General features: G+C 44.8%; 51 protein-coding genes (1 of these 51 cut by a window edge). 24 read left to right on the top strand and 27 right to left on the bottom strand.

Going from position 1 to position 57,671, the window contains the following annotated elements:
* Positions 1 to 384 precede the first annotated feature (384 nt).
* From fabD to infA, 6 genes are all read left to right on the top strand, one after another.
* Complete coding sequence (gene fabD, locus WH96_RS13630) at positions 385 to 1,326, top strand: ACP S-malonyltransferase (protein WP_047764747.1); 942 nt, start codon at positions 385 to 387, stop codon at positions 1,324 to 1,326.
* Between the two features lie 89 nt (positions 1,327 to 1,415).
* The gene (fabG, locus tag WH96_RS13625) at positions 1,416 to 2,156 is read left to right on the top strand and encodes a 3-oxoacyl-[acyl-carrier-protein] reductase (protein WP_047764746.1); all 741 of its coding nucleotides are present in this window, start codon (positions 1,416 to 1,418) and stop codon (positions 2,154 to 2,156) included.
* Between the two features lie 186 nt (positions 2,157 to 2,342).
* Positions 2,343 to 2,579, top strand: coding sequence for an acyl carrier protein (locus WH96_RS13620; protein WP_046507651.1), 237 nt, complete (start codon positions 2,343 to 2,345; stop codon positions 2,577 to 2,579).
* Positions 2,580 to 2,656: 77 nt separating this feature from the next.
* Positions 2,657 to 3,919, top strand: a complete 1,263-nt coding sequence (gene fabF, locus WH96_RS13615; RefSeq protein ID WP_047764745.1) for a beta-ketoacyl-ACP synthase II — start codon at positions 2,657 to 2,659, stop codon at positions 3,917 to 3,919.
* 52 nt (positions 3,920 to 3,971) lie between these two features.
* A complete protein-coding gene (gene mltG / locus WH96_RS13610; RefSeq protein ID WP_245629492.1) occupies positions 3,972 to 4,934 on the top strand; it encodes an endolytic transglycosylase MltG in 963 nt (320 codons plus the stop codon).
* A 223-nt stretch (positions 4,935 to 5,157) separates the two neighbouring features.
* A complete protein-coding gene (infA, locus tag WH96_RS13605) occupies positions 5,158 to 5,376 on the top strand; it encodes a translation initiation factor IF-1 (protein ID WP_047764743.1) in 219 nt (72 codons plus the stop codon).
* Between the two features lie 77 nt (positions 5,377 to 5,453).
* Here the strand turns inward: infA and WH96_RS13600 are convergent, their stop codons facing one another.
* The gene (locus tag WH96_RS13600; protein WP_047764742.1) at positions 5,454 to 6,218 is read right to left on the bottom strand and encodes an SDR family NAD(P)-dependent oxidoreductase; all 765 of its coding nucleotides are present in this window, start codon (positions 6,216 to 6,218) and stop codon (positions 5,454 to 5,456) included.
* A gap of 120 nt (positions 6,219 to 6,338) precedes the next feature.
* Here WH96_RS13600 and WH96_RS13595 point away from each other — a divergent pair, with 120 nt between their 5' ends.
* Both WH96_RS13595 and gmk read left to right on the top strand, forming a co-directional pair.
* Positions 6,339 to 7,232 carry a YicC/YloC family endoribonuclease gene (locus tag WH96_RS13595; RefSeq protein WP_082130489.1) on the top strand — a complete coding sequence of 298 codons (894 nt, stop codon included), beginning with the start codon at positions 6,339 to 6,341 and terminating at the stop codon, positions 7,230 to 7,232.
* A gap of 19 nt (positions 7,233 to 7,251) precedes the next feature.
* Positions 7,252 to 7,896, top strand: a complete 645-nt coding sequence (gene gmk, locus WH96_RS13590) for a guanylate kinase (protein ID WP_047764741.1) — start codon at positions 7,252 to 7,254, stop codon at positions 7,894 to 7,896.
* A 22-nt stretch (positions 7,897 to 7,918) separates the two neighbouring features.
* Here the strand turns inward: gmk and rsmA are convergent, their stop codons facing one another.
* The 6 genes from rsmA to WH96_RS13560 are packed head-to-tail and all read right to left on the bottom strand — an operon-like array spanning position 7,919 to position 15,539.
* On the bottom strand, positions 7,919 to 8,773 hold the full coding sequence (gene rsmA / locus WH96_RS13585; protein WP_047764740.1) for a 16S rRNA (adenine(1518)-N(6)/adenine(1519)-N(6))-dimethyltransferase RsmA: 855 nt from the start codon (positions 8,771 to 8,773) through the stop codon (positions 7,919 to 7,921).
* A 2-nt stretch (positions 8,774 to 8,775) separates the two neighbouring features.
* Positions 8,776 to 9,789: a 4-hydroxythreonine-4-phosphate dehydrogenase PdxA gene (pdxA, locus tag WH96_RS13580; protein WP_281175856.1), complete on the bottom strand. Its 1,014-nt coding sequence runs from the start codon at positions 9,787 to 9,789 to the stop codon at positions 8,776 to 8,778.
* A complete protein-coding gene (locus WH96_RS13575) occupies positions 9,786 to 11,033 on the bottom strand; it encodes a peptidylprolyl isomerase (RefSeq protein ID WP_047764738.1) in 1,248 nt (415 codons plus the stop codon). The genes pdxA and WH96_RS13575 overlap by 4 nt, the downstream gene beginning before the upstream one ends.
* A 37-nt stretch (positions 11,034 to 11,070) precedes the next feature.
* A complete protein-coding gene (locus WH96_RS13570) occupies positions 11,071 to 13,263 on the bottom strand; it encodes an LPS-assembly protein LptD (RefSeq protein ID WP_047764737.1) in 2,193 nt (730 codons plus the stop codon).
* A 3-nt stretch (positions 13,264 to 13,266) separates the two neighbouring features.
* Positions 13,267 to 14,391 (bottom strand): LPS export ABC transporter permease LptG, encoded by a 1,125-nt coding sequence (gene lptG, locus WH96_RS13565; protein WP_047764736.1) that lies wholly within the window; start codon positions 14,389 to 14,391, stop codon positions 13,267 to 13,269.
* A gap of 2 nt (positions 14,392 to 14,393) precedes the next feature.
* Complete coding sequence (locus WH96_RS13560; protein ID WP_053005912.1) at positions 14,394 to 15,539, bottom strand: LptF/LptG family permease; 1,146 nt, start codon at positions 15,537 to 15,539, stop codon at positions 14,394 to 14,396.
* Positions 15,540 to 15,746: 207 nt separating this feature from the next.
* Between WH96_RS13560 and WH96_RS13555 the strand changes: the two genes are divergently transcribed.
* Together WH96_RS13555 and WH96_RS13550 are read left to right on the top strand one after the other, a co-directional pair.
* Positions 15,747 to 17,246 carry a leucyl aminopeptidase gene (locus tag WH96_RS13555; protein ID WP_047764735.1) on the top strand — a complete coding sequence of 500 codons (1,500 nt, stop codon included), beginning with the start codon at positions 15,747 to 15,749 and terminating at the stop codon, positions 17,244 to 17,246.
* A gap of 52 nt (positions 17,247 to 17,298) precedes the next feature.
* The gene (locus WH96_RS13550; RefSeq protein ID WP_047764734.1) at positions 17,299 to 17,754 is read left to right on the top strand and encodes a DNA polymerase III subunit chi; all 456 of its coding nucleotides are present in this window, start codon (positions 17,299 to 17,301) and stop codon (positions 17,752 to 17,754) included.
* Positions 17,755 to 17,789: 35 nt separating this feature from the next.
* Here the strand turns inward: WH96_RS13550 and WH96_RS13545 are convergent, their stop codons facing one another.
* The gene (locus WH96_RS13545) at positions 17,790 to 18,614 is read right to left on the bottom strand and encodes a universal stress protein (protein WP_047764733.1); all 825 of its coding nucleotides are present in this window, start codon (positions 18,612 to 18,614) and stop codon (positions 17,790 to 17,792) included.
* Between the two features lie 113 nt (positions 18,615 to 18,727).
* Complete coding sequence (locus WH96_RS21415; RefSeq protein WP_053005911.1) at positions 18,728 to 19,669, bottom strand: AraC family transcriptional regulator; 942 nt, start codon at positions 19,667 to 19,669, stop codon at positions 18,728 to 18,730.
* Positions 19,670 to 19,833: 164 nt separating this feature from the next.
* Between WH96_RS21415 and WH96_RS13535 the strand changes: the two genes are divergently transcribed.
* Both WH96_RS13535 and WH96_RS13530 read left to right on the top strand, forming a co-directional pair.
* Complete coding sequence (locus tag WH96_RS13535; protein ID WP_047764732.1) at positions 19,834 to 20,670, top strand: cysteine hydrolase; 837 nt, start codon at positions 19,834 to 19,836, stop codon at positions 20,668 to 20,670.
* 227 nt (positions 20,671 to 20,897) lie between these two features.
* The gene (locus WH96_RS13530; RefSeq protein ID WP_162200156.1) at positions 20,898 to 21,752 is read left to right on the top strand and encodes a substrate-binding periplasmic protein; all 855 of its coding nucleotides are present in this window, start codon (positions 20,898 to 20,900) and stop codon (positions 21,750 to 21,752) included.
* A 19-nt stretch (positions 21,753 to 21,771) separates the two neighbouring features.
* Here the strand turns inward: WH96_RS13530 and WH96_RS13525 are convergent, their stop codons facing one another.
* Entirely contained in the window at positions 21,772 to 23,679 is a 1,908-nt protein-coding gene (locus WH96_RS13525) for an ABC-F family ATP-binding cassette domain-containing protein (protein ID WP_047764730.1), read from the bottom strand.
* 254 nt (positions 23,680 to 23,933) lie between these two features.
* Between WH96_RS13525 and ndk the strand changes: the two genes are divergently transcribed.
* Both ndk and WH96_RS13515 read left to right on the top strand, forming a co-directional pair.
* Positions 23,934 to 24,356: a nucleoside-diphosphate kinase gene (gene ndk / locus WH96_RS13520; RefSeq protein ID WP_047764729.1), complete on the top strand. Its 423-nt coding sequence runs from the start codon at positions 23,934 to 23,936 to the stop codon at positions 24,354 to 24,356.
* Between the two features lie 253 nt (positions 24,357 to 24,609).
* On the top strand, positions 24,610 to 25,737 hold the full coding sequence (locus WH96_RS13515; RefSeq protein WP_047764728.1) for an aminotransferase class V-fold PLP-dependent enzyme: 1,128 nt from the start codon (positions 24,610 to 24,612) through the stop codon (positions 25,735 to 25,737).
* 57 nt (positions 25,738 to 25,794) lie between these two features.
* Here WH96_RS13515 and WH96_RS13510 read toward each other — a convergent pair whose 3' ends face one another.
* Positions 25,795 to 26,085, bottom strand: a complete 291-nt coding sequence (locus WH96_RS13510) for a hypothetical protein (RefSeq protein ID WP_047764727.1) — start codon at positions 26,083 to 26,085, stop codon at positions 25,795 to 25,797.
* Between the two features lie 71 nt (positions 26,086 to 26,156).
* Here WH96_RS13510 and WH96_RS13505 point away from each other — a divergent pair, with 71 nt between their 5' ends.
* Entirely contained in the window at positions 26,157 to 27,200 is a 1,044-nt protein-coding gene (locus WH96_RS13505) for a zinc-dependent alcohol dehydrogenase family protein (RefSeq protein WP_047764726.1), read from the top strand.
* A 113-nt stretch (positions 27,201 to 27,313) separates the two neighbouring features.
* Here WH96_RS13505 and purN read toward each other — a convergent pair whose 3' ends face one another.
* Entirely contained in the window at positions 27,314 to 27,961 is a 648-nt protein-coding gene (purN, locus tag WH96_RS13500) for a phosphoribosylglycinamide formyltransferase (protein WP_047764725.1), read from the bottom strand.
* Positions 27,949 to 29,019 (bottom strand): phosphoribosylformylglycinamidine cyclo-ligase, encoded by a 1,071-nt coding sequence (gene purM / locus WH96_RS13495; protein WP_156176806.1) that lies wholly within the window; start codon positions 29,017 to 29,019, stop codon positions 27,949 to 27,951. Before purM ends, purN begins: the two co-directional genes overlap by 13 nt.
* A gap of 262 nt (positions 29,020 to 29,281) precedes the next feature.
* Here purM and WH96_RS13490 point away from each other — a divergent pair, with 262 nt between their 5' ends.
* The 3 genes from WH96_RS13490 to WH96_RS13480 are packed head-to-tail and all read left to right on the top strand — an operon-like array spanning position 29,282 to position 32,374.
* Positions 29,282 to 30,517: a DUF2066 domain-containing protein gene (locus WH96_RS13490; RefSeq protein WP_047764723.1), complete on the top strand. Its 1,236-nt coding sequence runs from the start codon at positions 29,282 to 29,284 to the stop codon at positions 30,515 to 30,517.
* A 44-nt stretch (positions 30,518 to 30,561) separates the two neighbouring features.
* Complete coding sequence (locus WH96_RS13485) at positions 30,562 to 31,668, top strand: AI-2E family transporter (protein ID WP_047764722.1); 1,107 nt, start codon at positions 30,562 to 30,564, stop codon at positions 31,666 to 31,668.
* Positions 31,669 to 31,696: 28 nt separating this feature from the next.
* Positions 31,697 to 32,374 carry an HdaA/DnaA family protein gene (locus WH96_RS13480; RefSeq protein ID WP_047764721.1) on the top strand — a complete coding sequence of 226 codons (678 nt, stop codon included), beginning with the start codon at positions 31,697 to 31,699 and terminating at the stop codon, positions 32,372 to 32,374.
* Positions 32,375 to 32,419: 45 nt separating this feature from the next.
* On the opposite strand, the gene WH96_RS13475 is transcribed toward WH96_RS13480, so the two are convergent.
* Positions 32,420 to 33,148 carry a hypothetical protein gene (locus WH96_RS13475; RefSeq protein ID WP_204248199.1) on the bottom strand — a complete coding sequence of 243 codons (729 nt, stop codon included), beginning with the start codon at positions 33,146 to 33,148 and terminating at the stop codon, positions 32,420 to 32,422.
* Between the two features lie 8 nt (positions 33,149 to 33,156).
* On the bottom strand, positions 33,157 to 33,663 hold the full coding sequence (locus tag WH96_RS13470; protein ID WP_047764719.1) for a SixA phosphatase family protein: 507 nt from the start codon (positions 33,661 to 33,663) through the stop codon (positions 33,157 to 33,159).
* Between the two features lie 153 nt (positions 33,664 to 33,816).
* Between WH96_RS13470 and WH96_RS13465 the strand changes: the two genes are divergently transcribed.
* Positions 33,817 to 35,994, top strand: a complete 2,178-nt coding sequence (locus tag WH96_RS13465; protein ID WP_047764718.1) for an RNA degradosome polyphosphate kinase — start codon at positions 33,817 to 33,819, stop codon at positions 35,992 to 35,994.
* A 65-nt stretch (positions 35,995 to 36,059) separates the two neighbouring features.
* On the opposite strand, the gene WH96_RS13460 is transcribed toward WH96_RS13465, so the two are convergent.
* Together WH96_RS13460 and rnd are read right to left on the bottom strand one after the other, a co-directional pair.
* Positions 36,060 to 37,202 carry a M23 family metallopeptidase gene (locus WH96_RS13460; RefSeq protein ID WP_162200155.1) on the bottom strand — a complete coding sequence of 381 codons (1,143 nt, stop codon included), beginning with the start codon at positions 37,200 to 37,202 and terminating at the stop codon, positions 36,060 to 36,062.
* A complete protein-coding gene (gene rnd / locus WH96_RS13455; RefSeq protein ID WP_047764717.1) occupies positions 37,180 to 38,331 on the bottom strand; it encodes a ribonuclease D in 1,152 nt (383 codons plus the stop codon). Before rnd ends, WH96_RS13460 begins: the two co-directional genes overlap by 23 nt.
* A 306-nt stretch (positions 38,332 to 38,637) precedes the next feature.
* Here rnd and aspS point away from each other — a divergent pair, with 306 nt between their 5' ends.
* On the top strand, positions 38,638 to 40,431 hold the full coding sequence (gene aspS / locus WH96_RS13450; RefSeq protein ID WP_047764716.1) for an aspartate--tRNA ligase: 1,794 nt from the start codon (positions 38,638 to 38,640) through the stop codon (positions 40,429 to 40,431).
* Positions 40,432 to 40,616: 185 nt separating this feature from the next.
* A complete protein-coding gene (locus WH96_RS13440; protein WP_047764714.1) occupies positions 40,617 to 41,165 on the top strand; it encodes a hypothetical protein in 549 nt (182 codons plus the stop codon).
* Between the two features lie 106 nt (positions 41,166 to 41,271).
* On the opposite strand, the gene WH96_RS13435 is transcribed toward WH96_RS13440, so the two are convergent.
* Positions 41,272 to 42,030: a GGDEF domain-containing protein gene (locus tag WH96_RS13435; protein WP_162200154.1), complete on the bottom strand. Its 759-nt coding sequence runs from the start codon at positions 42,028 to 42,030 to the stop codon at positions 41,272 to 41,274.
* Positions 42,031 to 42,327: 297 nt separating this feature from the next.
* On the opposite strand from WH96_RS13435, the gene WH96_RS13430 reads away from it, so the two are divergent.
* Positions 42,328 to 43,149: an EipB family protein gene (locus WH96_RS13430; RefSeq protein ID WP_047764713.1), complete on the top strand. Its 822-nt coding sequence runs from the start codon at positions 42,328 to 42,330 to the stop codon at positions 43,147 to 43,149.
* 29 nt (positions 43,150 to 43,178) lie between these two features.
* Here WH96_RS13430 and WH96_RS13425 read toward each other — a convergent pair whose 3' ends face one another.
* Entirely contained in the window at positions 43,179 to 44,483 is a 1,305-nt protein-coding gene (locus tag WH96_RS13425) for a DNA polymerase IV (protein WP_047764712.1), read from the bottom strand.
* 347 nt (positions 44,484 to 44,830) lie between these two features.
* Between WH96_RS13425 and WH96_RS13420 the strand changes: the two genes are divergently transcribed.
* Together WH96_RS13420 and WH96_RS13415 are read left to right on the top strand one after the other, a co-directional pair.
* Positions 44,831 to 45,208 (top strand): response regulator, encoded by a 378-nt coding sequence (locus tag WH96_RS13420; protein WP_047764711.1) that lies wholly within the window; start codon positions 44,831 to 44,833, stop codon positions 45,206 to 45,208.
* 51 nt (positions 45,209 to 45,259) lie between these two features.
* Positions 45,260 to 46,669: a PleD family two-component system response regulator gene (locus tag WH96_RS13415; RefSeq protein WP_047764710.1), complete on the top strand. Its 1,410-nt coding sequence runs from the start codon at positions 45,260 to 45,262 to the stop codon at positions 46,667 to 46,669.
* A 124-nt stretch (positions 46,670 to 46,793) separates the two neighbouring features.
* On the opposite strand, the gene rpmG is transcribed toward WH96_RS13415, so the two are convergent.
* The 8 genes from rpmG to WH96_RS13375 form a co-directional block, all read right to left on the bottom strand.
* Positions 46,794 to 46,961 (bottom strand): 50S ribosomal protein L33, encoded by a 168-nt coding sequence (rpmG, locus tag WH96_RS13410; protein ID WP_026261645.1) that lies wholly within the window; start codon positions 46,959 to 46,961, stop codon positions 46,794 to 46,796.
* A gap of 145 nt (positions 46,962 to 47,106) precedes the next feature.
* On the bottom strand, positions 47,107 to 48,699 hold the full coding sequence (locus WH96_RS13405; protein WP_053005908.1) for a S41 family peptidase: 1,593 nt from the start codon (positions 48,697 to 48,699) through the stop codon (positions 47,107 to 47,109).
* Positions 48,700 to 48,852: 153 nt separating this feature from the next.
* Positions 48,853 to 51,123: a ribonuclease R gene (gene rnr / locus WH96_RS13400; RefSeq protein ID WP_047764709.1), complete on the bottom strand. Its 2,271-nt coding sequence runs from the start codon at positions 51,121 to 51,123 to the stop codon at positions 48,853 to 48,855.
* 16 nt (positions 51,124 to 51,139) lie between these two features.
* Positions 51,140 to 53,827, bottom strand: coding sequence for a type I DNA topoisomerase (gene topA, locus WH96_RS13395; protein ID WP_047764708.1), 2,688 nt, complete (start codon positions 53,825 to 53,827; stop codon positions 51,140 to 51,142).
* A gap of 168 nt (positions 53,828 to 53,995) precedes the next feature.
* The gene (gene dprA, locus WH96_RS13390; RefSeq protein WP_047764707.1) at positions 53,996 to 55,153 is read right to left on the bottom strand and encodes a DNA-processing protein DprA; all 1,158 of its coding nucleotides are present in this window, start codon (positions 55,151 to 55,153) and stop codon (positions 53,996 to 53,998) included.
* Positions 55,154 to 55,242: 89 nt separating this feature from the next.
* Positions 55,243 to 55,860 carry a glycerol-3-phosphate 1-O-acyltransferase PlsY gene (gene plsY / locus WH96_RS13385; RefSeq protein ID WP_047764706.1) on the bottom strand — a complete coding sequence of 206 codons (618 nt, stop codon included), beginning with the start codon at positions 55,858 to 55,860 and terminating at the stop codon, positions 55,243 to 55,245.
* Positions 55,861 to 55,943: 83 nt separating this feature from the next.
* On the bottom strand, positions 55,944 to 57,245 hold the full coding sequence (pyrC, locus tag WH96_RS13380) for a dihydroorotase (RefSeq protein ID WP_047764705.1): 1,302 nt from the start codon (positions 57,243 to 57,245) through the stop codon (positions 55,944 to 55,946).
* A protein-coding gene (locus WH96_RS13375; RefSeq protein WP_047764704.1) for an aspartate carbamoyltransferase catalytic subunit crosses the window boundary here: on the bottom strand, positions 57,242 to 57,671 show its 3' portion. It continues 545 nt past the right edge of the window; the window shows 430 of its 975 coding nt (coding positions 546-975); its start codon lies beyond the right edge, outside the window — the gene reads right to left on this strand; its stop codon occupies positions 57,242 to 57,244. Before WH96_RS13375 ends, pyrC begins: the two co-directional genes overlap by 4 nt.

The following is a 57,671-nucleotide window of genomic DNA, read 5'->3' as shown; positions in this document are numbered from 1 at the left end:
AAAACCTTTACCCGGAGCTGGTGTCCTTGTTTCCGCTAGAGGTCACCAGCAAGGAGTTGATTTAGTGCGGATTAACGTGCGGAATATAGCGATCTTGTTGCGGGGGTCAAGCTCTATAGTGCGCGGTATGCATAACCTGTTGAAATTAAAAGGTTGTGCCTGTGGTGTAGTGCTGTGTTTTTAACTCGGTGAATAATTAGATATGCCGAGCGTTGCATAATCATCTCTGGAAGGCTATTTCTGGGGCAACACAATACTCTGAATGTTGTTTGCTCATTAATGGACTAAAACCTAAGTCACTTGGTAGAGCAAAAAAGTGTGTAACGAAAATTGTAATACTACGCGTTACGCCACAACATCAGCGCGTTTAATAAGGAGTTTATAATGAAGCGTGCATTTGTTTTTCCCGGTCAGGGATCGCAGGCCGTTGGTATGGGGAAAGAACTCGCAGAAGCTTTTTCAGTAGCTCGCGAAGTTTTTGAAGAAGTTGATGAGGCTCTTGGGCAAAAGTTATCAATGCTGATGTTTGAAGGGCCGATTGACGAACTCACGCTTACTGAAAATGCCCAGCCTGCTTTGATGGCTGTAAGTACTGCTGTTACTCGCGTATTGCAGAACGAAGGCAATTTATCCCTGAGTGATCACGCCTCTTTTGTCGCGGGACATTCTCTAGGTGAGTATTCAGCTTTAACAGCGGTTGGCACTGTGGAACTGGCTGATGCAGCGCGCTTGCTGAAACTACGCGGCCAGTCTATGCAGCAAGCCGTTCCTGTAGGGGAAGGTGCAATGGCAGCACTTCTCGGACTTGATTTTGAAGACGCGCAAGCTGTTGCAGAAGAAGCTGCACAGGGTGAAATTTGCTCTGCTGCGAATGATAATGCCCCGGGACAGGTTGTTGTTAGTGGTCACAAAGCTGCGGTTGAACGTTCTTTGGATATTGCGAAAGCCAAAGGCGCGAAACGTGCTGTACTCCTTCCTGTATCTGCGCCTTTCCATTGCTCGCTAATGGCGCCCGCTGCGGATGCTATGGCCGAAGCTTTGGCCGCTGTCACATTTAAATCTCCATCTGTGCCGGTTGTTTGTAATGTTTCTGCCGATATGGTTACGGGTCCTGAAGCGATTCGTGAATACTTGGTTCAACAGGTAACGGGTGTTGTTCGCTGGCGTGAGTCCGTGCTTTATATGCGCGCAAATGAAGTCGAGCAATTGATCGAACTTGGTGCTGGGAAAGTATTGAGTGGTCTCAATCGTCGTATTGACAGGGATCTAACTTCTGCAAACGCGGGAACCCCTGAAGAAATAGAAAATCTGTTAAAGAGCCTTTAAAAATATAAAAAGTCGAAGATCTGGTACTTGGTCTCATGCCTGAAATTGAGTACCCTTCTGCGCACAAATATTGATCTTAGGAGTATAGGATGTTTGATCTTTCCGGTAAGACAGCACTTGTTACAGGTGCTTCTGGCGGTATTGGTAGTGCAATTGCCAAGGCGTTGCATGATCAGGGGGCTGTTGTTGGCCTTTCTGGTACCAGAGTAGAAGCGCTGGAAAAGGTAGCTGCTGAACTTGGCGGTGATCGGGTTCACGTTTTACCCGCGAATCTTTCTGATGCTGATGCGCCAGCTGATTTGGTGAAACGCGCTGATGAAGCGATGGGGCAACTTGATATCCTGGTAAACAATGCAGGGTTGACCCGTGATAATCTTGCGATGCGACTGAAAGACGAAGACTGGGATACTGTTCTTGCTGTTAACCTTACAGCTAGCTTCCGTTTATCCAAAGCCTGCCTTCGCGGAATGATGAAGCGCCGTTGGGGCCGTATTATCGGGATTACCTCTGTGGTTGGAACAACGGGTAATGCGGGGCAAACTAATTACGCGGCGTCGAAAGCAGGCTTGATCGGGATGAGCAAATCTCTTGCTCAGGAAGTTGCCTCACGTGGAATTACGGTTAATTGTGTAGCGCCAGGGTTCATTGCAACGGCAATGACGGATGTTCTGAGTGATGACATCAAAGAAAACCTTCTGAGTAGTATTCCTTGCGCAAAGTTAGGCTCTCCCGAAGATATTGCGGCTTCGGTTGCCTACCTATCAAGTAATGAAGCTGCTTATGTGACAGGCCAGACCTTGCATGTTAATGGCGGAATGGCCATGATATAATCAGCATTTGACCCTCTGGCGTTGAATCTTTATGAAAGATAAACGATTAAGAGCGTTGGCAAGCCGCCTTAAAGTATGTTAAGAGGCGGCGCTTCTCTGTATTTAGCAGGGTATTAATAGAAATTCAGGCCTTAGGGTCGTTAGTAAAACCGCCGAAAGGCGATAAATAGTTAAGGGCTAAAGTTTATGAGCAACGATGTCGCTGATCGCGTAAAGAAAATTGTAGTTGAACACCTCGGTGTTGAAGAAGCCAAAGTTGTGGAAAGTGCAAGCTTCATCGACGATCTTGGTGCTGACAGCCTGGATACTGTCGAGCTCGTTATGGCATTCGAAGAAGAGTTCGGTTGTGAAATTCCAGACGATGCTGCTGAGAAAATCGTAACAGTTCAGAACGCTGTCGATTTTATTTCAGAAAACGTTTAATCGTTTTTAGAAGTATATAACGCCGGGGAACTCCCCCGGCGTTTTCGTCTTTAATAGCGTAGAGACTTTTTAGAATCATGCGTCGTGTCGTTATAACCGGTCTTGGTATGGTATCCCCGCTTGGATGTGGTGTTGATCATATATGGTCACGCATCATCAACGGTGAATCAGGCCTAGGTAAAATTACTCAATTTGAGGCGTCTGATTTGGCGTGTCAGATTGCAGGAGAAATTCCTGTTGGCGAAACTGCTGACGGTTACTTTAATGCGGATGATCATGTCGCAGCAAAGGATCGCCGTAAGCTTGATCCTTTCATTGTGTACGGTATTACCGCTGCTCAACAAGCTATTGAAGATGCAAGCTGGAAGCCTGAAGATGAAGAGAGCTTGTTTCGCACAGGTGTGATGATTGGCTCTGGTATCGGTGGCCTTCAAACCATTGCAAATGGCGCGGTAATGATTGAAGAAAAGGGACCGCGCAAGCTTTCACCTTTCTTCATTCCTTCCTCCTTGATTAATTTGATTTCCGGTCATGTTTCTATCCGTTACGGATACAAAGGACCGAACCATTCCGTTGTGACGGCCTGTTCAACAGGTGCACACGCTATTGGTGATGCTGCACGTTTGATCCAGATGGATGATGCTGATGTGATGGTTGCTGGTGGTGCTGAAGCTGCTGTGTGCAGACTTGGAATTGCTGGTTTCTGTGCATCCCGTGCATTGTCTACTGGCTACAATGAAACACCTGAAAAAGGATCACGCCCTTGGGATAAAGGACGTGATGGTTTTGTTATGGGCGAGGGTGCTGGTGTGGTTGTGCTTGAAGAGCTTGAGCATGCAAAAGCACGTGGAGCAACAATCTACGGTGAAGTCGTTGGTTATGGTTTGTCCGGTGATGCACATCACATTACAGCACCACCACCCGATGGGAATGGTGGGTTCCGTGCAATGTCCGCAGCATTAAAGCGTGCGGGTATTAACGCTGGCGATGTGAATTACATCAACGCTCATGGTACTTCTACGCCTTTGGGGGATGAGATCGAATTTGGGGCAGTTAAACGCCTGTTCGGTAATAACGAAGACGTTTGCATGTCATCAACCAAATCAGCGATTGGCCACCTGCTGGGTGCTGCTGGTGCTGTTGAGGCGATTTTCTCTGTGAAGGCAATCAAAGAAGGTGTGGTCCCTCCAACACTTAACTTGGAAGACCCATCTGACGAGTGTCAGGGAATTGACTTGGTACCTCTCGAGGCGCAGGAACGAAAAATTGATGTTGCGCTATCCAATTCTTTTGGATTTGGCGGAACCAATGCAAGCCTAGTGCTTAAAGCATTCAGATAAATTCACCTAAGCTGTGAGTGAAGAACGAAAAGTATCTACGAGGCCCTCTTTCTTGAAGTGGGCCTCGCTTGTTTTGGCCCTGGGAATTATGGGGCTGTCCATTGTATTATATATGGGGCAACAGGAGTTTCTGGCGCCAGGGCCTCTCAAAAAAGATCTGACGATTGTGATCCCAAAAGGATCTGGGCTAGAGAGAATCTCTAATATACTGAAAGATGAAGGCGTTATTCGCGAGCCACTTATCTTTCAATTGGGTGCACGCTATACGAAAAAAGCAAGGAACTTAAAAGCCGGTGAATTTTTGGTGCCGGCTGCTGCCTCAATGCTGGATATAATAGAAATACTGGAAAATGGGAAAGCTGTTAGTTATTCGGTTACGATCCCAGAGGGAAAGACATCCTTTGAGATTGTCGAAATACTACGAAGTAATCCTGATTTAGTTGGCGAAATTACTGATGTTCCAGAAGAAGGTAGCCTTTTACCTGAAACATATCTTTTTGTTCGTGGGGATAGCCGTCAATCGATTCTGGATCGAATGAAACGGGCGCTGGAGCGTAATCTTGATAAGTTGTGGGACAACAGGCAGGAAGGTTTACCGCTCAAGACCAAGGAAGAGGCTTTGGTTTTGGCATCCATTGTCGAGAAGGAAACAGGAATTGCGTCGGAAAGACCGCTTGTTGCGGGAGTTTTTATCAATCGCTTGAATTTTAAAATGCGATTACAGTCTGATCCGACAGTAACCTATGGTATCACCCTTGGCACGAAACCCTTAGGGCGTGGTCTTACCCGTAAAGATCTGAAGACACCAACCGAGTACAATACCTATACGATTGACCGTCTTCCGCCTAAGCCAATTGCAAACGTCGGATTATCTGCGCTAGAAGCTGTTACACAGCCCGCAAAAACAAAATATTTGTATTTTGTTGCCGACGGTACAGGGGGACATGCATTTGCGCGTAACCTCAAAGAGCATAACAAAAATGTTCGCCATTGGCGTTCTGTGAAAAAGAAATAGACATAGGTCATTCTTTCTTTGCATAGAGTTATGTGGGGGGCTATTCCAAGTGAAAACCTATGATTTTGAGTGAATCATGTTGGTTATCTAAATTTACGTTAAAATGTGATATCATTAATTTTTAACGATAGTTATGCAAAAACACGATGATTACTTGACCTTTTGTAAATGTTGAGTAGTTTTGCGACACGCACAAATGCGGTATAAAAAAGGCAAAGGTTGAATGGCTAAAGAAGAACTCCTTGAGTTTAGTGGTACTGTTGTAGAAAAGCTCCCGAATGCAATGTTCCGGGTTGAGCTTGAAAATGGACACGAAATTATTGCCCACACTGGTGGTAAAATGCGTAAGTTCCGCATTCGTACCATGGTTGGTGATAAAGTTGACGTTGAAATGACCCCTTATGATTTGACTAAGGGCCGGATCACTTTCCGTCACAAATAAGAACTCTCTACTCTTTGTAGCTGACAGATAAAGTTGCGCGTTCGGCTTTCGGGTTTAACGCGCTTCTTGTGCTGATGTCATGTATTTTTGTTTGGCAATCTGTCTGATATGAATTCAGACAAGTACAAAGGAAGTGCTGCAAAAAACAAAACTGTCAAATACATGGGTTTTGGAAACGAAATTCGGGCTTTGTTTCTTTCTAGACCTTTGCCGATAATAGCTGCTGCCTTGGTGCTTTCCATTATAAATGGCATCGGAAACTTGTTAACCGCGGTAATACCGCTTTTTACAAAGCCGGGCGTTATTACCGAGACCTTGATGTTGCTTTTCTTTAACGTCCCTCGCAGGCTTTCCCCCCAGGTGCGAACAGCAGCTTTACTGGCACAGTAAGCCGGAGCACTGGGAAGGCCTTTAAATGAAGCAAGAGAGGACATAATTGCTATTTGTCCCTGTCCATTTGATTTCATGATCTCAATTGACGGAAGGACCGTGTTCAGGACACCGTTCAGGTTTATATCAATTATTTCTCGCGTTTGGTTATCGGATTCATCCTGTTCACCTGTGCCACCGGATATACCGGCATTGGCAATCACAAGATCAAGTTTTGACAACTGGTTTGCTTTGACTATTTCCTGATTACAGGCGGTTTGATCAGTTACGTCCAGCTGTAATTGATGAACATCCGCGCCACGTTGTATGCATTGATCTGATATGGTCTGTAATCGCGCGCTATTTCTACCTGCGAGGAATAGGACATTTCCAGGATTTGCATAGTATTTTGCAAGGGCGGCACCAATGCCACTGGAAGCACCGGTAATAAATATCGTCTTTGGAATTGTCATTCTTGCGGTAACTCATATGCTTTGGGTATAAGGCTTATGAAAATAAAGCTGCTTGTGATGAATGTAAAACAATCGATCATGTGGTTTAGTATGATGCTTCAATAACCCCGAGGAACCATTATGGGAAAAGCAATTGCCAGCATGACAGGATTTGCCCGTGCTGAAGGTGAGTACGCAGGGACAACCTGGTCTTGGGAACTTAAAAGCGTCAATGGTAAGAATCTCGACGCCAGATGCCGGTTTCCAAACGGATTCGAAGCTTTAGATGCAAAAGTCAGGTCAGCGTTGGCAAAAAACTTTAAGCGCGGCAATTTTCATATCAATCTTGTGATTGATAACAAACATAAGTCAGTGCAGTTGCAAGTAAACGAAGATATTTTGCAACAGGTTATTCCACTGGCCACGAGGATTGGTAATGATCTGGATGCTGTTGCGCCGTCCATTGATGGCATTTTGAATTTACGTGGGGTGCTGGAACTGGTTGAGGTAGAAGAATCCCAAGACGAGGCTGATACGCGGTTGGGATTGATTGAAGCAAGTTTGAAAGGCGCGATCGAAGCAATGCAAAGCATGCGTCGTGACGAGGGAACAAGACTTGCTGCAATTGCAAAAGATCAGCTGGATGATATTGATAACCTTCAAAAAGAAGCTGCAAAAATAGCCGCGACACAGCCTGCTGCAATAAAAGAACGGTTTCATAAACAGCTAGCGGAATTATTATCGGATACGAATACTGTATCTGAAGAGCGCTTGGCACAGGAAATTGCTGTTCTGGTAACCAAAGCTGATATTCGTGAAGAACTTGATCGTTTGGCGGCACATGTTGCTGCTGCGCGCGAGCTCTTGGAAAGTGGTGGGCCTTGTGGGCGTCGATTGGATTTCCTTTGTCAGGAGTTTAATCGCGAAGCCAACACGCTTTGCTCTAAATCGTCAGATGTTGCTTTAACGAAGATAGGTATTGAGCTGAAGGCAACAATCGAACAGCTTCGCGAACAAATTCAAAACGTCGAATAAAGTTAAGGTCTTAGATATAATGAATGCTGTTGTTGCCCCCACACTTAAACGTCGTGGACTTATGCTGGTCCTTTCTTCGCCTTCTGGAGCCGGCAAAACAACAATTTCCAGAATTCTACTGGAAAGAGAAGAAGAACTCACACTGTCGATATCAGCGACCACCCGTCAAATGCGTCCGGGCGAAATTCACGGCAAAGATTATTTCTTTGTGAGTGCGGAAGAGTTTGACGCTATGGTCGAGAATAATGAGATGCTGGAACACGCGACCGTATTTGATAATAAATATGGTACCCCCAGCGAACCCGTAGAGCAGGGATTATCATCAGGAAAAGATGTTCTGTTTGATATTGATTGGCAGGGAACACAGCAGGTTGCAGCAAAAGCACCTAATGATATTGTTCGGGTTTTTATTCTTCCACCTTCGTTACAAGAGTTGGAAAGACGTCTCTATGCCCGGGCACAGGATAGTGAAGAGGTTGTCAAAGGGCGGATGGCCAAAGCAGCTGATGAAATGAGCCATTGGGCGGAGTACGACTATATTATTGTTAACACAGATATCGAAAAATCTGTTGCTGATGTTCAAGCTATATTGAGATCAGAGCGACTAAAGAGAGACCGTAGGCCTGACCTTGATGCGTTCGTACGTGGACTACGCCAAGCCTAATTGAGAGAGTAAGTTGCCTTCTCTAGCTTGCTAGCTCGTCGTAAGCTCGGGCAATTGAGCAGAACTCTTCAATTGAAAGCTCTTCTGCCCGTGCGGTCTCTTTAATACCGGCGATGGATATAAGTTCGGGTGTATTTGTTCCCAAGCTTTTTAAGCTTTGCCGCAACATTTTTCGTCTTTGTCCAAAGGCTGCTTCTGTAATTTTTTCCATCGTAAAGACATTAGCTTCTGCCAATGGCTTTTGCCGAGGTTCTAGCCTTGCCACCGTGGATGTTATCTTTGGTGGTGGGATAAAGGCTCTGGGTGGAATATCAAAAAGTGCGGATGTTTCGCAGAGCCACTGTGTCATAACAGTTAATCGTCCGTAACTTTTGGTTCTTGGTTCGGCAATCAAGCGATCTACGACTTCTTTTTGGAACATGAGAGTAAGACTTGCAAAGATTGTTGGATCTTGAGCAATTTGTTTTAACCATCGAAGGAGAAGGACGGTTGAAATATTATAAGGAAGATTGGCGACAATACGACGTGGAGAAGTTCCAAGCTCTGTTAAATCGACTTTTAGCGCGTCACTTTCAATGACCTTTAGCTTGTTATCATACACTGCCGATACTTCCTTCAAAGCTTCTAGACAACGCTGATCTTTTTCTATTGCAATAACCTGCTGGGCACCTTCCATAAGTAACCCACGGGTTAAACCACCTGGCCCGGGGCCAATTTCAAATACTGTTCCCTGATCAAGTGGTCCGCCACCTCTTGCTATTCTGGAGGTAAGATTCAAATCCAGTAAGAAATTTTGCCCGAGCGATTTTTTTGCTGCGAGATCAAAGCGCGCAATGACGTCTCTCAAGGGAGGGAGGTTGTCTGGTGATTTATTCATTTCTAATGAGTTTCGTTTTTTGCTTTTGCCATTGTCACGGCCATTTCAATAGCCGCAATAAAGCTACTGGGGTTTGCTATTCCTTTGCCTGCGATATTATAGGCTGTTCCATGATCCGGCGAGGTGCGAATAAAAGGAAGGCCAAGTGTAATATTGACACCGTTGTCAAAGTCCAGAGTTTTAATGGGAATTAGAGCCTGGTCATGATACATGCAAACGGCGACATCATATTCTTCACGAGCGTTGGCATGAAACATTGTGTCGGCGGGTAAGGGGCCTTTGATGTTGATACCTTCATTACGAAGTGATTCAAGGGTTGGGATGATTAAATCAATTTCTTCAGTCCCCATCGATCCGTTCTCTCCGGCATGCGGGTTTAACCCAGAGACAGCAACACGTGGCGCACCAATACCAAAATCTTGTATTAGTGCCTCATGCGCCGTTCTGATGGTATGGGCTATTAGGCTGCTATCCAGCTTTTTAATTGCCTGTTCTAACGAGAGATGGATCGTAACGGGAATAACACGTAGCTGTTTTGAAGCGAGCATCATGATAGATGTTGTTTTACTATTCGCTACGTCTGCCAAATATTCCGTGTGTCCGGGGTGATCGAAACCAGATTGATAAAGAACGGCTTTGTTAATGGGGTTGGTTACTACAGCAGAGGCTTCGTTGTTCAGTACAAAATGTACCGATCTTTTAATTGAATTGATAACCGCAGCGCCATTGCCTGGATCACCAATGCCAGCAATAACTGGTTCTGGTAATTCTTCAGGAATGACAGGTAATGCCTGACCAAAGCAATCAAGTGCATCGGCGGGTGATAAGATCTCTTTAATTGGGATCTTAAGTGATAGGTCTGTTGCTAGTTTTTTTAAGCGGTTCGGGCAGTCTATTACAAAGAAGGGAGCTCTTTTTGTATGTAATTTCTGCCACGCTTTAAGTGTTAACTCGCCACCAATACCAGCGGGATCTCCCATTGTTATCGCTAATGGTAAAGTTACTGATTGGCTCACAGACGGATATCCACGTTTGAACTTCTACGAAGATCAAGAAGATATCTTCTGGCTAAAGTATCCAGTCTGTCGTTTCGTAATTTCTCTTGGATCGCTAATCGATCAACACCACCACTTTCCTGGCGGTCACATACGGCTATAACAGCTATACCGCCAGAAACTTGTATTATTGATGTTGTTTCTCCTGTAGCGGTATTGCTGACAGCCTCTTTCGTTGTGGCTGGGAGGTCTTTTGTGTTCAATGTTCCCATATCACCAGACCCTTCGTCACCAAGTTCTTCGGCGAGTAGATCCATTCCCCGACAGCCTTCAAATTTACGTTTTGCGTCGGCTGCTTTAGATTGAACTAGTTGAGATTGTTCAAAACTTGGATTGGCTGGAAGTGCAAAGAAAAATTGTTTCAAGTGAACTTTTTGCTCACTTCTGGCTGACCGTTGATCTTGAACCAAAATAACGTAGTAACCTCTTTTGGTTCTTATTGGTCCGACTAATGAGCCTATTGATGCTGAATCAACTGCGGGCTGAAGCTCTGGGGATAGCTGAGCGGTTTGAAGCCAACCTAGATCTCCGCCAAGCCCCGCGCTGTTAGATTGAGATACTTGTCTCGCCAAGGCAGAAAAACGACCGCCATTTTTGATTGTGTTTATAATTTCATCAGCTTGTTTTTTTATATTAGCTTCATCCGAAACAGTATCGACGCCAAGGAAAATTTCAAAAATTCTTTTCTCTGTTGTCGAGCCTTTTGATTGGAGCTTTGCAACGACTTCCTCAACTTCAGCATCTGAAATATTAACCGAAGAACGAAGACGTGTACTTACAACGGCCCTCCAAGCTAGATCTGCTCTGAACTGATCAAATAACGTAATAGGTAAGACACCTTGTTTCCGTAAGCCAGTTGTCAATTGTTGAGGGGTCATATTGTTTTGCTTGGCGACGCTGGAAAGTGCGTTTTGAATTTGAGCATCTGAAATCGTGATATTCAGTCTCTCTGCTTCTTGCAGCTTTAATCTCTCATCGACTAAAATACCAATAACTTGACGTAACATACGTTGGCGTATTTGTGGGGTGTTTTTACGCTGTGAAGATACGATGACAAGTTGAGTCCGTTGAGCGACATCCAACAATGAAATAATGTCATCATTAACAACGGCTGCTGGACGTAAAACATCTTGGGCAAAGGACGTCGTTGCTGTTGTAATAATGAGTGCGATGCTCAATAAATTAGCAACAATAAAACGTTTCATTTGATTTCTATACCTTTTGACTTAGTTCGCTATTCACTTATAGCGGTTGAATTGTACCCAAGTGTTTAAACGTTAGCTCTAGTGTGAACCTGTTATCTGGCTCTAGCTCTCTGTCTTGGAACCATGTGCGTGTATATTGGCTATCAATGATAATACATTCGTCCTGGTAAATGAGACCAAGGCCTGCTTCTCGTGATTCACCTGCATCAATATCACGTGTATAGCTGGAATTCAGGCTCCAGTATTCTGTCAATTCGCTATTGATACCAATTGCAACTTCTTCTCTATCAGAAGATATTCCATCGATATTATCATCTTTAAGAAAAACGTAGTCCAAATCTAAGTTAAACGCAGCAGGGCCAATGTTAAGTTCCACTTCATTTCGATTTGAGCCGAGATCATCAGGATCAAACCTGAACCGATAAAGAGCATCAAAGTGATCAATTGTGTATATACCGATATGCCCAACAATATCAGACGCAGCATCTTTTAAACCAGAATTTTCTTCGTGTAGGTTACTGTTTCCGGTAAAGCGATAGCTTTGACCGATTAGGAAATCTGCTTGGTTTCCTGAAACAGTAGAGGCGGTCCACTTAAGGCCGTAACTAACTCTGCTTCCTGAATCTACGCGGTCTGTGCCGGCAAAGCGATTCAAGGAAAACAGTGAAGTATCGTCAAATTCAAAATCGCGGCTATCATCGTTCGGAATTTCATTTGGGTTAGAGCCATTCGGTGCCAGTATTCCCTGAACAATAGGTTCAATAGTTTGGCTGAAATCGCCTCTATGACTGGCGAAGGGGAAGCGCCATTCTAAGGCCATTTGGGGGAAAACACGGCCAGTGAAACCAGTAAAAGTATCCCCACTTTTTCTGATGTCATCGTTATTTTTGTTAACACCATTAACCCAATATCCATCAGTTTGAAGTTGGGTTGTTAATTTATACTGGTCTCCCCAGGATCCTGTATAGGGAAGGTCCCAGCCACCGATAAGAGACACGCGTCTGCTGTCTCGACCTTCGCTACGACCAAGGGCTTGGGCATTGGCATCCAGACGATAAGTTGCTCCCGTTACGCCCGGCTGACTTTGAAAATTATATTGCCCTCGGGGGAAAACAAAAGGGTTTTCTGAGTCGTCAACACCATTACGGGTACTCTGAAATTTGTAACTGTCTAGTCTTGCAAAGTTACGACCTCTAAAACCTTCGATAAAGGCGCTTGTCTCTAGTTCTGAATCGTTGTTGAAGCCATATACCCGACCATAGGTGTCGTCTGATGCATGTTCAGCGTTAAAACCCCATCGCCACGTTTTGTCGAGATCAAAACGGCCCTCGCTTATTATCTGTCCTCTGAATTTATCGTCTTCATCGTCTCTGTCTGCGATGGTCGCGCTTGCTTCAATTGACAGATCACCTTTATTGAATTTTTTCTCATATTCACCGGCTAGAACAACACCTTGTTTTGTTGTCGCAATAGGCGCGAATAAAAGTTCGGATGAATCATCAATTGCCCAGTAATAAGGTATTTGAAGGGTTATTCCCAGCTGAGTTGATGTTCCATAACTCGGTAATAAGAAGCCGCTGCGCCTTTTTACGGTAGGGTCTGGATGAGCAAGATAGGGTGTGTAAATAACTGGAACACCAAATATTTCCATCCAGGCGTGGTCATACTTGATGGTTTGTGATGTTTTGTTATGGACAATTTTCTTGGCTTTTAACTGCCAGATTGGCGCTCTGCTTGGATCATCTTTACAAAGTTCACAAGGACTGAAAACACCATTGGAAAAAACCGTGATATTTCCACTTGTTAATTGACCTGTTGAAGCGGCTAATCGGCTGCGATCTGACAGAAGTATACGAATATCACGTATAAAACCTTCTTTAAGGTTGTCGGTTAATTCAACATGCTCTGCAAAAACAATATCGCCACTCGGTTCCAGCAAACTGATATTACCTGTGGCGCTTACAACATTTGTATTCATGTTGTAAGAGACACTATTGGCGAGAACTGTGCGATCTCCCTGAGATATCTCTACATTACCTGATGCCGTGACAATCCCAAGGTTCTCATCATAAGTTACCTCATCTGCACTGATGAGTGCTGGAATTTCTTCGTTAATCCCATCTACCGACTGCGCATTAATTTCACTAGAGATGGATATACCTATAGCGAATGTTATTGCTGCTATAGATACAGAATTTTTCAGTAGTGTTTTTACCCCCCTAAAAGACATGGCTTACCCGTCTTCCAGATGTAAAAGCATAGTGACACCTAACAATAGTGATACCCCCGCTGGTGACCAAGCTGCTAAAGCAACAGGCACTTTGGTTGACTGTCCCAAAGCAAAAACAAAATTTGATAAGAAATAAAGCAGAAATCCGGTAAGAACACCAGAAAGTATCATCAGGCCAACTTTACCTCGTCGATGCTGTTGCATAGAAAATGTTGCTGCAAGAAGCACCATAGCCAAAAAGAGAAAAGGTTTGGAAAGTAAACGATGAAACTGGAGCTTAAGCTTAACTGCTGAGAAACCAGCTTTTTCAAGGAGATTAATGAAATAAGGTAATTCCCAAAAAGAAATAGATTTTGCGCTGGCAAAACTGTCCTGGACTTTTTCCATGGTTAATTCTGTGGGAATTAACACCTCTTCAAAATAATCAGGTTTTTTGCCTGGAAATGAATGCCATGTTTGCAGCAAAGCCCAATTGCCATTTTCCAAACGTGCTTTGGTTGCATCATACCGCGAAATAAATTCACCACCTTCTGTTAGATTGAAAATAATGACCTGATTTAACGATAGGTCTTTGTTAACAGACCCGGCATGAATAACAGATAGTCCATTATTATCTGGCTGGCGTAGCCATAATCCAGTTTCTGAAACTTTAAAAATGGCTTGATCTTTTTTCTTGTAAAGCCTTGAAAGTTCTTTGTTTTTTGCAAATAAAGCTGAGGAAATTGGATTAATTACTGAAAAAGCTAAAACACCAATCATTAAAGAGCAAAAGGCAAAAGGAAAAATTATGCCCCAGATGGAGACGCCGGCAGAACGAATAATGACAAGTTCGTTTGCCCGGGTCAGTTTCCAGAAAGTTGCCATTGCTGCGAATAAAATCATGAAGGGCATGATTTCTTCACTCAGTTGAGGCATTTTGTACAGAACGATTTTTACTATCTGTATAAAAGGAACTGCGCTTCCTTCTAAATCATCTGAAACCTCAATAAGTGATATGAGGAAAACGACGCCCATTAAAACAAAAAAGAAGCTAAAAAAACTTAACAAGTAGTTCTTGGATGCGTAAGTGAATAACGTCCAAGAAATATTTGCTGATTTGACAGCTTTTTTATTAACAATCGTTGTCATTTTTAAGCTGCAGCCTCTTCCTTGGGAGAACCGTCAGGATGATCGGATGTTTTCGGAGGTAGTTTTTTGGGCTTTCTATTTATAAAATACAGAGACACCATAACAACTAAAATTGGCCACGCATACAATAGAGGGATCAAATTTTTATTCTTTTCTGCAACGTCTTTAAAAAGGAACATGGTAAGCATCATGATACCCATAAGACTAATAGCAAACATGATGCGTCCTAAATAGCCTCTACGACTGAACTCACCTGACAATAAACAGGCGAGGGCTATGAATGCCATGGCAAGCGTGAAAAGCGGACTTGCAATTCTGTAATGACCGGCTGCGACGAGTTTGTCGTAGTTGTCAACATCTCTTGGATTGGTTAAATCGGGAAAGATTAATTGATGGAGAAAGCGTTCTCTCGGTTTAAGCCAACGTTCTCTTTCTTCTTGTTCTAGATCCCCAAACTTGAGAACATACTTGTCTGAATAGGCAATGGACAGTTGGCCTGTTACAGGGTCTACCTCTTGCCTACTTGCATTCCATAGAACTGCTCTGAAATCATTTTCTTCTTTTAAAAGGGCGCCAGTATCAGCCAGATATGTTATTTGTTGTCCTGGAAGACTGCTATCGTGCACAATGAGCCCTTTGAGTTCACCTGCAGGAGTTTTTTCTTTAAAGTAAATTGTGTACTCAGTGTTGATCGTATTGAATTTACCTGCTTTTAGAAGTACTGGCGATAAATTGTCTCTGAAATAGTGCTGTAGTTCTCTGAATTCGCGGTAGGAGACTGGTAAGAAATAAAGATTAATTGCGACCACTGATATCATGGATACAGCACCCAGCATAATTCCTGGGCGGGCAAGCTGTAACTGAGAGAATCCTGCTGCCTTTAAGACGACAAGTTCACTATCTGTGTTCAGTTTGTTATATATAAAGAGGACAGAGCAGAATGTTGCGACCGGTATGACGATCACGAGAAAATAGGGCATCAACAAAATAACAAAGTAAAAGAACGTAGACGCAGGAAGACCGTCGTTAACAATCATGTCAACGAATCGCAGTGATTGAGCTAGCCATACAGCAATAGCAAGAGATACTGCGACTGAAACAGCAAATAAAACCAGCTGCACAAGCATATAGCGTGAAATGATCTGCATAGAGTCCGTAAAATAACCTATAAAAATATATACTGAAGAAATAGCCAGAACACCCTTGCCACGTCCAGTTAATTCGTGGATTTTCTAAAGAAGAATAATGAAATTTGAGTCATAGAATGCAAAGTTCTATGATTGGCGCTGCATTTTACATCGTGATACTTGTTCTATAGCAGCAAATTAATAAATCGTTTTACCTAAGAGGGCGACATGAAGTTTTCTTTTGTCTCTGACAAAGTTCCAAACACTGGTGCGATCGTTACGACAGTAACTGACGGTGGACAACTCTCCACAACGGCACAGCAATTTGATGACAAAACAGGCGGTGCATTAAGCCGTGCGATCAGTAATAGCTCTTTCAAGGGTAAAAAAGGTGAGTTGCTCGAAATTCTGGCTCCTGGCGGTGTGGAAAATAGCCGTATTCTTTTAGTCGGCTTAGGGAACTCAAAAGAACTCAAGGCAACAGATTTTGAAAACCTTGGGGGCCAGCTTTATAAAGATCTCTCCTCTAAAGGAGAGAAGGCTGTTTGTGTCTGCACCGATGCTGCCAGTGTTAAGGGGGCAACAGAAGACAAAGCTGGCGCTTTGATCGCTTATGGTGCTTTCCTTAGAAGTTATCGTTTTGATACCTACAAAACGACAGGGAAGAATGATGGTAAAAACTCTCTTGAAGAGTTCACTGTTTTTTCAGCAGATTCTACAGGTACAGAAAATGCTTATGAGGAACTATCCAAAGTTGCTGAAGGCGTACTTTTCACCAGACAGTTGGTGTCTGAACCTCCTAATGAGTTGTACCCTGCGACATTTGCCGCACAGGCCAAAGAACTTGAGTCTCTCGGGGTTAAAGTAACTGTCCTGGATGAGGGTGATATTACCAAGCTGGGTATGAATGCTTTATATGCTGTTGGTATGGGATCTGAGCGTGAATCAAAAGTCGTTATCATGGAATGGAATGGCGCTTCAGAGAAATCTACTGAAAAGCCATTGGCCTTTGTTGGTAAAGGGGTGACATTCGACACTGGTGGTATTTCTTTGAAGCCTGCTGCCGGTATGGAAGACATGAAGTTTGACATGGGTGGCGCTGGGACAGTATTTGGTCTGATGAAAGCACTTGCTGGACGTAAGGCAAAGGTGAATGTTGTTGGTGCCTGTGGTCTAGTCGAAAATATGCCATCTGCAAACGCACAACGTCCAGGCGATATTGTGAAATCTTATTCAGGAAAGACCATTGAGGTTCTGAATACGGATGCTGAAGGTCGTTTGGTTTTGGCGGATGTTCTTTCCTACACACAGGAAAAATATAACCCACGTCTCGTCATTGATCTTGCTACGTTGACAGGCGCCATGATTATTGCACTCGGCAATGATATCGCGGGTATTTTCTCGAACAATGATACCTTGTGTGAGCAACTTTCGAGCGCGGGGCTGAGTGTTGATGAACGCGTTTGGCGTCTGCCTTTGGCAGATTGCTATGATAAATTGTTAGACTGTGACGCTGCTGATATGAAAAATATTGGCGGGCGGGCTGCAGGGTCAATTACAGCCGCGCAATTCCTTCAGCGTTTTATCGATAAAGATCGTCCTTGGGTTCATATCGATATCGCGGGTGTTGCCTGGGCAACAAAAGAAAAAGCAATTGCAGCGAAAGGGGCCACTGGTTTTGGCGTTCGCTTGCTTGATCGTTTTGTTGCCGATAACTACGAAGATTAGAGATTGAAGAGCAGGGTACAATGTGCCCTGCTTTTTTTTGTGGAAGACTTTGATGACCGATATACGCTTTTATCATTTGACCAAAACAGCACTGGAAAATGCCCTTCCTCAAATGCTTGAGAAAGTACTAGAGCGCGGTCAACAAGCTGTTATTTTGTCATCCGATGAGCGCGCATTGGGTGAATTGGACCAAAATCTTTGGAATTATCGCCCTGATTCATTCCTTCCACACGGGACAAAAAGAGACGGTGCAATTGATGAACATCCGGTTTGGTTAACCACTGAACAGGGTGATGTCGCCAAACGGGATGTTGCTTTTATCGTACATGGTGCGCATCCAGGAACTCTCGAAAATGATAAAACGTCTTTATGCGCAATCCTATTTCATGGAAACAACTCTACAGTGGTTCAAGATTCTCGCGTTCTTTGGAAAGAATTGAAAGCTGCTGATCATGAACTGACGTACTGGCAACAGACAGATCGGGGATCCTGGGAGAAGAAGGCCTGATTAGCTTTTCTTCTCCCAGGATTTATGTGCCGTTATTAATGAGATAAAAGGACAGGGAATTCCTGGTTGGAAAACAGTGATTTGGTGACACCGCCAAATATCATTTCTCTAATTCGACTATGCCCCCAAGCGCCAGCGACAATTAAACCTATATCTTCTTCTTTGGCTGTTTTGAGGATAATATCCTCAGGAAAAGCACTTTCTACGACTCTGGCCTCCAGCTCGACACCATGACGCCTTAAGTGCATAGAGATATCATCTTGAGAGATGTTGCCTTCTTCAGGCAAGCCAACAGAAAGTAGGATTACTTTATCAGCTGCTTCTAAAAGAGGTAAGGCGCCCCTTACCGCACGAGAGGCCTCTGCGGATCCATCCCAGGCGATGAGAATATTTTTCGTAATATCTTTAGGTAGCTTTCTGTTTGGAACAGCAAGGATCGGGAGACTGCTTTCCATTAATAGTGAACCTGAAAATTCCAATTCGTCAGCGAATTTCCCTTTTACCTGGCTAATAATTGTCAGATCTGTAAAGCGTGCGTGGAAAGCGATGATATCTACTTCTCGTCCTTCATGTTCACGCCACTCATAGTTTGCACCAGAGGCAAGAGCTTTTTCTTCGAAAGTCTTTTTGAGCGCTGCAGCTTGCTCTTTAATGTTATTACGTTGCTGCTCGATAATTTCTTCGGGGAAATAACCTGTTACACCATGAGGAGCGCCGTGTAAGATTGCTTCTGGTGTCCTTAAAGCATGAACACCTACTAGATGTGCTCCGTCAAATTTTGCTGATAATTGCAGAGCAGCTTCCAATCGGGTTTGCCCAGATTCTGTGTTATCAATCTGAACCTGAATGTCTTTTAACATAAATGCATCTCCATTCATTTAGGAATAGGGAAGGTGCTTGAAGTATATGGCTCAGCATCTCCTTTGATTACAAGATGAATTATTGCATTTCTATGGAGATGAGTGCATTGATCTTAATCAATTTTAGATTGTTTCTTTTTTGTTAAATCAAGGTTCTTTTTTGTTGTTTTTCTATAAGTGTCAGGCGCTTTACCAAATTCAATCTCAAAGGCACGGGTAAAGTAGCTACGGCTTTGATATCCAACTTTTGAAGCAATAACTTTTACTGGGAAATCTGTTGCAGTTAACAGTTCTGCTGCACGTTGTAGGCGTACGGATCTTAGTAATTCAATAGGGCTTGTACCGTAAGTTTTTTTGAATTTCTCGGCAAAGCTGGCACGGCTCATACTAACTTTATCTGCGAGGCTCTCTACTGTGTGATGTGACTGGGGTCTATTTAAAATATACTGTAAGGCATTCCACATCTGTTGATCTTCTGCTCCTCGTAGCCATTCTACTGATTTGTGGCCCTCCAGATGATGGCGCCTTAGTAACATAATTACGCATTGCTCTAATAAAGAACGTGCCAAAGCCTTGGTACCAACTGTTGGGTTGGCAAGTTCTAGCAACATCTCATCCATAGCATTTCTTATGCGGTCACCTGGGGCTAGTTGAGCAATCAAAGGTGTTTGAATTAAATTTAACAATCCGGTTATGCCGCGATAGGAAACATCCACCAAACCACAAACAGCGGTTAATGTTTGTTGCCCTGTTCCTGTCAAAAGATGTTCTAGAGAGGCATCAATAGGACGGCATTGAGGGAGAGGATTGCCGCTTTCTGTAGCACTTATTAGGCTATGATGTTGATGAGCGGGGAGAAGAATAATTGCTCCAGTTGATATGTGCTGACTGGGGCGTTTACCAATAACAATTTTGCCAGCCCCACTTGTAATGTAATGCAGAATAGCTTGAGTTTGTTCTGGTAGCGCAAGTGTCGTGCTCGCCCCGCGAATTTCGCAAAAAGCGAAAGGTTTCAGATTAATGTCAATGGCTTCTAGAATATGGTCGATAGTCATGCATTATAATTTGTACTGTGGTGAGGCAATAGCAAGAATTGAATCTGAAAATCATACGAGCAGCGATGAAACGGACACAATCCAGACGATAGAGAACACTAGGTGGCCTAAATATAAGAGATCAAGGAATTGTCCTTGCACCAGAATTATTAAGGAACCGACCAATGTGTGATTGCAACGATCATAATGATAAAGCTTTCTCTCGCCGTGCAATGTTGGGGGGAGCAGCTGTTAGCTTAGCTGCTGCGGGTATGGCAGCAACATCAATTGGAAATAACGCTGAAGCTGCGGCTTCGAACCCGAATTACGCAGATCCGGAGAAACCAGCATTACCAGCTGTGGATGTTGATGTTAGCTTGGCAGATACTGCGTTGGTTGTTGTCGATCCTCAAGTGGATTTTTTAAGTGAGAAAGGGGTTACTTGGGGTGTTGTTGGCGAAAGTGTGACAGAGCACAATGTTGTAAAAAATATTGGGGATCTTCTTGGGTCCGCAAAAAAAGCTGGAATGACTGTTGCCGTGTCTCCGCATTATTACTATCCGACAGATCATGGGTGGCGGTTTGAAGGGCCTCTTGAAAAGCTTATGCACAAGATTGGCATGTTTAATCGTAAAGGGTCGTTGAATCTTGACGGCTTTGAAAATTCAGGCGCTGATTTTATGCCGGAATACAAAGATCAGATCATGGATGGGAAAACGATTATTGCCAGTCCCCATAAAATTTATGGTCCGCAGAATAATGATTTAGCGCTTCAATTACGGAAAAACGGCGTCAATAAAGTGATTTTGGCAGGAATGTCAGCAAATCTTTGTGTGCAGGCCCATTTGTATGACTTACTCGAGCAAGGTTTTGAGGTTGCTGTGGTTCGTGATGCGACTGCAGCAGCGAAAATTCCTGAAGGTGATGGCTATCATGCTGCATTGATTAATTTCAGATACGTAGCTAATGGCCTGTGGACAACAAAAGAAGCTGTAAAGAAAATTTCAAATGCGGCTGCATAAGAATATATAAGATCTAGTCTTTGAGAGCTAAAAGATAAAACGCCTCTTTTGACTGAGGTTGGTGGGGGCGTTTTACTTTAGTCTTAATCCTCAAAGATACAATTTTTTACTTACTTTGATATTTTTTATTGTCTTTAATAATAGAGAAAGATGTTTTGATCTAAATTGTAGATTGTTGCTAGGGGGAAGTTGATGTTTTTAAGCTAGTGACAGTCTGGGAGCTTGTGTTGGGTAAGGTATCATCTTGGACCAGGTGTGGATGGTCGAGTATAGTCAAAGTTCTATTGGCTCTGTTGGTATGCCTGATTGTTAATGGCTTATCCATATTTTCATCAGAAGCTGATCAGGTGAAGCTCCGTATTGGCTATAACGCAAATTCATCCTATCCACATTTTCTAGGGACAGGATTTAAACCCGCTTCGCCACCTGGTGTTTCGTTGGATATTCTTAACCAAATTGCCAGTGAGCTGAATTTTGAGATTGAGTATATCAGGCGTCCGGGGCGTCGTATATTACACGAACTTAAAGCAAATCAATTGGATGCTGCGTTTATTTTTTCTTACAAAGCAGAACGTGAAGAGTTTGGTGTCTTCCCAATGAAGGGAGACAAGCCTGACGGTGAGAAACGTTTAGCTGTCTTATCTTATGTGCTTTATAAAATGGCGAATTCTAAGCTAGATTGGGACGGTGAGCAGTTTATTAATCTGCGAGGCGTGATTGGTGCTAATTCTGGTTACTCTATTGTAAAGGACCTGAAAGAAAAGGGCGTCAAGATTGAAGAAGCGAGATCAACTAAGAATAATTTTACCAAGTTAAGAAGTGGTCGTATTGAAGGGGTGGCTGACCAAGGTATTGTTGCTGACGCCTATATCCACAAGAATAATTTCTCTGATGTTGTTAAAGTTTCTCAACCCATTGCAACAAAAGATTATTTTTTGATTTTTAGTCACCAATTTTCCGAGAAAAAAACCAATCTTCGTGACAAGATTTGGAATGAAATTGCAGAGCATAGAGACGATTTATCCAACCAATTCATGCCACGCTATCTTGAAGAATATCAATTACAGCCTGGCACGAATTAATCAGATTGCTTAGCAGATCTTACGATACTTCAAGCTTTTCCTGAGCCTCGAGCCATAGAGTTTCTGCTTTCATAAGCTCTTTTTCTACCTTGGCCAGCTCTTTTGTGAGTTCCAATTGTCTGGAATTATCCCCTTCATAGAGTGAAGGATCAGCCATTTCCTTTTCCAGCTTTTCTTTTTTTGCTTGAAATTTTTCCATCTTTTGTTCTGCAAGGCGGACAGCTTTTTTGATATCTCCCCCTGCAGCTCTGGCTTCTGCTGCGGCACGTCGCTTGTCTTTTTTACTCATGCTCTTGGCACGGGGCGTCTCATTCTCCTGATTTGCATCATTGGATTTACGAGAGCTTTGGCGTTCTTTTCGGCGTTGCTCCATCAGAAGGCGTTTATAATCTTCGAGATCACCGTCATATGCTTGTACGTTACCATCGGCGACAAGCCAGAAACGATCAGCGGTAAGTTCGATCAAATGAGGATCGTGCGAAACTAGTACGATGGCGCCTTCAAAAGCATTCATTGCCTGAACAAGGGCTTCCCTGGAATCAACATCCAGGTGGTTGGTTGGCTCATCCATAAGCAAGATGTGCGGGGCGTCTCGGGTTGACAGAGCAAAGAGCAGACGTGCTTTTTCACCACCTGATAGCTTACCAACCTTTGTTAATACGTGATTTACGCCAAAGCCGAAACGACCAAGCTGTGCTCTCACTTTTGATTCAGGCGTTCCCGGTTTCATCAATCGGGACATCAAAATGTAAGGCGTGGCTTCAAGGTCAAGTTCTTCGGCTTGATCCTGTGCGAAGTACCCGACTTTGAGTTTGGATGATTTATACAGTTGCCCTTCTTGAGGTTCCAGACGTCCTGCAAGAAGTTTTACCAAGGTGGATTTACCATTCCCGTTTGCACCAAGGAGTGCAATTCGATCTTCCATATCTAACCGAAGGTCTAAACCTTTCAGGATCGGCTTGCCGGGTTCATATCCGATATCTACACGATCTAGGTTGATGAGTGGTGGTGCCAACTCTTCTGGTGAGGGAAAATCAAAAGCCAAAGTGCTGTCTTCTGCAACAGCGGCAATAGGCTGCATCCGCTCCAGCATTTTGACGCGAGATTGCGCTTGCTTGGCTTTTGACGCTTTAGCTTTAAAGCGATCAATGAAGCTCTGAATGTGTTTGCGTTGTTCTTGTTGTTTTGCGTGTTGTGCGGCTTGGTGTTCAAGACGTTCTCGACGAACTTGTTCGAATTGGTCGTAATTTCCTGTGTAGGAATTTAGTTGAAGGTTTTCGAGATGAATAATCTTATTGGCAACATTGTTCAAAAGAGCACGGTCATGAGAAATGAGTAACAGTGTTCCTGGGTAATTTTTAAGATAGCTTTCCAACCAAATCGTTGCTTCCAGATCCAAGTGGTTGGTTGGTTCATCCAAAAGCAGGAAATCGGGCTCTGCAAAAAGCAGGCTGGCCAAGGCAACACGCATTTGCCACCCGCCGGAAAGAGCAGAACAGGGCTGTTGCTGTGCTTCTTCGTTAAAACCGAGACCTGCAAGTATCCGTGCTGCCCGGCTGGGGGCGGTGTCGGCTTTAATATCCACAAGGCGCTCGTGAACTTCTGCAATACGCATAGGGTCAGTAGCTGTGTCAGCTTCTTTTAGAAGTTCTGTTCGCTCAACATCAGATAAAAGGACAGTATCAATCAGGCTGACATTGCCAGATGGAGCTTCCTGCGCAACTTTCCCCATTTTGGTTTTATTGGGAACGTTGATGTCGCCTGATTCTGAAGGAATTTCCCCAGAGATGATTTTCAGCAGGGTTGTTTTACCCGTGCCGTTACGGCCGACAAAACCAACTTTATCGTTTTTGTGTACGGTGGCAGAGGCATCCTCGAAAATCGGGCGGCCTACGATGCGGTATGTTAGATTATTAATATGTAGCATGTGCGCTTAATATCACCGAAGTGCGGCTGTGGTAAGAGTTTTCTTGAGGAATATTTCTAAAATAATGTTGGTTCGATTTTACGTGCTCACTTTCATGGCGAAAATTTGTTTTCATGATGCTGAATAGGGGGATGTGCCCCTTGCATAACTGCTAACACAGAGATGTCATGTAATTACAGTTGCCCCAAAGCATTTCTGGCTGTATAAGGCCGCCAAACGATTTCCATTCTTTATCTAAAGTAGGAGTGCCTGACATGGCTCTTGAGCGTACTTTCTCTATCATTAAGCCCGATGCCACAAAGCGTAACCTAACTGGCAAAATCATTGCCAAGTTTGAAGACGCTGGTCTTCGCATCGTTGCTTCCAAGCGTATTCACATGAGCCGCGAACAGGCTGAAGGTTTCTATGCTGTTCACAAAGAGCGTCCTTTCTTTGGCGAGCTCGTTGATTTCATGATTTCTGAGCCAGTTGTTGTTCAGGTTCTTGAAGGCGAAAACGGAATTGCTAAAAACCGCGAAGTTATGGGCGCAACTAACCCAGCTGAAGCGGATGCGGGTACAATCCGTAAAGAATTCGCTCTTTCAATTGGCGAAAACTCTGTACACGGTTCTGATGCCCCTGAAACAGCTGCAGAAGAAATCAAATACTTCTTCTCAGACGCTGAGTTGGTTGGCTAATAGTCTTTATGACTATATGAGATTTAAAAGGGAAGCTTCGGCTTCCCTTTTTTTGTGGGCAAAAACCCGTTGCCCGCTCTTTACTTTGTTTGCTTTCAATTTGTCTGCATTCAATTTTTCTCGTAACAAAAATTAAGTGTACTCTTCGCGTTAGTCGGATCATTCTTATCCCGCAATATAACCAACCTGTTGTGATGCGTATCTTGATATATTTTGAGCGACAGAAGTCGATATAGCTCTTTGGTAAGGTCCCATGATTGATAATATGAAATCTCTTTTCGATATTCCTTCAGATATTTGTTACCTGAATTGTGCTGCTCAATCTCCTATGCTGAAATCTGCAAAAGTTGCCGGGGATTCAGGATTGGCAATAAAAGCAAATCCATGGACCCTTGATCCGGGCTTTTGGGATGATCGTTCCAGAGAGTTAAGAGCAATTTTGGCAGGGATGATTTCCGCCCAGGCGAATGATATTGCTCTTATTCCTTCAACGGCCTACGGCGTTGCTACAGCAGCAAAAAACCTACCAATGCATAAAGGGGAAAACATTGTCCTGCTTGAAGGTCAGTTTCCGTCCAATGTTATCGCGTGGGAACAGAAGGCATATGCTTGTGGCGGTGATTTAAATGTTATTGGGCGACCCGCGGATTATGATTGGACACCTCATGTGCTTGAGGCCATATCTAAAAAAACCGCAATTGTTACCTTGCCGCCATGCCATTGGACTGACGGTAGTAAAATAGATCTCGTTGCAGTTGGAGAGCGATGTCGGGATAAAGGCGCGGCGCTGGTTGTCGATGCAACCCAGGCGGTGGGGGCTATGATAATTGATGTTGGTACTATCCAGCCTGACTTTCTAATCTGCTCTTCCTATAAATGGCTTTTAAGTCCCGTTGGTTCTGCCTTTCTCTATGCTGCGCCCAAGTGGCAAGAGGGTCGGGCCATAGAATATAACAAATTCAACTGTGATGATCTTGACCCTTCGACAGGAATGCATCTACCGAAAACGGGTGCCTTGCGTTTTGATATGGGGGGACGGAATAACTTTATCCTGTTGTCCATGGCTTTGGAGTCAGCTAAGCAAGTTAGTAAGTGGGGCGCAGATGAGGTGCAAAAAACACTTCGACCCTTAACAGACCTTGTCGCTGAGATGGCGACGGAGAGGGGTTGGTCAGTGCCCGTTGGCAACAAGAGAGTCGGTCACATCATAGGTATCAGTTTTCCAAATCAAAAGATTGAAAATCTGGCAACAAAACTGGCATCCGAACAAGTTTATGTCAGTGAAAGAGGGGTTGGCATCCGCGTGTCGCCTTATCTCTACAATAACGAAGATGATATCAAGCAACTCTTTGGGGCACTTGATCGATTTGTCGGTGTGTAAAAACAGGCAATAAAAAAGGAGGCCGAAAAGCCTCCTTTTTAGTAAGTTCCAGTGAACTTAAACCAGTGTTGCTGCCATTAGACCGAGTACGATCATAATTGCGATAACAGAATATGTGGAAACCTTTGTAAAGCTTTCCCAACCGCGCTGGCGTTCAACCGTTAGTTCTTCGTTTGTCATTGTCGTGTGATCCTCTGTTCCACAAATATCTCGTATCTGGCCAGAGGCCAAATTCAGGACGACTTTATCAAAGGTTAGCGTATTTTCAAGCTTGAAGTGATTTTGAGTTGGTACGAAGGCGATGTTTTCTTCCTCTTTATTCAGACTTAACAGCCTTTTGATTTTCAAGCCGGATCTTTCGATATATCCTCAAGACAACTTTTTTCGTTCCTACTTTCCCGCCTTTAAGAAGAAAATCCATGCGTGCTGCTTATTATGAAGAATTCAATGGCGATATCAAAGTTGGTACCTTGCCAGATCCAACACCGCCAGTTGGTGGAGTTGTGCTTGAAGTCAAAGCCAATGGGGTTTGCCGGAGTGACTGGCATGGGTGGGTTGGTCATGACGGCGCAATCAAAAATTTTCCCCATGTACCCGGGCATGAATGTGCAGGAACAATTGTTGCGGTTGGTGACTGGGTTACACGGTGGAAGAAAGGGGACGAGGTTATTGTTCCCTTTAGCTGTGGTTGTGGCCGTTGCCCGTCCTGTGCAAAGGGCAATGAGCATATATGCGATGACGACTTTCAGCCCGGATTTACGGGATGGGGTGCTTTTGCACAGTATATGGCCGTTGAATATGCTGACGTTAATCTGGTTACTTTGCCTGATGAGCTTGACCATGTTGTCGCCGCGAGTTTGGGTTGTCGTTTCATGACGGCTTTTCGTGGGGTGGTGAAACGCGGAAAAGTTGGCCCTGAACAATGGGTTGCCGTGCACGGGTGTGGTGGCGTCGGTTTAAGCGCGTTGATGATAGCCCGTGCGTTGGGGGCAAGGGTTATTGCTATTGATGTAAACGATCAAACTTTGGCGCATGCTACGTTATTAGGTGCAGAGCATGTAATCAACGGAACAGAAGTCGATAATGTTGTTGAGGCAATCTTATCAATTACCAGTGGCGGCGCTGAGGTTTCAATTGACGCACTGGGATCGCCAATAACGGCGTATAATTCCATTGCCTGTCTGGCGAAGCGTGGTCGACATGTACAGATTGGTCTGGCGGCTGGTGATCATAAGGATATGAATATCCCAATGAATTTGGTTATTGGTCGAGAGCTTGATTTGCTTGGAAGCCATGGGATGCAGGGCCATCAATATGGGCAGATGTTGAATATGATCATCAAAGGTGATCTAGCACCTGAAAAGATCATTGATTGTACTGTTGACTTGAAAGAAGGGGCCGACGTCTTGATGAAAATGTCGACGGCTTCGCCAAGTGGGGTGGTTGTAATTGATAGGTTCTAAGGTAGAAGCCATTCATCTAAAAAGTATTGTGAAATATAAACCTTGCAACCTTTATAGAAGCCGCAAGGTTTATTATTGAGAACGGGTTTCTGTGTAATCGCTAACTATTTTATTCAAGGATTACAGATCATATCTTCTGTTATCTGAGATGTGTGTCTATGTATGAGTCTGTTGCCCGAAATTGTGATCTTTTGCTCGGCGATGAGCTTCAAACATTCGGGATAGAGTCTGTGTTCTGCACCGAGAACGCGGATGGCGAGGCTGTTTTCCGTGTCATCTGGTAAAACGGGCACCGCGGCTTGACCAACAATAGGGCCACTATCCATTTCATGGCGCACAAAATGAACAGTACAGCCGTGAAGCTTGCAGCCTTCATCCAAAGCACGTTGATGTGTGTCCAAGCCAGGAAACAGAGGGAGTAGAGCAGGGTGAATGTTGATCATTCTGTTGTGCCAATGTGCAACAAATTCTTTTGTAACTAAACGCATAAAACCAGCTAAACAGACAAACTCGACGCCTGAATTTTCAAGGGTTTCCGTGACAGCATGATCAAAGTCAAGGCGATTTTTATATTCGCGATGATTTACGGTCGCTGTTGCAACGCCGGCTTTTTGAGCACGAGCCAGCCCTGTAACGTTTGGAACGTTAGAGACGACCAATACGACTTCTGCAGGGAAAGCTGGATCTGCTGCGGCATCTAAAAGAGCCTGTAGATTACTTCCCCTGCCAGAGATCAGAACGCCAACTTTTAAGCGGGCCACGTTTCTGCGAGCCTTTCGATTTGAACGGCTTTTTCGCCTTCTTTGCGGGTTTCTACTGTGCCAAGAGAGACAACCGTTTCACCTTGAGCCTGAAGAATACCAGTAACATCTTCAACCTTGTCGGCAGCAACCACAACGGCCATGCCAATACCACAGTTGAATGTGCGCATCATTTCGTGTTCATCAATACCGCCGGTTTTGGCCAACCAGCTAAAGACACGTGGTACAGGCCAGGAAATACCGTCGATTGTCACGCCTAAACCTTCTGGTAAAACACGAGGGAGATTTTCGACAAAACCGCCACCTGTTATATGAGCAAAGGCCCTAACGCCTTCCCCATGAGGGCCAAAGGCACGAATAGCTTCAAGGCAGCTTTTTACGTAAATACGTGTTGGTGTCAGTAGCGCTTCGCCGAGACTTACACCATCCTGGAAAGGAGCGGGATCACTGTATTTCACACCGGAAATCTCAACAATTTTACGAATGAGAGAGTAACCATTAGAATGTGGGCCACTTGATGTGAGACCAAGTACAACATCGCCGTCTTTGACCAAATCACCTGTTAAGGCTTGTCCACGCTCGACTGCGCCAACAGAGAAACCGGCAAGATCGTAATCATTGTCACTGTACATACCCGGCATTTCAGCCGTTTCACCACCGATTAATGCGCAGTTCGAAAGCACACAACCTTCGGCAATACCTGCAATGATATCGCGTCCTGCTTCAACACTCAGTTTACCCGTTGCATAGTAGTCGAGGAAAAAGAGAGGTTCTCCGCCCTGAACAACAAGGTCGTTTACGCACATGGCAACCAAGTCGATTCCCACGGTATCATGCTTGTTTGCTTCGATGGCGACTTTTAGTTTTGTGCCAACACCGTCATTACAGGCGATCAGTAGAGGATCAGTAAAACCAGCGGCCTTGGGATCAAAGAAAGCGCCAAAACCACCTAAACCAGCCATAGAACCAGAACGGGTTGTTGATTTTGCAAGGGGTTTGATGGCTTCAACCAGTTCATTTCCTGCGTCGATATCAACTCCGGCATCCTTGTAGCTCAAGGAATTAGGATTATTAGGGATGGTACTTATGGTATCCTCCTGTAACTTCGAGTATTAATGTACTCAAGTGTCTGAACCTGATAATAATCTCGGATCATTTCTAGCCGGTTAATGGCACCGAGCCGTTTTGGCTAACTCTGATAAGGCGACAGCCTCATAGAATAGTCATAGTTCGAGGTTATTATCAGGTCCAGATATTACCTAATACATTCGGTATTAGGCTCTGTAATTTGGGAAGATACTTAATCCGGGATGGTTTGCAATGCGGTTTCGCCGCTTTTTCTATAAGACAGCATTTCTAGTGACATTTTTTGCGCTCTCTACAGGGCTTTGGCATTCGACTGCTTTAGCCGTTAACGAAGTTTATACTGTTCATGGTATCAGCGTTGATGCAACAGCAGATACTGTGATTGAAGCGAAAAAAGCTGCGTTAAGTCAAGGTTATGAAAAGGCTTTCCTAGCTCTGATACGTAAGCTTGTGCCTGAGCATGATCATGCAAAAGTGCCGAAATTGAATTCAAAAGATGCGCTGAATTATGTACTGGATATATCTTTATCCGCAGAAAGGTCATCTTCTGTTCGGTATATCGCAAATATGACTGTACGGTTTAAAGAATCGCAGACTCGGGGACTTCTTCGTAATTCGGGTGCAGCAATTGCTGAAACAGTCAGCAAGCCCGTATTGATTATTCCCATTGAAAAAAGAGCGGATTCTTCTTTGTTATGGGAAGATCGCAATCAATGGCGAACAGCATGGGGTGGTGTCGGGGCCAGTAATGGCCTTGTTCCGTTGACAATGCCGTTAGGTGATCTGGATGATCTAGCTTTGGTGGATGCCAAGGGAGCCTTGGCGGGTAATGAAGGTTTGTGGAAACTGGCAGGGAAGTACGGTAGCAGTGATGTCTTCCTGTCTGTTGCAGAAATTACCAATGACGGAGCCGCTGCGAATCTGTCTGCTGTTCGGGTCGGGCGTTTTGGCGAAGGTCGTCGCTATCAGTTGAATGTGACAAAAGCAGAGGGCGAAACAACGCAAAAAATGTTACGCCGAGCCGCAAGGTCGCTCGATAATTCTCTTCAGCATGATTGGAAACAGGCTAATCTGTTACAGTTTGGTGTCGAGCGCTGGATACAGGTGGAGGTTCCAATATCAGGCTTGCAGGACTGGGTGCTTGTAAATAATCGACTACAAGGTGTTCCCGCGATCAATAAAGTCAAAACGCGATCAATCAATCGCTCACAAGTAAATCTGGATGTTTATTTTGCAGGGGATGAGCGACAGTTGTCATTGGCGTTGGCGCAAAAGGATTTGGCGTTGGTGCTTAATGAGCGCAGCATTTGGGAGCTACAGATTTTAAACAGACCTAAAGTTCAACAGGGATTGAACTTGCCTGGGCAAACTAACAACCAGGTTTTGGCAACGGAAGAAACAGTTGTTGATGAGGTGATTGTTCCCGAGCAGGAAATTGATCTTGGACCTGAGACTGAAGTCGTTCAATAATTGCAGCCGCTTACCAGGGGTAATAAAAGTTCTAGGGGGATAAGATGACAGCCGAACGACAAATTAGATTCTGGCTTATTGGGTTGGTTGTTTTTTTACTATCAGTCTTTGTTCTGCGATCTGTTCTGTTGCCTTTTGTTGCTGGAATGGCAATCGCGTATTTCCTTGATCCTGTATGTGACAAGCTGGAAGAGTGGGGCTTGTCACGCATGTTGGCGACAACAGTGGTCACCATTGCTTTCCTGTTGATTCTGATTTTTGCCCTTGTTTTGCTTGTTCCAGCCTTAATCGGGCAGGTTGTCGATTTAATAGAAAGTTTGCCGAAGCTGGTAGAGGCTGTTCGCGGACAGATGAGTAAGCTTCTTTTGATGATTGAGGATCGTGTTGATCCCGCAAGTGTTGCTAACCTTAAAGAAGCTTTTGGTGATAGCCTGAAGTCGGTGACCAAATGGCTTTCCCGTTTCGCAGGCAGCTTGATTGACGGTGGTGTGGCGTTTGCCAATCTGATTTCTCTGCTGGTGATCACACCTGTTGTAACTTTTTATTTACTTAGAGACTGGGACAAGATTGTCGCGAAAGTGGATAGCTGGTTACCACGACCTCAGCTAAAAACCATCCGCCGATTGGCAAAGGAAGTTGACGAGACGCTTGCCGGGTTCATTCGAGGGCAAGGGACAGTCTGTCTTGTCCTTGGTGGATTTTATGCCGTGGGCCTCAGTCTGTCAGGTCTCAATTTTGGCCTTGTGCTGGGTATGATTGCTGGTTTGCTTTCCTTTATCCCTTTTGTTGGGTCCATCATTGGTTTGATTTTGTCTGTTGGATTGGCTTTTTTCCAGTTTGATAGCTGGGGACCAATTGCTCTTGTTGCCGGGGTCTTTTTTGCAGGCCAGATTCTGGAAGGTAATATTCTTACACCCAAATTAGTGGGTGAAAAAATCGGCCTGCATCCTGTTTGGGTTATCTTTGGTCTCTTGGCTGGTGGCGCATTGTTTGGCTTTGTCGGCATGCTTTTGGCCTTACCTGTCGCAGCAGTTATTGGTGTCGGTGTCCGTTTTGCTTTGAGTGAATATATGGACAGTCGTTATTATTATGGTATCAATCATTCCAAGGATCTTGCCAACAAAGATTCTCAAGAAAATTTACCTGAATAACGAACTAGTTAAACGGCTTACATCATAAATGGATAGTTCACAGCTACCGCTAGATCTTGGACATCGTCCTGCTCTTGGACGCGAAGATTTCCTTATTGCGCCATGCAATGAGCTTGCGGTCGCGTGGGTGGATCAATGGCCTGAATGGCCCGGACATGCCTTGGCTTTTTATGGACCGTCGGGGTGTGGGAAAACACACCTTGCCCATGTTTGGCGAACGGAAAGTGCAGCTGTTTTTGTCTCTGCGGAAGATTTACTGGCGTCAGAACCCACCGAACTTTTGAAAAAACAGGGTGGCTGTATCCTTGATGATATTCAGGATGATTTAACGAGAGATGCCGAGCTTCAGCGCAAGCTTTTTCATCTGTATAACTATGCGCGTGAAGAGGCTGGATATCTCCTTTTTACCGGGCGAGAAGCCCCTGCAAGGTGGGATGTTTCTCTGCCCGATTTAGCATCGCGTTTGTCTGCGATTCCCTCGTTTGAAATGGGGGCACCGGATGAGTTCTTGTTCGAAGCATTGCTGGTAAAGCTTTTCTATGATCGCCAGCTAACAATTTCCAAGGAAGTCTTGAGGTTTTTGGTTCTAAGGCTTGATAGATCGTTTCAGGCTGCGCGTGAAATCGTCTCGGTTCTTGATCAGCAATCTTTGGCATCACAACGCGAGATTACGATACCTTTTATAAAGTCGGTTCTAGGAACCTAAGTCCTGAATTTATAGCAGAAGATTACCAAAGCTTGAGAGTATTGTTTATAAGAGTGCTTCGATCAATTTCAATGTGCTCGTTCCCAAATGTTCAGCGGACAATATGGATCCATGGCATGGTATAATCATATTGGGTGATGCCATTCTAACTTGTTGAGTAAGCCAATCGAAATAAACTTGCCGATCCGCTATCCCATAGCTTGGAAATGTACCAAGTAATTCAGGCTGTTCTGCGTATAGTTTTTTTGTAACTTTCGGACCGCAAAATGCATCTGTTACAATCCAGGAAACTTGATTTTCCTGAAATTTTTTTATCCATACCTCACCTGTTTTCAAGCCGAGGGGCTCAACAAAACATATTGTATCTGGTAAGGATGGTTCCAGTTCTTTTAATGAGCTGAATGACAGAGCGGTTTGCTTTTTAAGCCTTGGATTTGCATTTTGTGTGCAACAAAGTTTTGCTTCAGGGAAAGCTTTGGAATATTCCTCAAGCCCCTTATTGTGATAGTGATTTGGTGCGAGTAGATGAGTAACTTTTCCTAATGATTTAAGGCTTTCTTTGGCAATTGTACTCAGACCTTGTACCGGGCTGTAAAGGCACAAATTTCCCGAAGAGAGTTGAATCGCAATACAACGCAGTGTTCCTTTCTCTGCGGTATAAATTCCCTTAATCTCATCAATTTTATTAAATGCAGATAACTCTTTTCCCATGCTATATTTCTCCAGCAAAAAAATAGAATTCACGTTGAAGTGTAAGTTTTTTGTATCAGCCAACGGATCGTTTATTCCCCGGGGTAATAAATTCTTTCTAATTTTGTGTTCACTTTCGACAACGCAGCCCAATTTTCAATATTACTGTTGAGTAAACCGTAACCGGCAGGGGGTAATCTACCATAAACCCTTTGAAGTGCTGCACGATCAGAAACTGGTCCGCTTATATCGAACAGAAACTGGCTCAACCCGGGGTTATGACCGACAAGTAGAACTGTGTTATGTCGATTATCTATTTTACTTAATTCTCTGTTGATGATCTGGGGAGGCGCAAGATAAAGCTCGGATATGAGTTTCAAATCAATGTCAAAGCCAAGAATTTCTTGAATGATCTCGGACGTTTCTGTCGCCCGTACAGCCGAGGAACTTATAATTATGGATGGTGGAATGCCTTTCATTCTCTGCCCCAGCCAATGAGCTTCTTCCTGCCCTTTTGTTGTGAGGGGACGATCCCGGTCCTGTTGCCCCTGCTTTGCATGACGGGTTGTAGCGTGACGTGCGAGGTAAATTTTTTTCATTATGACAACTCAACTATATTACGAGCTAGTTTTCTATGGACTATTGACTATACTAGATAGATCGCCAGATATACTTTTTACAATTATTTCACTGTATTTACGTAGAATTTTTATTTGCACTGAATTTTGTCAACCACCATTGAGGAGACATTTATGACCGCGAAGGCAGCTCAGGAAAAGAAAAGAGCAGAAGACTCTCAACAAGAGAGTGAAATATTGTCTATTGCGGCTGATTCTCCAAACAGATTTATAAACAGAGAGCTTTCCTGGATTGCGTTTAATGAGCGCGTTCTGGAAGAGGCTGATAACCCATCTCATCCATTGCTTGAACGGTTAAGGTTCCTGTCTATTTCTTCAGGTAACCTTGACGAGTTTTATATGGTACGTGTCGCTGGTCTGATGGGACAGGTCAATGCTGGTGTGACTTCGCGCAGCCAGGACGGTTTAAGTCCGGATCGCCAGTTGAAAGCCATTGACGAGCAAGCTGCAAAGTTGATGCATCGGCAGCAGCTAATTTGGTCGACGATCAGGCAGGAATTACGCCAATCTGATTTCGATCTTTTAAGCGTCGATGAGTTGACTGATGAGGATAAAATTTGGCTGGCAGAGTATTTTCAGGATCAGGTTTTTCCGATCCTGACGCCGATTGCCATTGATCCGGCCCATCCTTTTCCGTTCGTACCAAACCATGGATTTTGTATGGTTCTAGAGCTTGAGGATGTGCAAGAAGATAAATATATCAATGGTTTGATTGCTATGCCTCATCAGCTGAACCGTTTTATTCGCATGCCGGGGGAACATCATCGTTTTATTCGGTTAGAGCAAGTGATCCGCTTGCATCTTTCGCAGCTATTTCCGGGGTTTGATGTTATCAGTGTCGGGCATTTCAGATTACTTCGTGATAGTGATATCGAAATTGAAGAAGAGGCGGAAGATCTTGTCCGTGTCTTTGAAAGTGCACTTAAGCGTCGTCGCAGAGGCAGCTGCATTCGCCTTTCTATCGACGCCAATATGTCGGAAAATCTACGCTCTTTTGTTACGCGAGAGTTGGATGTCGATCCTGATCGAATGTTTGTTCTTGAAGGGCTTCTCGGTCTTGTTGATACCAAGAGACTTATTGTCAAAGATCGCCCTGATTTGGTTTTCCAGCCCTACACACCGCGATTTCCAGAACGTATTCGTGAGTTTGGTGGCGATTGTTTTGCTGCGATCCGGGAAAAAGATCTTCTGGTGCATCACCCCTACGAAAGTTTTGATGTTGTTGTCCAGTTTGTTCGTCAAGCCGCAAACGATCCTGCTGTTGTGTCTATCAAGCAAACGTTGTACCGGACCAGTGAAGATTCGCCCATTGTTAAAGCCCTGATCGAAGCTGCGGAACGCGGGAAAACGGTGACGGCTCTGGTTGAGTTGAAGGCACGGTTTGATGAAGAGCGTAACATCCGTTGGGCCAGAAATATGGAGCGCGCAGGCGTTCAGGTTATTTACGGTTTTATTCAGCTCAAAACCCACGCGAAATTGTCGTTGGTTGTCCGCCGCGAAGGCAAAAAACTAAAATCTTATGTACACTATGGAACAGGCAACTATCATCCTATTACGGCGAAGGTTTACACGGATCTATCGTTTTTTAGTTCTGATCAGGCATTGTGCCGGGATACAGCCAAGCTCTTTAATTACATTACGGGCTATGCCAAGCCGCTTCCCATGGAAAAAATTGACTATGCACCATTAACCTTCAGAGAGAGGTTATTACAGCATATTCAAAGAGAAATCGAATTGGCGAAGGAAGGTAAACCAGCTACAATCTGGGCCAAGATGAATGCTCTTGTGGATCGCCAAGTTATTGATCAACTTTACAAAGCTTCACAGGCCGGTGTGTCTATCGAATTGGTAATCCGTGGTATTTGTTGTTTGCGTCCGGGGGTTCCCGGCTTGTCTGAAAACATCCGCGTGAAGTCCATGGTTGGCCGTTATCTGGAACATGGGCGAATTGTCGTTTTTGGGGATGGTCACACAATTCCATCCGGTAAAAACAAAGTCTTTATTTCTTCGGCGGATTGGATGCCACGAAATCTTGATCGGCGTGTCGAGAGTTTTGTGCCGATTGAAAACCCAACGGTTTATCAGCAAGTACTCGAACAGGTCATGATTGCGACATTGAATGACACGGCCCAGTCCTGGGATTTGCAATCTGATGGTAGTTATATTCGTAAAGAAAGATGCGAGGATAGTTTCTCAGCCCATAACTACTTTATGAACAATCCTTCCCTTTCAGGGCGCGGAACCTCGTTGAAAGATAAAAGGTCAACTCCTCGATTAAAGAGGCTTTTATAAAGCAGTAAGGATTGACTCTACCGCGTGTTCTCTGGGGATGACGTTTGAGCTGTTATAGATGCAAGTTAGTTCGGTGATGTGAATAGTTCTTTTGGTGACTCAATTTCCATTGAACGATCAATATTGATAATCGTTTCCGGACTGTGCTTGTTCTTTAGGCGACGGAGTTTGTAGTTCACTTGATAAGTGCCTGCTGGTAAAGGGAGGCTTCTGCTGTAGAAAAAACCTCTTAGTCCTTGCACGGAACTTTTCTCAATCTCGTCACTTCGTTGATATACATCACCGTCAGGCAACAGAATTTTTAGCTCTTCCATGTCGCCTTGGCGGATACCCCACAAGCTGACCCAGAAATAGAACTCTTTGCTTTCTGCAGGGAAATTATTGATCTCAACTTTCTGTGTATCTAGTTCTTCATAGTCGGGGAAATGATCGGAGAAGCCAGTGCGAAAAACACCGGCATCTTTATACCCAAGTTTGGCATTGGCCTCTGCGGACCATAAGGAACGCCCCGTTGCTGCCAGATCACATCCTTCACTGCCTGTCATTCCGGTAAAGGGGTCTATGTTTTGCCCTCGGTAGGACAGGTGAAAATGTAAGTGGGGAAAACTGGTTGATCCAGAGAGGCCAACCAAACCGAGAAGGGATCCTTGGGCGACGTTCTGACCAGGTTTAACGATGACGCTTCCCTGACGCAAATGCCCGTAATGTGTCCGCCAACCATTGCCATGGTTAATGACAACAGAATTACTGGGCTTTGGCGCAAGACCACGAGAAGATTTTATTTCCTCTTGATTGAGCGCACGATCAGGAATTCCATCTTTTATAATTTCAATTTTACCCTGTGCGGCGGCAAGAACGGGAAAGCCACTTTCTTTCCATTCTGGAGAGCTTACTCTGATATCAATGCCTTTGTGTCCGTTATAGGTGAGAATGCCGCAGGTATGATCAAGGGCTTCGGGACCGGGTGCGTAATCAAAATAATGCTGGATAAAACAATCACTATCGGTGTCGCAAGCGACAGGAAAAGCGAGCAACGGCGCTGGTGGTGTTGATGGGTTGGCGTCAGAATGGGAAGGTGCAAAAAAGGCTATGCTGGCATAAAAAATACCAGCACATACGGCAATGCCATAGAGCATACCGACTGAAACAAAACTATTGCAGAGATGGAAAACAGGTCTCTGCAGTTTAGTCGAGATCCTCCACGACAAGCTTGCCATCCTTGATGCTAAGAGCAATGAGACCTTTTTTGAGCCGAAGCGCTTTGTCGCCGAAGACTTCTCGTCGCCAACCGGATAGTGCGCGGACATTGGCATTATCATCGGCAGCAATCTTTTCAAGATCACTGCTGTTGGCGATGAGCTTTTGGGCGACATCAAATTCATCACAGCATTGCTTGAGAAGAACCCTTAGCAGGTCAATGATAGCTGAAAGGCCATTATTGGGTATATGGCGCTCTTTCGCTTTTGGACAGGCGTCCTTTGGAAGATCCATTGCAACCTTAACTGCCGCGAGGATTTCTTTGCCAAGACGTCCATCTGCCATATCAACTGAAACACCGCGAGTCTTTGAAAGCTCTTTGGCATTAGTTGGGCGGTTGGACGCAATATCATAAAGCTGTTCGTCCTTGACCACTCTGCCGCGTGGGGTATTACGGCGCTGAGCTTCGAGTTCGCGCCATGCACCTAGCTCTTTCAGGATGGCAAGATAACGACGATCATTGGATCTTGTTTTTAACCTGAGCCAAGCCGTATCGGGATCCTGGCGGTATGTTTCAGGATCTTCGAGAATGGCCATTTCTTCGGCTAACCAGTGCTCGCGACCGTTTTTGTCGATTTGTGAACGTAACTTTGCATAGATATCACGCAGATGAGTAACATCTGAAATGGCATAAGATATCTGTTTCGGGGTCAAAGGACGCTTGGACCAATCTGCAAAGCGGGCAGATTTATCAATGTCCACGTTCAGAAGTTTTTTAGCAAGATTGTCATACCCAATCGAATCGCCAAAACCACAGACCATGGCTGCCAACTGGGTATCAAACAGTGGCGCGGGGACTTCGTCCATGAGAAGGCAAAAAATTTCCAAATCTTGCCGGGCGGAATGGAAAACCTTCAGCACTGTTTGATTTTTCATCAAATCAAACAGTGGCGTGAGATCGATATCAGGCGCCAACACATCTATTGCTGCAAAGTTGTTGGCATCTGCGAGTTGAACAAGACAGAGCTTGGGCCAATAGGTCTGGTCCCGAAGAAACTCTGTATCAACGGTTACGACATCAGATTTTGCCAGTTCCTGGCAGAGATCTGATAGTTCTTTACTGGATGTAATCAATGTCATGACGCGACTATACGTGCCTGATCCCTGCTTAGAAAGGTGAATATGGTTAAGACGCAAATTCACTTTCTGAATAGGGGATATCAGCACAATTTGTTGATTGTGAAAAATATTTGCCAACTTTCTTCAAAGTTGAGGTGCAAAACCTTGACAAATTGCCAATCTGATGCCTTTTTCCAACGGAATAATTTATGATTTTGGCAGAGTGCCGAGATTCAATTTTTGCTGAGCCTGAAAGTGCTCTGGTTTTAATTGCTCTGCACACAGATTTGCTAGATCGAGACAGCTATAATACCAAAGGAAATACTTATGCATCCTTATCGTTCCCATAATTGTGCTGAACTGCGCCTTTCTGATAAAGGTCAGCAGGTTCGCCTTTCTGGTTGGGTCCACCGTAAACGTGACCACGGTCAGCTTCTTTTTGTAGATCTACGTGATAGCTTTGGTATTACCCAGTGTGTCGTGGATGTTTCTAGCCCGCTTTTCGAAAAACTGGAAAATACACGCGTCGAATCAGTGATCACGGTTACAGGTGATGTTGTCATCCGTACTGCTGAAACGATCAATGCAGCTTTGCCAACGGGTGAAATTGAAGTTCGTGTTCGCGAACTTGAAATCCAGTCCCGCGCGGAAGTCTTGCCATTACAGGTAAACTCTGATGAAGACGCTGGTGAAGATACAAGGTTGCGTTATCGCTATCTGGATTTGCGTCGCGAAAAGATGGTGAAGAAGCTGAAACTTCGTTCCGGTGTAATTTCTTCCCTGCGCCGCCGGATGATTGAACAGGACTTCATGGAAATTCAGACGCCTATCCTGACGGCTTCAAGCCCGGAAGGCGCACGTGATTTCCTGGTTCCTAGCCGTATTCACCCCGGTAAATTCTACGCCCTGCCGCAAGCACCACAGATGTTTAAGCAGCTATTGATGGTTGGCGGTGTTGATCGTTATTTCCAGGTTGCGCCTTGTTTCCGTGATGAAGATAGTCGTGCAGATCGCTCTCCGGGTGAGTTTTACCAGCTCGATTTTGAAATGAGTTATGTAACTCAGGATGATGTATTTAACGCGATTGAGCCTGTGCTCCATGGTGTATTTGAAGAGTTTGCCGATGGGCGTGAAGTTTCGCCTTATCCGTTTGCTCGTATTCCTTACGCAGAAGCGATGGCCAAATATGGTTCTGATAAACCTGACCTTCGTAACCCAATTATCATTAATGACGTGACGGAAGCATTCCGTGGTTCAAGCTTCGGCATTTTTGCCCGTGCAATCGAAGGTGGCAATGTAGTTCGCGCAATTCCGGCACCGGGTACGGCTGGAAACCCACGTAGCTTCTTTGACAAGTTCAATGACTGGGCGCGTAAAGAAGGTGCCGCAGGTCTTGGCTATATCATTTATGATAAGGAAGGTGTTCCTAAGGGACCGATTGCCAAAAACCTTGATGAAGATCGTTTGGCACAGATCAAAGAAATTGCAGGCCTTGAAAATGGCGATGCTGTGTTCTTTGCTTGTGATAAGGAACTGGCTGCTGCCAAGTTTGCGGGGCATGTCCGTAATAAGCTTGGTACTGACCTTGAGCTTCTGGACAAAGGTGTTTTCAAGTTCTGCTGGATTGTTGACTTCCCAATGTTCGAGCTGGATGAAGACACAGGAAAAATTGATTTCAGTCATAATCCGTTCTCTATGCCTCAGGGAGGGATGGACGCGCTGGAAAATCAGGATCCCTTAACCATTAATGCGTACCAGTACGATATCGTTTGTAATGGTATTGAGCTATCTTCCGGGGCGATACGTAACCACCGTCCTGACATCATGTATAAAGCTTTCGAGGTCGCTGGTTATAGCAATACAGATGTAGAAGAAAGCTTCGGTGGTATGCTATCAGCATTTAAATTTGGTGCGCCGCCACACGGTGGCTCTGCACCGGGTGTTGATCGTATGGTGATGATGTTAGCTGATGAACCAAACATTCGCGAAGTTATTGCTTTCCCAATGAACGGCAAGGCAGAAGATCCGCTCATGCAAGCGCCAGCCGAAGTTGATGAAGATCGTTTGCGCGAACTGCACATCAAACTTGATCTACCGTTGGAAGATACTGAAGAGAACTAAATTTCTGCGAATGCATTCTGATTTAATCTGGATGCATTAGGACAAATATCGAATCGCCCTGCTTGATGAAGCAGGGCGATTTTGACTCGTAGTGGTTGCGAAACAAAGTTGTGGTGCTCACTTTGGAGTCGAAAAATAGATAAAATTTGATATTTATTGATATTCTTCTTGCGCTTGGAATCGAAATGACTCATGATTCTCAAAAGCTTATCGTTATTCCTGGGGGGAATATCATGCGGAAAATTTTTGTCGCTTCAACACTTGCACTCACATTGAGTGGCTGTGCGTTGCCGCCTGCGATTGGCGTTGCGTCATTAGCAGTTGATGTCGCGAGTTACTTTTTTAGCGGAAAAACACTGACGGACCACGGAATCTCTGCGGTTGCACAACAGGATTGTGCTCTGATCCGTTTAATGGAAGGGGATTTGTGTGACGAGTATGTAGGTTTTGAAGTCGCTGATGCAACGCTTGCACCTCTTTCGCCGGTTGATGAAATCGAGATCGCAGCAGTTTCTGATTTGGAAACATCAGTTAGCTACTTCGCAGAGGATGCGCAGTTAGGGGCAACTGATCCAACAGAAATATCTGCGTATTCTGAGAAGATAGCCGTTATTGATGCACAGACAAATCACTTGAAAATAAGCAAAGTTATTATAGACGATCAAGTGGCTGATATCTTGGATAGTGCTGTTTATCTTGCGGATGAGTTAAAGCCTGTCGGTTTTGATGGCTAGGTAATATTCGTTTTTGAAGTGCCAGTGTAAAAGGTCAATATAAAAAATGCCCTGAAAGATTTTCAGGGCATTTTTTATGGGATCGAAGGTAGCAATATATAAAAATCTAGAGCGTTCTTTTTTCCACATACTGACTACCGATATGACAGGCAATACGGTTACCTTTGTTGTGGTACATTGATTTATCAGCGAGATGGAGTAATTGATTGGGATTGGTTCCAGCGGTATAGTTTTCATACCCAACACTGACGGATACAGGGATCTCGTGTTGTCCCCAACGAACGACAAGCATGTTCAAAAGTTTATTGAGTTTGCCAATAATTGCTTCAACTCTGTCTGGGGCAGTGTTGGGCATAAGGATCGCGAATTCATCGCCACTCAAGCGGGCAATGTAATCGCTTTTGCGACAGTGTTTTACCAGTGCTTTGGCAACTTCTTTTAGAACACAGTCACCAGCCATGTGACCATAGCTGTCATTAATTGATTTAAAATGGTTCATGTCACAGATAACCAGGACGCCTTTATCGCCTGTGCGCGATGCCCTGCTCAGAGCACGATCAAGTTCATGCTGAAACCCACGACGATTTAGGAGATCAGTTAATTCGTCTGTAATCGAGAGATTTTCCAGATATCTGATCCGTTCATGTTGCTCAGAGAGAGTCTGCTCTGCAAGGGCAGCAGCTTCCAATAACTCAACTACCTGCCTATCGGATATACGTTTGCTCTTACTGAGATTGGTATAAGCTATCCGCCGCAGTCGAAACATGAGATTATCTCGATCGGCTGAAAGCTTTATATCGTCGCTTTTGTCAAAAGCTGTGGGATATAAAGGGCCAGATCCGTTAAATGCATCCGTATATGTCACGTTCGCCACCATTTCCTATTAAAGATAACGATGCTAACAATGCAAATAATATGCCGGTTGTAGTCTGTGGGATAAGTGTTTGTTTTATGGTGTATATTGTTCTCAGTGATCTACTTATTTTCAGTTGCTGTGCAATTTTTACCAATAAACTTACCAGAATTAATAGGGCTGGGTAAAAAGTGTCTAGTAGGCTTATTGCAAAAGAAAATGCCTCAATCTTGCCTGAAATGATATGTATTTAAAGTGATGCTTATAATCCTTTGGCAGTTTGTTGAATTTTAGGAATGGATTTTCTTTATGTGTAGATGGCAGAAAAAAGTAATTTTTTTATCGGTTTCCGCGGCTGCTTTGTTGTTTGCACAGGTAGGTACAGCGGGACAGAATTCTGTAGATTTACTTTTGCATAAAGCTTCTTATGACCTGCGTTTGAATAGCTCTTATCAAGGGGCGATTAGTAGTATGGGCGGGAAAATTGCGTATGATCTGACGAGTGACTGTCGTGGATGGTTAATGACAAACGAGCTTGAAATGGATGTTGTCTATAGTACAGGGCAAAGCATGCAGATGGACCTTAAGATAAATACTTGGGAAGCTTTGGACGGGCAACATTACCGCTTTACTGTATTACAGGATGGTAATTTGTCCGGTAAAAGTCGCTATATCGGAAAATCTTCTCATGCAAAGGCTTCTCCCGGAAAGTCAGGCGAAAAGGTTCTCGCTGAAATTACAGAACCAGAAAAACAGGATGTTGAATTAAAAGACGTGATTTATCCGACAGCTTTTTTGAAGGATATTATTCTGGCAGCCCAAGATGGTGAAACGGCTTTAAATCGTACTGTGTTTGACGGTACAGCAGAGCTTGATGCCTTTAAGGTGTCTGCCATTATTCTGCCAAATACAGAAGAAGAGAATACGCTTGAATTAAAGGACAAAATGTCGTGGAAAGTTTTTTTGGCATTCTATGATTTGAACTCTAAAAGTACGCTGCCCATTCAGGAACAAACGCTTACCCTTTATGAAAATGGTGTGGTGTCCTCTATAGATCTGGATTTTGGTGACTTCTCTGTCAAAGGAAAAATGACAGGACTTGAGGTTAATAGTTCTCCTCAATGCGGATAGTTTCGGTGTGGCGATATTTTCTATAACTATTATTTGTTGTCTTTGTTATCGGCTTTAGTGACGCCGCGATAAGAGCGGCCTTTTTGGATACTATCTTTGCCTAACTTGCTTCGAACTCGATCGAGAGCAGCTTCAACTTTTTTCCGCTTTTCTTTTTGGGGATCCAGTAAATCCTGGGGGTCTGCAAAATCAGGCGATACAAGGTCGCTGCCGCCAACACCAAGTAAACGGAAGCGTTGACCATTACATTGCTCTTTTAATAAAGGGAGCGTGGTTTGATAAATTTCTTCTGCCAACTGTGTCGGAGAAAATACTTTTCGGCTACGGGATATTTGGCGAAAATCCCCGGTTTTCAGTTTGAGATTAATTGTTTTTGCTGCGAACTTTTTTCTCTTTAAATTACTTGAAACATTTTCACAAAGCCGCCAAAGAACGACTGAAAGTTCTTCGAAGTCACTTATGTCTTCGTTAAATGTTGTTTCGTTAGAAATACTTTTTGTTGGTGATTTGGGATTCACTGTTCGTCCGTCATGTCCTCTGATAAAATGAAACATTCGTTGACCCATTTGACCGTATTTTTTCATCAACTCTTCTTCGCTATAGGGAAGAAGATCTTTGATCTGTCTTAGACCATCCTGATGAAGTTGTCTCTCTAGGCTTTTCCCTACGCCCCAAATGAGTCGAACAGGCTGTTCTTTCAAAAAGTCTTGTGTATTACTATGGCCGAGAACAGAAAATCCACGAGGTTTATCCAGATCGGAAGCGATTTTGGCCATTGATTTATTGTAGCTGAGGCCGACCGAGGCTGTGATGCCAATTTCATCTTCTATCTTTTTGATCAGTTTTGCCAAGGTGATCGCAGGGCAATGACCATGTAATTTTTCCGTTCCGGATAGATCTAAAAAAGCTTCATCGATTGAAAGTGGTTCGACAAGTGGTGTCAAGGATTGCATCATGGCGCGCACTTTCAAACCTTCTTCCTTGTATTTATACATGTTTGGCTTGACGACCACGGCAGTTGGACATGCTTTGAGCGCTTTGAACATTGGCATTGCGGACTTAACGCCATATAGACGTGCGAGATAACAGGCTGTGGAGACAACACCCCGTTTCCCACCGCCAATAATAACGGGCTTGTCCTGGATTTTTGGGTTATCCCTTTTTTCCACGCTGGCATAGAAGGCATCACAGTCTATGTGTGCCATTGTCAGATTCCCAAGTTCGGGGTGGCTGATAATGCGCGGTGAGTGACAGCTTATACAGCGAATTGGCTTTTCGTTAGAAGCTGATGCTTCTTCTCGCCAATGAAAACAATCTCTGCAAAGGTCAGGCATAAGAAATCACGTTTATTTATTGTTCTTATTTTATACTCTTTATGTTCTTTATTTGGCAAGATATTACCAACACTCTATTGAGTTGAATTGTTAACAAATTGAAGCGTGTAAGGTGAGGAGGTTTTACTGGGCCAGAGTTGAAATTTTTGTAATTCTAGTGAGTTAGCAGGTCAAAACCGCTTTTATTGTAAATTTTAACAATATTTCCGTTACCATATGTTAACTAAAGTTGAGTAGTGTGGCATTCAAGGGTATTGTTTCAGTGAATATAGTTAACCACCTGAGACATTTAATGAAGCGCATTGGGCTCTCCATGTGTTTTTAGGAGGCATCGGCAGGAAACATCTATGCAGACTAACAAAGAAAAAACTGTTCTTGTTGTCGAAGATAACGAACTGAATATGAAGCTGTTCCACGATTTGCTGGAGGCTCAAGGCTATAACATCCTTCAATCAAAAGACGGTATGGAAGCGCTTTCAATAGCGCGTACTCATAAACCCGATTTGATTTTGATGGATATTCAGCTGCCTGAGGTATCCGGTCTGGAAGTCACAAAATGGCTTAAAGAAGACGATAACCTTCGTGCTATTCCCGTGATCGCGGTCACGGCTTTTGCTATGAAGGGGGACGAAGAAAAAATCAGAGAAGGGGGATGTGAGGCTTATATTCCAAAACCTATCTCTGTGACAAAGTTTTTAGAAACTGTCGAAAGATTCTTGAGCTAAAGAATTTTTAAGTTGGTTTTACTTTTATAATATCGAAAGAGTGCAGCATTTATGGCGGCAAGGATTTTGGTCGTAGACGATATACCTGCTAATGTCAGGCTTTTAGAAGCGAAGCTGATGGCAGAGTATTTCGAGGTGATAACTGCTTCAGACGGACAATCTGCCCTAGAAATTGCAGCTAAGGAAATGCCGGATATCATCCTGTTGGATGTGATGATGCCAGGTATGGACGGGTACGAAGTTTGTAGTCGTTTGAAAAATAATTCTAAGATGCGCCATATTCCAGTTGTTATGGTCACAGCATTGAGTGAAGTAAGTGATCGGGTTCGCGGGCTTGAAGTTGGAGCAGATGATTTCCTTACCAAACCGCTTAATGATGTCGCTCTTTTTGCGCGTGTGAGATCTCTTGTTCGTCTCAAGATGATGACTGATGAATTAAGAGTCCGTCAAGAAGCTTCTTCGCGCTTTGATTCTATTGGTACTGGTGAGTCTGATGATGAAGCCGCCATTTCTAATGCAAATATACTCTTGGCGGAAACCAACGACTTAACAGCCAGTAAAATTATTAATTTCCTGACTGAGTTGGAGCATAATGTAGATCATTCCCGAGATCCACGTGAAGTTATCGAGCTGGGGCAAGAGAAGTCATATGACCTCTTCATTGTTGCGCTTGATCTTGGTGGTGAGGACGGTTTGAGACTTTGCTCTCAATTGAGAGCGCATGATGAAACGAGGCATGTTCCAATTCTTTTGGTACTGGAGGAAGAAAATCTTTCTCAACTAGCTAAGGGGCTGGATATTGGCGTAACGGATTATCTGGTTAAGCCGATAGATCCAAATGAATTGCGCGCACGATGTAAGACCCAAATAAAGCGCCGTCGTTATCATGATCGCCTAACTGATATGCTGAAGAAAAGCGTTGCTTTGGCATACACAGATCCGCTGACTGGGGTTTACAATCGTCGTTATATGAATGCGCATTTAGACCGTGCGATTATGGAGATTGCAGAAACGGCTAAGCCTGTATCTGCGCTTATGTTTGATATTGACCACTTTAAACTGGTAAATGATACATATGGCCATGCCAGTGGAGATGAGGTCTTAAAGATTTTAGCCAAGCGGGTTACTGATGCTGTTCGCGATTTTGATATGCTTGCGCGCTACGGTGGGGAAGAGTTCGTTGTTATTATGCCAAGTGCATCATCAGAACAGGCTTTTACTGTTGCAGAGCGTCTTAGAGCGCGAGTCGGTGACAAACCAATTGAAGTTCCGGGGTCCCCAGAAGCGTTAACCATCACAATATCTGTTGGTGTTGCAACGACTTCAGATCCGATGGAGGTGGCTGATAGTCTTTTGGCGCGTGCTGATACGGCTTTATACGACGCCAAGTCTATGGGCCGTAACTGTGTATGTATCGAGCATTCCAGCCAAAGTAATTCAGATCAGAGCCTTACGATTTAATCTCAAGCCTATTTTCAGTAATAGCTAGGGCTGTGTAATAATAGTTTGGGTATTAGCCATTGTTGAAAATTAGACACAAAAAAGGCCGCATCAAGCGGCCTTTTTCTTTAAGCTTTTAAAAAGCTTATTTCATTTTCGCTTCTTTGAAAACAACGTGCTTGCGCGCAACAGGATCGTATTTGCGTAGCTCGAGTTTTTCTGTAAGCGTGCGCGGGTTTTTCTTTGCTACATAAAAGTAGCCAGTGTCCGCGGTGCTTACCATGCGAATTAGTTGAGTAGCCGGCTTAGCCATAGCGAAATCCTCATCGCGCTTAAAAAATTACAAATATAACAGGGGCGAAACATAACCTTTTAAGCTCTTAAGTCAAGCCCTGATCTGATATTTTCTAATCTATGCTAAAGTTAATCAAAAATATGAGAAAATTGAAGATATTCTATCAGTTGATTAGTTCTGATGTTGTTGGTGCACGCTGCCCCCGGGCGAGGTCAAATAAATCAGGTGATGCCAGCAACGCCTCGGCGATTTCTTTTTCAAGCTCAGATGGTTCTGCACTTTGAGGGCATGTGGCTTTGATATTCTCAAGGGCGATATCATCGTCTAAAGCTGGTGAAGAGGCTCTTATTTCGCTTGATATAGGCAAGACACCTGACCTCAGAAGTGCGACGATGTCAGCAAGGGTCTTTGTGCCGTCAGATGTTGTGCAGACATCAGGGATAATGCCTCTTTTATGAATAGCATATCCGGAAGGGGCATGAAATCGAGCCCATGTAACGGCTATTTCAGCTCTATTTGGTAGTTGGAATACTTTTTGTACAGTGCCTTTGCCAAAAGAGTTACTGCCAACAATTATCGCGCGTCCGGAATCCTGTAATCCTGCTGCAAGGATTTCGGATGAAGAGGCGGAATAGGAGTTAATCAAAACAATAATTGGGAGACCCTTGGCAATATCCTGACTATGAGCTGCGCTGTATTGGTGGCTGTCAGGATGTCGGCCTCTGGTAGAGATTATTGCTCCGCTGGATATAAAGAGATCAGCAGTGTTAACCGCCTCTTTTAACAGACCACCGCCATTATTTCTGAGGTCAATTATATAGCCTTTGATATTCTTACCAATTTCCTTCTGGGCTTTTCGCACCTTTTTCCGCATCGTTGAAGTCGTAGATCGGTTGAAGCCGGAAACTTGTAGATACGCGATATTACCAGCCGCAGAATAGTTTACGGTCTGGACTACGATCTTTTTACGCGTGATTTCAAAAACGATGTTTTCGGGCGCTTTAGGATTACGAAGAATTGTAATTCTGACTTTTGAGTTCTGGGGACCTTTCAGGAGCTTGGTTATTGCAGATTCTGAAAAGCTACTGATATCAGTTGTACCAACTCGTACGATAATATCGCCAGCTTGTAATCCAACACTTTCAGCTGGTGTGTTTTCCATTACCGATATGATATGAGCACCCTTTGGGTCTTTTATATAGCGGATGCCTAGACCACCAAAGCCGTTACGACTGTCCCTGTTACTCTTTGCCTGATCTGGTCTTGAGTATCGCGAAAACCGATCTAGTTCACCCAGAATACCATCAAAGACAGCTTGGTGTATTTGATCAATACTCGCGTCTCTAAAAGGTGAGGAAACACCACGGGCTTCTGATATAACTCTGGAGGTCAAGAGAGCCCATGCTCTGTTATCCAGCGTCGAGGGATAGCTGTGTCGAGAGATCGGCTGTCCTTCGTAGTTAACGGTAACCGAATTGCCGGCATCAATGACTTCGAACTCAGGGTCCAGCGTCGTCAGATTATCCATTCCGGCAAGCGCCAGACGGGATACGTCAATTTCTTCGATATAGAAGTCGGTTACGTGACTAAAGCCTTCGGCAAAAAGGCGCGAAGAATTTTTAGGCTGGAACTCAGTTTCTTGAATTGGATAAGGCGCATTACAACCGGTTATAATGGTAATAAGGCAAAGCGCCCAAAACCTGCGAATGGCTTTGGAGCAGAGATAGTGCAGATGCAATCTTGAGTTAAAGGGCATCTACCCTGTCTCCCATGAAAATTTACTGTACGAATTTACTGTTCAATTTTGCTGAGTTTACTACTCAAATACAATTTTAACAGCATATTTTCTAACTATATCAAAAGATAAGGTCAGTATTTAAACTTTTTGATTTAGTTTCCCTGTTGCTTATTAACGGTTTTTTCCTTTTGGAGATCTGCGAGAGGAAGTACCGATCTTATTTCTTTTGCGCCCCCGGTGATGATCTTTGTTCTGTCTCTTAGGCTTCGCACGAGTTTCTTCATTGTTGTCGTCGCCTTCGACAATGCGGAGTGCAATGCCACCGGTTATAGGATTGGATTCAAAGATTCGGACCATAACGCTATCACCAAGATTAAACACGCGCCCCCAACGGCGCCCAGTTAGGCTATGGTTTTTTTCATCGTGAAGGTAATAATCATCGGGTAGGTAGGACATGGGAACCAGCCCATCCGCGCCAGTTTCATCCAGTGTGATAAAGAGCCCGGCACGGTGTACTCCATTGATCTTTCCGGGATAGATCGTTCCTATCTTCCTGGAGAAGAATGAAGCAGTGAAACGGTTGACGGTATCACGTTCCGCAGCTGCTGAGCGTCGCTCTGTTGCCGAGATATGCTCTGCGATATCATTGAATTTTGTTGTCTCCGCGCTTGTTAGTCCGTCATTGCCAAGGTTGAGGCCTTTGATGAGGGCGCGATGAACCATGAGATCGGAATAACGTCGTATCGGCGATGTAAAGTGCGCATATCTTGTCAGAGCCAAGCCAAAGTGACCAAGGTTGGTTGCGTCGTATCTGGCCTGACTTTGTGCTCTGAGAATAAGCTCGTTAATCAACTTGGATTCTGGTAAGTCCGAGGCACGTTCCAAAACCTGTGTAAGGACTTTCGGGCGGATGACTTGCCCCTTGGCAAACTTGATCCCCATGCCGTGTAAGCTGTCGGCCAGGCCTTCTATCTTAACAGGATCGGGGGCTTCGTGAACCCGATACATGCATGGAAGCTGCTTGCTTTCTAGTTCTATCGCGGCAGCAACATTGGCGGTAATCATAAACTCTTCAATAAGTTTATGACTGTCGAGTCTCTGTCTTTTGACGATATCTGTGACTTCGCCGGATTCGTCCATAACCACTTGGAATTCAGGTATTTCAAGCTCAAGAGTTCCCCGTTTATGGCGGGCTTTGAGCATAGTGTCATAAGCGCCTTTTAGCGGCTTTAACACTGGATCAAGCAAGTCAGCTGTTTTATCGCTTGGATATCCGTTAAGTGCTTCTTGTACTTCTTCGTAGGTTAGGCGCGCTTGAGAGCGAATTAATGCCCGAACAAACTTATGTTTTCTGAGTTCACCCTCTGCGTCAATCCACATATGAACCGCCATTGACGGGCGATCTTCGTTGGGTTTTAGTGAGCACCATCCATTGGAAAGTGCTTCGGGAAGCATTGGGACAACTCGGTCTGCGAAGTAAGTTGAATTACCACGCGTTTGAGCTTCATCGTCTAATGGACTTCCTGCTCTGACATAATGGGCAACATCTGCAATGGCCACAATAATATGCCAGCCACCTTCATTATCGGGATCGGGTTCTGCCCAGACGGCATCATCAAAATCGCGAGCATCGGCCCCATCAATAGTTACGAGAGCCAGATCGCGTAGATCTGTTCTTTTCCCCAAGGTGGTTTGTTTTGCTGCGGCTGCTTCTTCCAAAGCTTCTTCGGGAAATTGGTTCGGGATATTACGTTCGTGGATTGCGACCAGGCTGAGTGCACGCGAACTGTCAATATCGCCAAGAACGTCGACAACCTTTACTTCTTTAAGACCTTTACGGGATCGTCCCTTGCGAATTTCACAGAGAACAAGTTCTCCGTGTTTTGCAGACTTGGCATAGTCGGGATTCAGAATGAAATCCTTCTTTGCCTTTTTATCGACGGGACGAACAAAGCCGCCTTCTTCAGTAATCTGATAGATACCCAGTATTTTAAGGGCGGCAGCTTCAAGTTTTCGGATGGGAATACCCTGATAGCTTTTATTATCAAGCCTTTTGAGTTTGGCGAGAACACGATCCCCAACGACCAGATCGAATTTACTTTTACGATCGGGCAAAACGTAAATCATCGGTGCAGGGTGATCTTCTTCCCATGCGGCGGGAACAGCGATGAGTTCTCCGTCGCTGTCTATCCGTGTCAGCTCGATAACCTGAACAGGGGGAAGACGGCCGTCGATATTGTTCTTACGTTGTTTGGGGCCACGTCCAAAATGACCTTCGTCCTTGAGCTCTTTCAAAAGTTGTTTCAAGGGGATCTTGTCGTTGCCACGCAAATTAAAAGCGCGGGCAATCTCACGCTTTCCAACCGCAGTTGGAGATTGTTCAATAAAGTCTAAAACCGCTTCCTTTGTGGGAAAGGGCGGGGATTTTCGATCAGAGGTCACGCCCTTTTCCTAACAGCTATTCTTCAGTTTTGGGTTTTGTCGTTTTCTTGGCTGGTGCCTTTTTTGCCGCAGTTTTTTTCGTAGCAGGTTTCGTGGCAGGTTTCTTTGCTGCTGTTTTCTTGGCGGTGGTCTTCTTAGCCGCGGCTTTTTTCGCTGGAGCTTTCTTTTTAGCGGGCGCTTTTTTCTTCGTACCCTTCTTCTCTAGCTGCTTTGTTAAAAGCGCTACAGCTTCTTCCAATGTAATGGTGTCAACTTCTTTATCTTTAGGCAAAGAAGCGTTCACTTTGTTCCATTTTACATAGGGGCCATATCTGCCGGAGTGAACTGTAATATCAACACTGTCCTCTGGGTGTGCTCCGATTGTTCTAAGGGCAGCAGCTGGACCTCGCTTTGGAGCTTCTGCAATCAGGGCAACAGCTCTGTTCAGGCCGACAATCAGAACATCATCATCTTTGGTCAGCGATTTAAAGGTCGATCCATGCTTCACGTAGGGGCCAAAACGTCCGATGCCTGCGATAATCATCGCACCATCATCTGGGTGAGGGCCGATATCACGCGGCAGAGATAGCAACCCTTGAGCAAGCTCGAAAGTTACATCGCTGATTGGTGTTCCCTTGGGAATGGAAACACGTTTAGGTTTGGTTTTCTCAACCGCTTCGCCCAATTGAACGTAAACACCATAAGGCCCTTTGCGGAGTGTTACGGCAAGCTCTGTTGCCGGATCGACACCGAGCTCTTTTGGTTGGCTGAGATCATTTTCTCCACCTTCACCGTCTGGCAAAGAAAGCTGACGCGTATAGCGGCAGTCGGGGTAGTTAGAGCAACCAATAAAGCCCCCCGTTTTTCCAAGCTTGATCCCCAAGCGTCCGTCGTCACAGGTTGGACACTCTCTTGGGTGTTTCTTGTCCGGATCTTCAGGAGTCGGGAAGAAGTGATCACTAAGGTCTTCGTCCAGAGCTTCGATAACTTCTGTAATCGTCAGGCCTTTGGTTTCATCAACAGCGGTATGGAAGGCATCCCAGAAACCTCTGAGAACCTTTTTCCAATCAATCGAACCTGCTGAGATGTCATCAAGTTGGGTCTCGAGATCCGCTGTAAAGTTAAATTCGACGTATTTGGAGAAAAAGTTCCGCAAGAAGGTAACAACAATACGTCCACGATCTTCAGGCTTGAATCGTTTCTTTTCCAGAACAACATAATCGCGATCTTGTAGAACCTGTATGATAGAAGCGTAGGTTGATGGACGTCCGATGCCCAGTTCTTCCATTTTCTTTACAAGGCTAGCTTCTGAATAACGCGGTGGAGGTTGGGTGAAGTGTTGCTCTTTTTCAATTTCTTCGCGGTTGGCAACGTCGCCTTCTGTCAGCTTTGGTAGACGGCGATCATCATCCTGACCCTCTTTTTCGTCGTCTTTGTCTTCTTTGTATAGCTTCAAGAAGCCATCAAACCTTAAAACAGAACCGTTGGCACGAAGAACAGCCTGACCCTGGGCAACGTCGATGTCCACAGCAACCTGATCCAGAATGGCGCTTTCCATTTGACTGGCAACGGTTCTATTCCAGATTAGTTCGTAGAGTTTACGTCCTTCGTCATCAAGATGAGATATTACATCGCGTGGTAACAGTTCAAGATTGGTCGGGCGGATCGCTTCGTGAGCTTCCTGAGCATTCTTGGCTTTACTTTTATAGACGCGGGGGTTTGCGGGTAGATAGTCTTTGCCATATTGCTTGGCAATGAGGTCACGGCCAGAAGCAATGGCTTCGGCAGAAAGACTGACACCATCAGTACGCATATAGGTGATCAGACCAACAGTCTCGCCCCCAAGATCAACGCCTTCGTAGAGTTTCTGGGCAATACGCATTGTCCGTGAAGCCCCGAAACCGAGCTTACGAGACGCTTCCTGTTGAAGGGTAGAGGTCGTGAAAGGCGGTTGCGGATTCCGGCGAGATTGCTTCTTCTCGACCGAATTAATGGTAAAGCTGGTAGCATCTTCCAACAGATGAACCGCGTCCTGTGCGGCGGCTGCGTTGGCAAGATCGAACTTGTCGAGTTTCTTGCCTCTCAGTTGTGTTAGGCGCGCGCCGTATTTCTGTCCATCTGCAGTCGAGAGCTTGGCATCAACAGTCCAATATTCCTGTGGTTTGAAGATTTCAATCTCGGATTCCCGATCACAAATCAGACGAAGAGCAACAGATTGAACGCGTCCAGCTGAACGACTTCCCGGAAGTTTGCGCCACAGCACTGGTGACAGGGTGAAGCCGAAAAGATAATCAAGCGCACGACGGGCGAGATAAGCTTCTACGAGTTCCATGTTCAGTTCTCTGGGTTCAGAGAACGCTTGCTGGATCGCTGTCTTGGTCACTTCGTTAAAAACAACCCTGGAAACTTTTTTACCCTTGAGCTTTTTCCTTCTTTCAAGCTCTTCAGCCAGATGCCAGGAAATGGCTTCTCCCTCTCTGTCGGGGTCGGTTGCGAGGATCAGTTGATCAGCATCTTTGAGGGCTGTAATAATATCTTTCAGACGTTTTTCAGATCCGCTATCCACTTGCCATGACATCGCAAAATCTTCGTCGGGGGCGACTGAACCATCCTTTGGGGGAAGGTCACGCACATGCCCGTAGCTGGCGAGGACATGATAATCTTCGCCCAGATATTTGTTGATTGTTTTGGCTTTCGCCGGTGATTCAACAACGACAATATTCATAGCTTCGGGTTCTACCTACGTCTAAATTTTTCGGTTACTAACAGAAATTGGTTCTGTTACCTAATACTCTGATACTAATATTTTGATATCCGGATAGCGCCTGATATCTTAAATTTTCTTCTAGAGATCTTAGAAAAAGACCCCTGAACTGATCCCATTAAGAGACCCCTAACTGATCAGGGCAACACGGTTTCCCGCTTGCCATTCAATCTGTCCTGCCAATTCAAACTCCAACAAAATACCATTCAGTTCTGTTGGCGATAGCTGGCTCTGTCGGAGCAGGTCATCTACATATACTGGGCTAGGACCTAACAACTCTTTTACAGAAAGTCGAGCATCAACCGCATTAACGGGTGTTTTTTTCTCAGTAACGATATTTAAAAGCGGTGCGGAAGGTTCTGTCGCTGGCCTTTTTCGTTTGGAATTTCTTTCCGTTTTTCTTATAGGTGGATCAAAGGGGCGTTCGAGAGCTTCGACAATATCTTGTGCTGTTTCGACTAGGGTTGCCCCTTGTTTGATCAAGGCGTTCCCGCCCTTGCTTCTGGGGTCAAGCGGACTGCCTGGGATGGCCATAGTCTCCCTGCCTTGTTCTTGTGCCAATCTTGCTGTAATCATCGATCCTGATTTTAGAGATGCTTCGATAACAACAACGCCCCGGCTCAGGCCGGATACCAGACGATTACGGCGTGGAAAGTGTTTGGCTTGTGGTTCGCTGCCCAATGGCATTTCGGAAATGAGAGCACCATTTTCGATAATCGCTTCATAGAGTGATCTGTTCTCTGGCGGATAAATAATATCCAATCCGCCGGCAACAGCGGCTATTGTTCCATTTTGGATTGCCCCTTGATGAGCAGCGGTATCAATACCTCTGGCGAGGCCGGATACGATGAGAAAACCGAATTTTCCAAGGTCCTGTGCCAACTCTTTTGCCAGATTGATCCCGTTTGCAGATGCATTTCTGGCACCGACAATTGCGACGGTTCTTTTTTTGAGGAACTTTGCATTACCTAACACCTGAAGTAATGGCGGGGCGTCGGGAATTTGTGCAAGCAAAGGCGGATAGCTCTCTTCTCCATAAGCGATGAGTGCTGCCCCGAATTTTTTAATTCTGGTTAGTTCAATATCAATACTTGATCGACTTGCTATCGGGTCTTTCTGATTATTCTTTATCGCTTTTGCGCGTAAAGCTTTCAAAGCTTCATGCGCAGATCCGAAGCGTTCCAGCAACTTGTAAAAAGTTATTGGCCCGACTGATTTGGATCGGATTAATTGAAGCCAATCAAGTTTTTCTTGCAGATCTTTGGGGGGCTTTATGGTGTCCAACATACCTTTATTTGGGGCGTTGTTGGGGGATGAGTCAACCCCGGAGTGTTATACAGAGTGTTATGAATAAAATAGCGTCCCTACTGAAATGATCATTTCTTTTGTCCGATTTTAGGTTCTTCACCTTTGATCAGACGTTTGATGTTTTCGTGGTGACGCACCCAAACCAGAATAGCCAGTAGTGCTGTCAATTCAACCATTTGAAGGTCATGATGAATAAACCAGACTGCAATGGGCGTCGCCAGCATAGCCATAAGTGCAGACAGGGATGACATACGCAGGGTTAAAGCGGTGATGAGCCATGTCAGGCAAGCAACGAGACCAACCATCCATGACAGGGCGATAACAACGCCCAGCGTTGTTGCGACACCCTTTCCGCCCTTGAATTTGAGCCAAACAGGAAAAAGGTGTCCAAGTAGGGAGCCCAATGCAGCGATCAGGGCTAGGTCAGGCCCCCAAAGGGCTGCGACCAAAACAGCAGCAGCACCTTTGCCGCTATCGCATATCAGGGTTAGAAGGGCGAGGCCCTTGCGACCTGTGCGCAGCACGTTGGTCGCCCCGATGTTTCCCGATCCGATTTGGCGAATGTCGCCTAGCCCAAAGAGGCGGGTAATGACAAGCCCGAAAGGAACAGACCCCAACAGATAGCTACCTGCAAATGCTAACAGATAAAAGGGTGCCACGTGGCTCCACGATATGGGGTCTGGCATAAAACACAGCTCCTTGGCTGTCTGGGTTAAGGTCGGGCCGGAGTCTTCGGGTAGGGCGAGTAAGATCCTACGCTCTATAAACTTTATCGTTCATAAATTGTACGTCCGTCAACCACGGTTCGGAAAACCTTTCCTTGGGCAGGGAAGCCTGTGAAGGGAGAGTTTTTGGATTTGCTTTTGAACTTTTCAGGATCAATGAAGTAAGGACTGTCCGGATTAAAAAGTACAAGATCAGCAGCAGCACCTTTTGCAATTTTTCCCACGGGAAGTCCTAATATCTCAGCAGGTTTATTCGTTACAAGCGAGAGGCAATCCAAAAGCGAGAGCGCTTTTTTATGGTAAAGTTGAAGCGCGAGAGGAAAGAGTGTTTCCAGTCCGACAATACCAAATTCGGCCTGCGCAAAAGGGAGACGCTTTGAGTCTTGATCATGCGGGCTGTGATCGCTGGCGATTGCATCAATTGTACCGTCTGCCAAGCCTTGGAAAATGGCTTCACGGTCTTCTTCGGATCGAAGAGGTGGCGATACCTTGGCAAACGTTCTGTAATCGAGAACAGAGTTTTCGTTCAGGCAGAAATAATGAGGTGCCGTATCACAAGTAACGGGCAAACCACGGGCCTTGGCTTGGCGAATAATATCAACAGCCCCAGCTGTTGAAAGATGTGCTGCGTGATAACGGCCACCTGTCATTTCGACAAGACGTATGTCCCGTTCGACCATGATTATCTCAGCGTAGGTCGGAATGCCGGATAGCCCCATACGTGTAGAAATCTCGCCACCATTCATGACGCCACCAGCAAGGGTCGGTTCTTCCGGGTGTTGGACGATGAGAGTATTAAAGGTTTTTGCATAACTTAGTGCGCGGCGCATGGTTTGTGCATTGGCGATCGCTTTGGTGCTATCCGTAAAGGCGACGGCTCCAAACTCAGACAACAGCCCGAATTCTGTCAGCTCTTTTCCTTCAAGGCGTTTTGTTAATGCACCATAGGGAAAGATCTTGACCATTTTGGCTTCACGGGCGCGACGGGCGACGTATTCAACCCCGGAAACATCATCCAGAACAGGTGTAGAATCGGGTAAGGCTGCGATAGACGTAATACCACCAGCTGCAGCGGCCTGGCCTGCGGTGAGGATAGTTTCTTTGTGTTCATCACCGGGTTCGCGAAGGTGAACCCGAATATCAACGAGACCTGGCGCAAGGTGATTTCCTTGGCAATCAATTGTCTCAATACCTTCAGGAACACCGTCTTTGAATAGATCCGGGCCAAAGTCAACAATATGAATGCCCTCGGTCAGCAAAGCTCCTTTCGTATCAAGGCCACTTGCTGGATCTATCAGATGAGCGTTTATATAAGCGCGTTTAGTCTTGTTATCTAACTGGCTCATGATCTCACTCCGTCTGACAAAGTACCCTGTGTCAGGGCGTGTAAACAGGCCATACGTACGGCGACACCCATTTCTACCTGTGTCCTGATCAGTGATCGGTCCAGATCATCGGCCAGTTCACTGTCAATCTCAACACCACGGTTCATGGGGCCGGGGTGCATTACCAGGGCATCTGGTTTTGCCATAGCCAGTTTCTCTTGATCCAGACCGAAATAGCGGAAATATTCTCGGACGGAAGGGACAAATGATCCCTGCATTCGCTCAAGCTGAAGCCTGAGCATCATGACAATGTCACAGCCTTCCAGACCTTCTTTCATATTGTGGAAAGTCTCGACTCCCATGCGATCAACCGCAGAAGGGAGAAGTGTTGGCGGTGCAATCAAGCGGACTTCTGCGCCCATTGTATTCAGCAAGTGTATATTTGAC

Source organism: Kiloniella spongiae (genome assembly GCF_001026905.1).
In the GTDB taxonomy this organism is placed as follows: Bacteria; Pseudomonadota; Alphaproteobacteria; order Kiloniellales; family Kiloniellaceae; genus Kiloniella; species Kiloniella spongiae.
This window is presented reverse-complemented; position numbering and strand designations above follow the sequence as displayed.

What these genes read in the sequence shown, in the direction of transcription:
- fabD (WP_047764747.1), top strand. Translation starts at nt 385, where the DNA reads ATGAAGCGTGCATTTGTTTTTCCCGGTCAGGGATCGCAGGCCGTTGGT.
- WH96_RS13505 (WP_047764726.1), top strand. Translation starts at nt 26,157, where the DNA reads ATGCGTGCTGCTTATTATGAAGAATTCAATGGCGATATCAAAGTTGGT.
- rpmG (WP_026261645.1), bottom strand. Translation starts at nt 46,961, where the DNA reads ATGGCTAAGCCGGCTACTCAACTAATTCGCATGGTAAGCACCGCGGAC.
- WH96_RS13595 (WP_082130489.1), top strand. Translation starts at nt 6,339, where the DNA reads ATGGGAAAAGCAATTGCCAGCATGACAGGATTTGCCCGTGCTGAAGGT.
- aspS (WP_047764716.1), top strand. Translation starts at nt 38,638, where the DNA reads ATGCATCCTTATCGTTCCCATAATTGTGCTGAACTGCGCCTTTCTGAT.
- WH96_RS13470 (WP_047764719.1), bottom strand. Translation starts at nt 33,663, where the DNA reads ATGAAAAAAATTTACCTCGCACGTCACGCTACAACCCGTCATGCAAAG.
- WH96_RS13480 (WP_047764721.1), top strand. Translation starts at nt 31,697, where the DNA reads ATGGATAGTTCACAGCTACCGCTAGATCTTGGACATCGTCCTGCTCTT.
- WH96_RS13620 (WP_046507651.1), top strand. Translation starts at nt 2,343, where the DNA reads ATGAGCAACGATGTCGCTGATCGCGTAAAGAAAATTGTAGTTGAACAC.
- lptG (WP_047764736.1), bottom strand. Translation starts at nt 14,391, where the DNA reads ATGACAACGATTGTTAATAAAAAAGCTGTCAAATCAGCAAATATTTCT.
- infA (WP_047764743.1), top strand. Translation starts at nt 5,158, where the DNA reads ATGGCTAAAGAAGAACTCCTTGAGTTTAGTGGTACTGTTGTAGAAAAG.
- WH96_RS13415 (WP_047764710.1), top strand. Translation starts at nt 45,260, where the DNA reads ATGGCGGCAAGGATTTTGGTCGTAGACGATATACCTGCTAATGTCAGG.
- WH96_RS13465 (WP_047764718.1), top strand. Translation starts at nt 33,817, where the DNA reads ATGACCGCGAAGGCAGCTCAGGAAAAGAAAAGAGCAGAAGACTCTCAA.
- dprA (WP_047764707.1), bottom strand. Translation starts at nt 55,153, where the DNA reads ATGTTGGACACCATAAAGCCCCCCAAAGATCTGCAAGAAAAACTTGAT.
- WH96_RS13515 (WP_047764728.1), top strand. Translation starts at nt 24,610, where the DNA reads ATGATTGATAATATGAAATCTCTTTTCGATATTCCTTCAGATATTTGT.
- WH96_RS13575 (WP_047764738.1), bottom strand. Translation starts at nt 11,033, where the DNA reads ATGAAACGTTTTATTGTTGCTAATTTATTGAGCATCGCACTCATTATT.
- WH96_RS13490 (WP_047764723.1), top strand. Translation starts at nt 29,282, where the DNA reads ATGCGGTTTCGCCGCTTTTTCTATAAGACAGCATTTCTAGTGACATTT.
- WH96_RS13550 (WP_047764734.1), top strand. Translation starts at nt 17,299, where the DNA reads ATGACCGATATACGCTTTTATCATTTGACCAAAACAGCACTGGAAAAT.
- WH96_RS13555 (WP_047764735.1), top strand. Translation starts at nt 15,747, where the DNA reads ATGAAGTTTTCTTTTGTCTCTGACAAAGTTCCAAACACTGGTGCGATC.
- WH96_RS13600 (WP_047764742.1), bottom strand. Translation starts at nt 6,218, where the DNA reads ATGACAATTCCAAAGACGATATTTATTACCGGTGCTTCCAGTGGCATT.
- fabF (WP_047764745.1), top strand. Translation starts at nt 2,657, where the DNA reads ATGCGTCGTGTCGTTATAACCGGTCTTGGTATGGTATCCCCGCTTGGA.
- pyrC (WP_047764705.1), bottom strand. Translation starts at nt 57,245, where the DNA reads ATGAGCCAGTTAGATAACAAGACTAAACGCGCTTATATAAACGCTCAT.
- WH96_RS13440 (WP_047764714.1), top strand. Translation starts at nt 40,617, where the DNA reads ATGACTCATGATTCTCAAAAGCTTATCGTTATTCCTGGGGGGAATATC.
- WH96_RS13425 (WP_047764712.1), bottom strand. Translation starts at nt 44,483, where the DNA reads ATGCCTGACCTTTGCAGAGATTGTTTTCATTGGCGAGAAGAAGCATCA.
- WH96_RS13570 (WP_047764737.1), bottom strand. Translation starts at nt 13,263, where the DNA reads ATGTCTTTTAGGGGGGTAAAAACACTACTGAAAAATTCTGTATCTATA.
- WH96_RS13525 (WP_047764730.1), bottom strand. Translation starts at nt 23,679, where the DNA reads ATGCTACATATTAATAATCTAACATACCGCATCGTAGGCCGCCCGATT.
- WH96_RS13545 (WP_047764733.1), bottom strand. Translation starts at nt 18,614, where the DNA reads ATGTTAAAAGACATTCAGGTTCAGATTGATAACACAGAATCTGGGCAA.
- gmk (WP_047764741.1), top strand. Translation starts at nt 7,252, where the DNA reads ATGAATGCTGTTGTTGCCCCCACACTTAAACGTCGTGGACTTATGCTG.
- WH96_RS21415 (WP_053005911.1), bottom strand. Translation starts at nt 19,669, where the DNA reads ATGACTATCGACCATATTCTAGAAGCCATTGACATTAATCTGAAACCT.
- WH96_RS13535 (WP_047764732.1), top strand. Translation starts at nt 19,834, where the DNA reads ATGTGTGATTGCAACGATCATAATGATAAAGCTTTCTCTCGCCGTGCA.
- rsmA (WP_047764740.1), bottom strand. Translation starts at nt 8,773, where the DNA reads ATGAATAAATCACCAGACAACCTCCCTCCCTTGAGAGACGTCATTGCG.
- fabG (WP_047764746.1), top strand. Translation starts at nt 1,416, where the DNA reads ATGTTTGATCTTTCCGGTAAGACAGCACTTGTTACAGGTGCTTCTGGC.
- WH96_RS13420 (WP_047764711.1), top strand. Translation starts at nt 44,831, where the DNA reads ATGCAGACTAACAAAGAAAAAACTGTTCTTGTTGTCGAAGATAACGAA.
- ndk (WP_047764729.1), top strand. Translation starts at nt 23,934, where the DNA reads ATGGCTCTTGAGCGTACTTTCTCTATCATTAAGCCCGATGCCACAAAG.
- WH96_RS13560 (WP_053005912.1), bottom strand. Translation starts at nt 15,539, where the DNA reads ATGCAGATCATTTCACGCTATATGCTTGTGCAGCTGGTTTTATTTGCT.
- WH96_RS13405 (WP_053005908.1), bottom strand. Translation starts at nt 48,699, where the DNA reads ATGCCCTTTAACTCAAGATTGCATCTGCACTATCTCTGCTCCAAAGCC.
- topA (WP_047764708.1), bottom strand. Translation starts at nt 53,827, where the DNA reads ATGAATATTGTCGTTGTTGAATCACCGGCGAAAGCCAAAACAATCAAC.
- rnd (WP_047764717.1), bottom strand. Translation starts at nt 38,331, where the DNA reads ATGACATTGATTACATCCAGTAAAGAACTATCAGATCTCTGCCAGGAA.
- plsY (WP_047764706.1), bottom strand. Translation starts at nt 55,860, where the DNA reads ATGCCAGACCCCATATCGTGGAGCCACGTGGCACCCTTTTATCTGTTA.
- WH96_RS13430 (WP_047764713.1), top strand. Translation starts at nt 42,328, where the DNA reads ATGTGTAGATGGCAGAAAAAAGTAATTTTTTTATCGGTTTCCGCGGCT.
- WH96_RS13485 (WP_047764722.1), top strand. Translation starts at nt 30,562, where the DNA reads ATGACAGCCGAACGACAAATTAGATTCTGGCTTATTGGGTTGGTTGTT.